This is a genomic window from Paenibacillus caseinilyticus (assembly GCF_027533645.1).
GTDB classification, from domain to species: domain Bacteria; phylum Bacillota; class Bacilli; order Paenibacillales; family NBRC-103111; genus Paenibacillus_G; species Paenibacillus_G caseinilyticus.
This window is the reverse complement of record NZ_JAQAGY010000024.1, coordinates 1-57,671: the sequence shown is the minus strand read 5'-3', so window position 1 is coordinate 57,671 and position 57,671 is coordinate 1. Positions and strand designations below refer to the sequence as shown.

40 protein-coding genes and 3 pseudogenes (1 of these 43 running past the window's edge) are annotated in these 57,671 nt (G+C 49.4%); 35 read left to right on the top strand and 8 right to left on the bottom strand.

Going from position 1 to position 57,671, the window contains the following annotated elements; all coding sequences use genetic code 11:
- The 3 genes from O9H32_RS26480 to O9H32_RS26470 all read right to left on the bottom strand — a co-directional run.
- Positions 1–599 carry the 5' portion of an ABC transporter permease gene (locus tag O9H32_RS26480; RefSeq protein WP_406627385.1) on the bottom strand. 364 nt of this gene lie to the left of the window's left edge, so the window shows 599 of its 963 coding nt (coding positions 1–599); it begins with the start codon at positions 597–599; the stop codon falls past the left edge of the window.
- A 70-nt stretch (positions 600–669) separates the two neighbouring features.
- Entirely contained in the window at positions 670–2,274 is a 1,605-nt protein-coding gene (locus tag O9H32_RS26475; RefSeq protein WP_269869135.1) for an extracellular solute-binding protein, read from the bottom strand.
- A gap of 102 nt (positions 2,275–2,376) precedes the next feature.
- Complete coding sequence (locus tag O9H32_RS26470; protein ID WP_269869134.1) at positions 2,377–4,119, bottom strand: glycoside hydrolase family 2 protein; 1,743 nt, start codon at positions 4,117–4,119, stop codon at positions 2,377–2,379.
- 146 nt (positions 4,120–4,265) lie between these two features.
- Between O9H32_RS26470 and O9H32_RS26465 the strand changes: the two genes are divergently transcribed.
- From O9H32_RS26465 to O9H32_RS26405, 13 genes are all read left to right on the top strand, one after another.
- On the top strand, positions 4,266–5,102 hold the full coding sequence (locus O9H32_RS26465; RefSeq protein ID WP_269869133.1) for a helix-turn-helix domain-containing protein: 837 nt from the start codon (positions 4,266–4,268) through the stop codon (positions 5,100–5,102).
- 228 nt (positions 5,103–5,330) lie between these two features.
- Positions 5,331–5,744, top strand: a complete 414-nt coding sequence (locus O9H32_RS26460; RefSeq protein WP_269869132.1) for a MerR family transcriptional regulator — start codon at positions 5,331–5,333, stop codon at positions 5,742–5,744.
- Positions 5,745–5,755: 11 nt separating this feature from the next.
- Positions 5,756–6,109: a DUF4260 domain-containing protein gene (locus O9H32_RS26455; RefSeq protein ID WP_269869131.1), complete on the top strand. Its 354-nt coding sequence runs from the start codon at positions 5,756–5,758 to the stop codon at positions 6,107–6,109.
- A 328-nt stretch (positions 6,110–6,437) separates the two neighbouring features.
- A complete protein-coding gene (locus tag O9H32_RS26450; RefSeq protein ID WP_269869130.1) occupies positions 6,438–6,902 on the top strand; it encodes a DUF2975 domain-containing protein in 465 nt (154 codons plus the stop codon).
- 472 nt (positions 6,903–7,374) lie between these two features.
- The gene (locus O9H32_RS26445) at positions 7,375–8,532 is read left to right on the top strand and encodes an asparaginase (protein ID WP_269869129.1); all 1,158 of its coding nucleotides are present in this window, start codon (positions 7,375–7,377) and stop codon (positions 8,530–8,532) included.
- 324 nt (positions 8,533–8,856) lie between these two features.
- Entirely contained in the window at positions 8,857–9,843 is a 987-nt protein-coding gene (locus O9H32_RS26440) for an ABC transporter permease (protein ID WP_269869128.1), read from the top strand.
- A 15-nt stretch (positions 9,844–9,858) separates the two neighbouring features.
- Entirely contained in the window at positions 9,859–10,740 is an 882-nt protein-coding gene (locus O9H32_RS26435; protein WP_269869127.1) for a carbohydrate ABC transporter permease, read from the top strand.
- A gap of 93 nt (positions 10,741–10,833) precedes the next feature.
- Positions 10,834–12,582: a sensor histidine kinase gene (locus O9H32_RS26430; protein ID WP_269869126.1), complete on the top strand. Its 1,749-nt coding sequence runs from the start codon at positions 10,834–10,836 to the stop codon at positions 12,580–12,582.
- 168 nt (positions 12,583–12,750) lie between these two features.
- Positions 12,751–14,325, top strand: coding sequence for an extracellular solute-binding protein (locus tag O9H32_RS26425; protein WP_269869125.1), 1,575 nt, complete (start codon positions 12,751–12,753; stop codon positions 14,323–14,325).
- A gap of 106 nt (positions 14,326–14,431) precedes the next feature.
- Positions 14,432–15,139 carry a response regulator transcription factor gene (locus O9H32_RS26420; RefSeq protein ID WP_269869124.1) on the top strand — a complete coding sequence of 236 codons (708 nt, stop codon included), beginning with the start codon at positions 14,432–14,434 and terminating at the stop codon, positions 15,137–15,139.
- A gap of 295 nt (positions 15,140–15,434) precedes the next feature.
- A complete protein-coding gene (locus O9H32_RS26415) occupies positions 15,435–16,736 on the top strand; it encodes an NAD(P)/FAD-dependent oxidoreductase (protein ID WP_269869123.1) in 1,302 nt (433 codons plus the stop codon).
- Positions 16,714–17,577: an RNA polymerase sigma factor SigJ gene (gene sigJ, locus O9H32_RS26410; RefSeq protein WP_269869122.1), complete on the top strand. Its 864-nt coding sequence runs from the start codon at positions 16,714–16,716 to the stop codon at positions 17,575–17,577. Before O9H32_RS26415 ends, sigJ begins: the two co-directional genes overlap by 23 nt.
- A gap of 198 nt (positions 17,578–17,775) precedes the next feature.
- Positions 17,776–18,615 (top strand): class I SAM-dependent methyltransferase, encoded by an 840-nt coding sequence (locus O9H32_RS26405; protein ID WP_269869121.1) that lies wholly within the window; start codon positions 17,776–17,778, stop codon positions 18,613–18,615.
- A 117-nt stretch (positions 18,616–18,732) separates the two neighbouring features.
- Here the strand turns inward: O9H32_RS26405 and O9H32_RS26400 are convergent, their stop codons facing one another.
- Positions 18,733–19,377, bottom strand: coding sequence for a nitroreductase family protein (locus O9H32_RS26400; protein WP_269869120.1), 645 nt, complete (start codon positions 19,375–19,377; stop codon positions 18,733–18,735).
- 320 nt (positions 19,378–19,697) lie between these two features.
- On the opposite strand from O9H32_RS26400, the gene O9H32_RS26395 reads away from it, so the two are divergent.
- From O9H32_RS26395 to O9H32_RS26315, 17 genes and pseudogenes are all read left to right on the top strand, one after another.
- Positions 19,698–21,047: an aminotransferase-like domain-containing protein gene (locus O9H32_RS26395; RefSeq protein ID WP_269869119.1), complete on the top strand. Its 1,350-nt coding sequence runs from the start codon at positions 19,698–19,700 to the stop codon at positions 21,045–21,047.
- A gap of 98 nt (positions 21,048–21,145) precedes the next feature.
- Positions 21,146–21,490 (top strand): annotated as a pseudogene (locus O9H32_RS26390) (ABC transporter permease subunit); the annotation flags it as partial.
- 233 nt (positions 21,491–21,723) lie between these two features.
- Positions 21,724–24,933, top strand: coding sequence for an Ig-like domain-containing protein (locus O9H32_RS26385; protein ID WP_269869118.1), 3,210 nt, complete (start codon positions 21,724–21,726; stop codon positions 24,931–24,933).
- Between the two features lie 189 nt (positions 24,934–25,122).
- Positions 25,123–26,988 carry a polysaccharide deacetylase family protein gene (locus O9H32_RS26380; protein WP_269869117.1) on the top strand — a complete coding sequence of 622 codons (1,866 nt, stop codon included), beginning with the start codon at positions 25,123–25,125 and terminating at the stop codon, positions 26,986–26,988.
- Positions 26,989–27,499: 511 nt separating this feature from the next.
- Positions 27,500–29,308: a sensor histidine kinase gene (locus O9H32_RS26375; protein ID WP_269869116.1), complete on the top strand. Its 1,809-nt coding sequence runs from the start codon at positions 27,500–27,502 to the stop codon at positions 29,306–29,308.
- Entirely contained in the window at positions 29,301–30,878 is a 1,578-nt protein-coding gene (locus O9H32_RS26370) for a response regulator transcription factor (protein WP_269869115.1), read from the top strand. The genes O9H32_RS26375 and O9H32_RS26370 overlap by 8 nt, the downstream gene beginning before the upstream one ends.
- A 35-nt stretch (positions 30,879–30,913) precedes the next feature.
- Positions 30,914–32,602, top strand: a complete 1,689-nt coding sequence (locus O9H32_RS26365; RefSeq protein ID WP_269869114.1) for an ABC transporter substrate-binding protein — start codon at positions 30,914–30,916, stop codon at positions 32,600–32,602.
- A gap of 284 nt (positions 32,603–32,886) precedes the next feature.
- Entirely contained in the window at positions 32,887–33,846 is a 960-nt protein-coding gene (locus O9H32_RS26360; protein WP_269869113.1) for an ABC transporter permease, read from the top strand.
- Positions 33,847–33,858: 12 nt separating this feature from the next.
- Positions 33,859–34,752: a carbohydrate ABC transporter permease gene (locus O9H32_RS26355; protein ID WP_269869112.1), complete on the top strand. Its 894-nt coding sequence runs from the start codon at positions 33,859–33,861 to the stop codon at positions 34,750–34,752.
- Between the two features lie 70 nt (positions 34,753–34,822).
- Positions 34,823–36,529 (top strand): ABC transporter substrate-binding protein, encoded by a 1,707-nt coding sequence (locus tag O9H32_RS26350; protein ID WP_406627389.1) that lies wholly within the window; start codon positions 34,823–34,825, stop codon positions 36,527–36,529.
- A 331-nt stretch (positions 36,530–36,860) separates the two neighbouring features.
- Positions 36,861–41,411: a cellulase family glycosylhydrolase gene (locus O9H32_RS26345; protein WP_269869183.1), complete on the top strand. Its 4,551-nt coding sequence runs from the start codon at positions 36,861–36,863 to the stop codon at positions 41,409–41,411.
- A 118-nt stretch (positions 41,412–41,529) separates the two neighbouring features.
- Positions 41,530–42,339 carry a polysaccharide deacetylase family protein gene (locus tag O9H32_RS26340; RefSeq protein WP_269869111.1) on the top strand — a complete coding sequence of 270 codons (810 nt, stop codon included), beginning with the start codon at positions 41,530–41,532 and terminating at the stop codon, positions 42,337–42,339.
- Between the two features lie 126 nt (positions 42,340–42,465).
- On the top strand, positions 42,466–44,163 hold the full coding sequence (locus tag O9H32_RS26335; protein WP_269869110.1) for a glycoside hydrolase family 2 protein: 1,698 nt from the start codon (positions 42,466–42,468) through the stop codon (positions 44,161–44,163).
- Positions 44,164–44,708: 545 nt separating this feature from the next.
- Positions 44,709–45,731 (top strand): hypothetical protein, encoded by a 1,023-nt coding sequence (locus O9H32_RS26330; protein WP_269869109.1) that lies wholly within the window; start codon positions 44,709–44,711, stop codon positions 45,729–45,731.
- A gap of 82 nt (positions 45,732–45,813) precedes the next feature.
- On the top strand, positions 45,814–46,311 hold the full coding sequence (locus O9H32_RS26325) for a MarR family winged helix-turn-helix transcriptional regulator (RefSeq protein WP_269869108.1): 498 nt from the start codon (positions 45,814–45,816) through the stop codon (positions 46,309–46,311).
- Between the two features lie 66 nt (positions 46,312–46,377).
- Positions 46,378–46,635: a dockerin type I domain-containing protein gene (locus tag O9H32_RS26320; protein ID WP_269869107.1), complete on the top strand. Its 258-nt coding sequence runs from the start codon at positions 46,378–46,380 to the stop codon at positions 46,633–46,635.
- Positions 46,636–47,231: 596 nt separating this feature from the next.
- Positions 47,232–49,277, top strand: a complete 2,046-nt coding sequence (locus O9H32_RS26315; RefSeq protein ID WP_269869106.1) for a carbohydrate-binding protein — start codon at positions 47,232–47,234, stop codon at positions 49,275–49,277.
- 207 nt (positions 49,278–49,484) lie between these two features.
- On the opposite strand, the gene O9H32_RS26310 is transcribed toward O9H32_RS26315, so the two are convergent.
- Positions 49,485–49,874 (bottom strand): helix-turn-helix transcriptional regulator, encoded by a 390-nt coding sequence (locus O9H32_RS26310; protein WP_269869105.1) that lies wholly within the window; start codon positions 49,872–49,874, stop codon positions 49,485–49,487.
- Positions 49,875–50,359: 485 nt separating this feature from the next.
- Here O9H32_RS26310 and O9H32_RS26305 point away from each other — a divergent pair.
- From O9H32_RS26305 to O9H32_RS26295, 3 genes and pseudogenes are all read left to right on the top strand, one after another.
- A pseudogene (locus O9H32_RS26305) lies at positions 50,360–50,934 on the top strand (transposase); the annotation flags it as partial.
- Between the two features lie 220 nt (positions 50,935–51,154).
- Positions 51,155–51,745, top strand: a complete 591-nt coding sequence (locus tag O9H32_RS26300; RefSeq protein WP_269869103.1) for a cupin domain-containing protein — start codon at positions 51,155–51,157, stop codon at positions 51,743–51,745.
- 167 nt (positions 51,746–51,912) lie between these two features.
- The gene (locus O9H32_RS26295) at positions 51,913–52,212 is read left to right on the top strand and encodes an AMP-binding protein (RefSeq protein ID WP_269869102.1); all 300 of its coding nucleotides are present in this window, start codon (positions 51,913–51,915) and stop codon (positions 52,210–52,212) included.
- 254 nt (positions 52,213–52,466) lie between these two features.
- On the opposite strand, the gene O9H32_RS26290 is transcribed toward O9H32_RS26295, so the two are convergent.
- The 3 genes from O9H32_RS26290 to O9H32_RS26280 are packed head-to-tail and all read right to left on the bottom strand — an operon-like array spanning position 52,467 to position 56,106.
- Positions 52,467–53,618, bottom strand: coding sequence for a Ger(x)C family spore germination protein (locus O9H32_RS26290; RefSeq protein ID WP_269869101.1), 1,152 nt, complete (start codon positions 53,616–53,618; stop codon positions 52,467–52,469).
- On the bottom strand, positions 53,615–55,018 hold the full coding sequence (locus O9H32_RS26285) for a spore germination protein (RefSeq protein WP_269869100.1): 1,404 nt from the start codon (positions 55,016–55,018) through the stop codon (positions 53,615–53,617). The genes O9H32_RS26290 and O9H32_RS26285 overlap by 4 nt, the downstream gene beginning before the upstream one ends.
- Positions 55,015–56,106, bottom strand: a complete 1,092-nt coding sequence (locus O9H32_RS26280) for a GerAB/ArcD/ProY family transporter (protein WP_269869099.1) — start codon at positions 56,104–56,106, stop codon at positions 55,015–55,017. The genes O9H32_RS26285 and O9H32_RS26280 overlap by 4 nt, the downstream gene beginning before the upstream one ends.
- A gap of 249 nt (positions 56,107–56,355) precedes the next feature.
- Here O9H32_RS26280 and O9H32_RS26275 point away from each other — a divergent pair, with 249 nt between their 5' ends.
- The gene (locus tag O9H32_RS26275; protein WP_269869098.1) at positions 56,356–57,213 is read left to right on the top strand and encodes an FRG domain-containing protein; all 858 of its coding nucleotides are present in this window, start codon (positions 56,356–56,358) and stop codon (positions 57,211–57,213) included.
- Between the two features lie 219 nt (positions 57,214–57,432).
- Positions 57,433–57,671: pseudogene (locus O9H32_RS26270) on the top strand (IS5/IS1182 family transposase); the annotation flags it as partial.

The window sequence follows — 57,671 nt, the reverse complement described above, 5'->3', positions numbered from 1 at the left end:
TAGATGATGGAACCCCATCCAATCCCTTGCCAGATCCCGGAGGATATAAACAAGGGGCGAAACCACCCCGGCTCCTGAAGGAAAGCGATCGGCTCCATACCGAACCATCCGAGGATGTTATTGGCCAGACCATCGCGCGCAGCAAAATCGACGAGCATTCCCACTACGACTACGATGGAAATAAAGTGGGGGAGATAACTAATGGTCTGTACGAGTCGTTTGAATAGGACAAGGCGAATTTCATTAAGTAAAAGAGCCAGGATGATAGGGGCGGGAAAGGCGAACAGCAATTCATAGACATTGATCATGAAGGTATTGCGGATAAGCCGCCCAAAGTAAGGATTTTCAAAAAAATGTTGAAAGTGGGTAAACCCGACCCAAGGACTTCGCCAAACTCCGTCTGCGATACCAAAATCCTTAAACGCAATGAGCAGACCATACATGGGGCCGTAATGGAAAATGACGTAATAGGCAATTACAGGAAGAAGCATGAGATAAATGTTGCGATTTCGAACAAGGTCCTTTTTCATGATGTTCATTTTGCTTTCCCAAGGCATTCTGGCTGCTGCCTTCACCAGGTTTTTGTCTACATCAGGCACGGAATGATCCCTCCCGGATTCCCGGAATATGGTAAGCCGCTGTCCATCCATATTCCGGAATTGGCCATGCTTATCTATGATTATAGCGTTCTAATGCTGCTTGCTGAATTTGGATCGCTTCTTCGATACCTAAGCCTTTTAACGCTTTTACATAGGCATCGAATTGGTCCAGCGACGCCGAACCCATAATGAATTTCAGAACCATCTCATCCTTAAACGTATTAACGTCGGTCATGATCGAGGCGTATCGGCTGCTGTCTTCTACAGCGATACTAACCGGAGGCATTCTTTTTTTGTGCGTAGGGGCGGACCACAGCTTCATGGCTTCTTTTTGTTCCGGCTTGGTCGTGTACTGCTGCGTGTGGCGTACATCCTGAACAAAAGGACCCGACGTAGCGCCCATAATATGCTTTCTAAAAGCTTGGGAAATCGGCAGTCCGTCTGGATTTTTCAGTATAGCGTCCGTATACTTGGGCTGGCCGTCAATAAAAGTGTACGTTTCTCCCTCTTTTCCGAAATTCATGATGCGTTTTCCTTCTTCACTGTACAAGTAATCCAGGAATTTTACGGTTTCCATAACGTTCTTATTACTTCCGGATATCGCTGCAAAGATGCCGGTAACCGGATTGTCCATATACCCGAATTCCGGTTTTTCGCCAGGATTCAATGTCGGGTAGGCGGTTCCGGCAATCTTGAATTCCGGCTGGCTTTTCGCCTTTAAGTCCATGTATTTTCCGATTCCGCCATTGAGAAACAAAACCGTCGAACCGACCTGATTGCCCGTTATTTTGGCATCTTTTATTTTGCTGTCCGTTGACGAGAAGTCCTTGTCGAGCAGTCCTTCCTTATACCACTTGTTCATGGTGGCCAGGTATTCCTTGAAGCCTGGTTCAATGGGGCCGTATTTGACGGTATGATTCTCCTGGAAGAAATCGTTAGGCGTGCCGAAGGCGCCGGCGAAAGCCAGTTCTCCTGCTGGAATCAGGATCGGAATTTCGTCCGCCTTGCCATTGCCGTTGGGATCCTGTTCTTTAAACGCTTTCAAAACCGTATGCCATTCGTCGATGGTTGTCGGCGAGGGTAATTTTAATTTATCCAGCCAGTCCTTGCGGATGGCCGGTCCCAGGAATACTTGCTGTGTGACATCCTCGCGAATGAACGGGAAGCCAATGAGTTGGCCATCGTCCGTGGAGGCCATTTTTCTCCATTCCGGGTTAGCGTCGAACAGCGCTTTGAGGTTGGGTGCATGATCCAAATAGTCGTTAAGCGGGATCAGTTTCTTATCCCTGATCGCTTTCTGGGCACCGCCAGGGTAGCTGTTCCATGCATAATCCACAACATCAGGCAGCTTATTCGATGCTACCAGCAAGTTGAATTGTTCTCCGAGCTGGCCTTGTGCCGGGTGCTGGAATTCCATATGGACGCCGGTTTTAGCCTCGATTTCCTTCCAAGCAGTAACCTCTCCATAACTCTTCATTATGGCGGCAGCATCCGGAAACAACTCCACCCAATACGTTAATTTCGTTAAGGCTTGAGTCTGCTGCGCTGAATCTTGTTTCTCTGATGCGGCTCCTGTGGATTTCCCTTCGCTGCACGCGGTCAAAGTAGTCGCGAACAGTGCCAAAATGGTAAAACCAGCTGCAGCCCTGCTCCTCTTTCTTGTGTGCATGGACATGAATACATGGACCTCCCCAATCTAGATCATGATATGTAATCCATTTGGAATACGAATCTCTAATCCGGAGGGGCCATCCCCCTTGGGATAGCCCTTATGCGATCATTGCAGCGTGGAGCCCCAGACGTAGGGATCGTTCTGGTCTTTGTATATGCCCTTGACCACGCGATAGGCGAGCTTGGGTTTGCGATATTCATTGACCAGCCCCTTGTTGTTAAAGGAGCGTGCGCGGTCCCTGAAGTGGGGGCGGCGGCTCTGCAGGTCGGCCCGGGTATCTGCAAACTGCCAAACGTAAGTGCCGCTGATCTTCGGGTCGGCCCGGAAGAGCTTCAGGGAGTCCCTGAGCAGATCGGCTTGGTAGTCCTCGCTGAATAGACGGGGCTCCCAGCCGGAGTCGCCGAACACGCCTGCTCCGCCAAATTCGGTCATCAGCACCGGGGTGTTCTCAGCCCCATATTCCTTGCAGCGCTCATGGAAGGTTACAAGCATCTCCTCGAACGTGGCATGTCCGAAATACCATCCGCCATAATAGTTAATGCCGATCACGTCGAATAGTCCGAGGCAGATGTCTGTCATGGGGTGCATGGTGGCATAAGCCACAAGCCTGGACGGGTCCTTGCTCCGAACGAGTTCTGTCATCTGAACGGACAAGTCATAGGCCTGTTGGGAGCGCGTATCAATCTCATTATGGACAGACCAGAACAGGATGGAGGGGTGGTGAAGATCCCGTTCGATCATCTCATCCATCATCGTTAACGCACGTTGTACGAAGAGAGGATCGTCCGTGACCTCCGCCGGGAATGCGGCGCCCCAGATCGGAATCTCGCTCCAGAAGAGCACGCCCCGCTCATCCAGCAGATCGAGCCAGTATTCGCTCTGGGGATAATGAGACCCGCGTACGGTATTGCATCCCATCTGCAGGATAATGTCAAGATCCTTCGTCATCAATTTGTTAGGAAAAGCGAAGCCCCATTCCGGGTGTTCCTCATGGCGGTTCACTCCCTGAAGATAGAGCTCCTTGCCGTTCAGCAGAATCTTCTTGTTCCGGGTCTCTACGGTACGGAACCCGATGCGGTCTGCCCGGTCATCTTGGCCGGCTGTTGCTCTGATCATGTAGAGAGCGGGATCCTCGGGTTCCCATCGCTGAAGCCCCGACCAGGCTTGCTCTACGTTCAGTTCCATGCTTTCCTTGGGGGGAAGGTATACGTTCTGGGTGTGGAATGCCTCCCCATTCCGATAGAGGGATACGGGCACTTCAACAGGCGCATCCGACATGGAGCGAAGCTGGAGTCTGACCCGGATGTCTGCACTGGAATCTCCTGTCATGTCATAGGTGAACCGCATCCCCTCGATCGAGACATCAGGCAAGAGCTGAACTTCCACGGGACGGATGATTCCGCCGTAATGAAACCAGTCCACAATGTGATAGGGGATTGTATTGCTCTCCAGCGTGCAGTCCGTGCGGACGACGAGTTCATGAACCCCGGAAGTAACGTCAGGGATTGTAAAGTCAAATGGAGTATATCCGCCGTAATGATATCCCAGATGGGTTCCGTCCCAGTACACATCGGCATGTCCCAGCACGGCGTGGAACAGCAGACGCAGATGACTGCTTTCCTCGAGCGTTACCCAAGTGCGGTACCATGCCACCCCTTCGTAGTCGAACTTGCCGAGCTCGTTATTCCAGCAGGCCGGCACCGGCACCTGGTCGTGGCTGGAAGGGAAGTTGATGTTCCACCCTTCAGACAAACCGATATTGTCCTTATCAAAAACGAAATCCCATAATCCATCAAGCAGTTGACACTTCCGAAGTCGATGCTGCTGAAACGTTCGGATCACAATCATCATCTCCCATCCTTTTACTGTGGGTCATCCATCATCCATGCCCTTTATGTAGGGAGTGTAGCATCAGTCGCATGGGTGGAACAATGGCAAAAACAATCCTGATCATTTATCATAAATGATACAAAAGATAGGTAGGAGGAAGAACGATGGAATATGCTGTGGGAAATATGGTGGTGCATATACATTGGGTGCTCGCCAAGCCCGCGCTGCCAGGCTGGGAGGACATTCGGCAGACCGTATCGGGGCATACCTTCTACTACATCTACAGCGGTAAGGGAATTTTCCGCTGCGAGGGGGAGGACCAGGAAGTAGAGGGAGGCACCTTGGTATACCTTTGGCCCGGACTGCCTCTCTACATGAAGTCATCCGAAGAGCACCCCCTTCGGATGACGATGGTGCTCTTCGATTGCGCTTCGCTGCAGATGAGTGAGAAGGGATGGGATGCCCCGGAGCCCCTTGAACGGCTTCGGCTGCCCTTTCTTTTGTCTTTGCAGAGTGAGCGAATGGGAAAGATTGGAGGGCTTTTTCGGGAAGCGGAGAGCGAGTGGGTACCTGGGGATCACGTGCGGGAAGCACGAGTGAAATCGGTTTGGTATCGCCTGATGCAAGAGGTGCACGAGGCGGCAGAAGCAGGAGGGAGGCAAGCCGATGAGGAAGGAATCGCTGTGGCGCTTCGCGCGTTCAAAGAGAAGCTGGACACGGGATTCGTGGCGGAGTTTCGCATCACCGAATTGGCGGAGCAGACCGGTTTCTCTGCCGTCTATTTGCGCAGAACCTTCGCAGCCCGGTACGGGTGCAGCCCCAAGGAGTACCTGGATCAGCTTCGCAATGAGCATGCCGTCCGCCGGCTGCGGTTCGCGGGCGATTCCGTCACGGATATAGCCAGAGCCTGCGGTTACTCTGACGTCTATCAGTTCAGCAAGGCGTTCAAGAAGCGCAACGGCGTATCTCCGACCGAATACCGCAGAATGCACGGATGCTGATGCGCGGCAAAATAAGGAGGAAGGAACGGTGACGGTGGCCGCCGAACAGACCTTTGTCGGAGAAGAGATCGCCGTCATCCGGAACGCCGAGATGAAGCCGGCCTATCGGTCAGATAGGTGAATGAGGGGTGAACAGCAACACGATGTTACTCAATGGAGCATCGATATGAAGTAGTTGACTCTGGACTTTACTCCAATGTTATGATTTTACTGGAAGGGAGGGCTACAATGAGAATCAAGGATTTTGCGAACAAATATCAAATTCAAACGGATACAATTCGTTATTATGAGAAAGAGAACTTGTTGAATCCAATAAGACGAGAAAACGGTTATAGGGAATTTGATGAAGAATGTGAGAAACAGATACGGCTCATCATCGTATTAAAACAATTAGGTTTTACAATAAAGGAGATTCAACAATTACTTATACTGCGGGACAACTCAATATCAACAGAATGTAAGGACACAACAGTGTTGCTATTGAATCAAAAAGTAATGAAACTTGTGGAAAGAATCCAGTTTTACCAGCAGGCATTGAAAGTAGTGCAAACCATTAAAGAACTTGCAAATGAAGTGACCTATTTAGAGAATAAAGAAGATATTGAAAAATTATTGCTTAGTTTATTTCAAAAGGACTTTTAAGGAGAGATATGATGACGAATAAACGAATCGTTCATGTTGAATATGCAATTGCCTTTGCATTTTCCATTTTCACTTACATGCAGCTACACTTTCCCATTTGGTATTTTGTTGTTCTTTTATTCGTTCCTGATATTACCATGCTTGGTTACGCAATGAATAAGAAAATAGGTGCGATTGTTTATAATTTCGGACATACATTTATTCTTCCACTGCTTTTAGCTTTAGGTTACTTATATTTTTCAAACGATTATCTGCTTTTAGGATCGATCATCTGGATCGCTCATATCTGTATGGATAGAGCAATAGGCGCTGGATTGAAATATCAAAATTCTTCATTTACTAATACACATATGCAAAGGCTTTAGCGTGTTCCAATGTAACCGAATATTCTTGAAAATGGAAAGTCTCATTCAAAGCCGCGATGAACGCGGCTTTTTGCTTTATGGGACCAAGTTCTTGTCATTGGGCAATGTCAAGAATTGGGTCCCATTCCCGATGGCATGAATTTACACCGGTTGATCCAGCTACACCTGTTGTAAAAACAGGGGGAAGGATTAAGCTAACGGGAGGCGACCGCTAAAAAATGATTTTTAAATAACAATAGCAATATAATAAACTACAATATTAATTTATTGTAAAACGATAAATCACATGATAAAATCATGTTGTTATTAAATAAGTGAGGTGTTTTAAATGAATGTAAAACGAGGTTCAACCACTTTCTTAAAGGTAATCATTTTTCTGATTGGAATTGCAGTGCTTGCCGTGTGTATATTTTTGTTGCCTGAAGCAGCCAGAAGAGACGCGATAGAGCGTCCAGGTGATTATTCGCTATATCCACTTTTGGTATGTGCCTATGGAATATGTATTGCGTTTTTTGTAGCGTTTTATCAAGGATTTAAACTTTTAACCTATATCGAGAAGAACAATGCTTTCTCTGAGTTATCTCTTCAATCTTTGAGGGTAATAAAAAAATGCGCTTTTACTGTCATTTTCTTCATTTTGTTAGCAATAGCTTATTTGAGGGTGCATGCTCAATTCACAGGTGATGATGCAGCAGGTCCAATATCTCTAGGTCTAATTGGGGTTCTAGCAACAAGTATCATCGCAGCCATTGTGGATGCACTTCAAAAGCCATTAAACAATGCCTTGAAATAACTTTGGACAAGAAATACGTTCAACTGTCAGAGGACAGAACCTTACGTACAATGAATGCCGCCTTAGTGCGGTATTTTTGTTCTATGTAAGTAAAAAGGGGCACTCCAATCTTACTCAGCAGCCTCTTATAACTAGAATATATTCATTTTGCCGCCATGAGCAATCAAATGTTCTGACCGCCAGAGATTTCGGTTCTCTGTAAGTGATGTTCTATGGCGATCTCATATACATTGATGAAGAGATTGTTGAGATTGCGGGCGTTACAGAAGCTTGCGGTGTCGGAGCTGGTTATAGGAATGGGTCAAATCATGTGGAACTCGCTTCGGGTCGTCTCTTTTTGCATTACCAAGAAAAATTGTAAATTCAACTTATATCGTTTTGTAGATTCGTATAGATTTTTATAGCTAAGACTTATACTGAAAAATGAAAGCGGTTTATTGTAAAGTTAAACTATTTAAGGAGGAATTTTCAAATGAAAAGATTAACAGGAAAGAAAATCGCGGCTGTCACTGTACTAACATTATCTCTTATATCCACAGGATGTGCGGCAAAAAATCAGCCGAATGTACAAACAAAAAACACGACCCCAATTGAATCCGCTTCCAACGCAAATATGAGCAATGCTGTCAAACCCAATGTACCCAACATTCATATATTAGCAATGGGCGGCACGATCGCCGCGGCCGGCTCTGGTGCTGCTCAAACTACCGGTTATCAGGTGGGGGTTCTGACTCCGGATCAACTTATTGAAGCGGTGCCATCACTACAAGATATTGCTAACCTGACAACGACTCAAGTGGCGAAAATGGATTCAGGGACATCCAATACCGATGCCGTCATGGTTAAGCTGGCGAAGGAAGTTCAAAAGACATTGGATGATCCAAAGTATGACGGCGTAGTCATCACTCATGGTACGGATACATTGGAAGAGACTGCTTACTTCCTCGATTTGACTGTTCATTCCGATAAACCGATCGTGTTCGTCGGCTCCATGCGTCCCTCAACGGCATTGTCTGCTGACGGCCCGTTCAACCTATACAATGCTGTAGCGCTAGCCGGTTCTAAAGAAGCCCAGGGTAAAGGGGTACTGATCTCCTTTAACGATAAAATTGGAAACGCGCGGGATACTTTTAAAACCAGTACTACCGGGGTTGATACCTTCAAAAATCCAGAATTAGGCTACCTTGGGTATATGCAAGGAGGCAAACCTTACTTTTACAACTTGCCGGTTAGAAAACATACAAACCAGTCCGAATTTGATATTCGCAGTATGACTGAAGATCATTTGAAGCGTGTCGATATCGTCTATTCACATGCCAATGATGACCGGGTAATGGTTGACGCGGCGGTTTCGGCCGGAGCGAAAGGGATTATCCATGCCGGTACAGGCAACGGCTCCGTTCATGTAAAGACACTTCCAGGTCTACAGGATGCTATAAAGAAAGGTGTTGTCGTTGTTCGCGGTACCCGTGTACCTGAAGGTATAGTTACCAGAGAAACAATCGATGACGACAATCAATTTGTCGTTTCCGACAATCTGAGCCCTCAAAAAGCGCGCATCTTGCTGATGTTGGCACTCAGCCAAACCCAAGATATACAAAAGATCCAAAAGGATTTTAACCAATACTAGGAGATTAGTGTTAGCTGACGGTGAGCTCCACGGTAAGGGTTAATGCGACACTGGTGTTGTATGGTGGAGCAGTGTAACCAAGCAGTATAAAGTGGAGCTCAGGGCGAAGTGAAGACTGATATGAGAGCATTTCTTGAGAAATCAAGCTGATTCATTTTATAGAAGCCGGGGGATTCAGGGATTTGCTCCTGATGCACCCGGCTTGTTCGTACTGCCGCAGGGGAAGCATCCCGCTTCTTCAAATTTGATAACGCTTTCTTAAGAATGTTGGCTTACCTCGGCTGCCTCCTCCGGGATAGACTAGAATCAAAAGGAGGAGCGCTGATGGAATTCAATACCCATTTTCCAAATCAGGCCGCTGCCAAGGGTAGGGGAAGTGTTTCATTATGGAAGCGGTTTAAGAAGCAAAAGGTGCTGCATCTGTTCGTCGGACTCGGGATGATTTTTCTGCTGATCTTCTCCTACACGCCGATGTTCGGCATTCTCATGGCGTTTAAAGATTACAGAATCTCGGACGGGATTGAGGGGATTTTTACAAGCGAGTGGGTCGGGCTCAAATATTTCGATGAATTTATCCATGATTATCAATTTGGTACTATTGTCCGCAACACGCTGATCCTTAGCTTTTTAAAAGTGATCTTTGCTTTTCCGGCCCCCATTCTTCTTGCAATTATGCTGAATGAAGTGAAGAACATGGCGTTCAAGCGGTTCGTTCAGACAATCAGCTACCTGCCTCACTTTATCTCATGGGTTGTAGTTGTCGGCGTTTCTTACGCTTTCCTGTCATCCGATGTGGGAATGGTGAACAGACTCCTGATGGAAATGGGCCTCATCGACAAGCCGCTGGATATCTTGACGAGCCCCAATTACTTCTGGGGGTTTGCCGTCGCCAGCGCCATCTGGAAGGAGATGGGATGGTGGACCATCATCTTTTTGGCGGCTATAACCGGGATTAATCCTTCGCTTTATGAGGCCGCAGAAATGGACGGTGCCGGCAGATTGGCTAGGATCCGTCATATCACCTTCCCCGGTATGAAAGGGACGATAGTTGTAGTGCTCGTTCTGACCATTGGCAGTATTCTTGGCGGCGGACTGGTCGGTTCCAATTTCGAGCAGGCGTATCTGTTCGGGAACAGCATTAACAATCCGACTTCGGAAATCGTACAGACCTATGCATTTAAGGTCGGTTTGAGCGACGGCCGGTTCTCCTATGCAGCGGCGATTGATTTAATCCAATCCGTGATCTCGGTCATGCTGATCTTTACAAGCAATTACATCGCCAAGCGGGTATCGGGATCAAGCTTATTCTAGAAGGGAGGGGCAGGCGTGCTAAAGACACAGAAACAAAAAGATTTCATGTTTGACAGCTTTATTTATGTCGTCTTATCCTTCATCATCCTCACCATGTTATACCCGTTCTACTATGTACTGATCGCCTCTTTCAATAAAGGGACCGACACGCTTCTCGAAGGCGTCTATCTCTGGCCGCGGAGTATCACGCTTGAGAATTACAAGATCTTTCTCGGGGACTCGAAATGGGTTAGCGCCTTCCTGGTGACAGTCGCCCGGACGTTATCGGGAACACTGCTGAGCCTCCTGCTGACAAGCCTGGTCGCCTACGCGCTATCGCACCGGGATCTGCTGTTCAGCAAAACGTATTTTACGATTATCATTATTGCCATGTACTTCTCAGGAGGCCTGATTCCCTATTATGTAGTGCTGCGTTCGATCGGTCTGCTGAATTCATTTGCCGTTTACATTATTCCGTCCATGCTCAATACGTTCTTCCTGCTGATCGCCATTTCATTCTTCCGCGAAGTTCCGGGCGAACTGAAGGAGTCAGCCCACATGGACGGCGCAGGGGAGCTCGTTATATTTTTCAAGATCATCCTGCCGGTTTCGACTCCGCTGCTGGCCACGATGGCGCTGTTTATGGGTGTGGGACAATGGAACTCCTGGCTGGATTCGGCCTATTTCGTGCAGTCGGATCATCTCCGTACCCTTACCTTCCGAATGATGGAAGTGATCAACCAGAGCAATGCCCCGATGGATGCCCTGGCTGTCGCCAATCGCGGAGCCTCGGGTGTCACCAGCTTCTCGCTGCAGGTGACCTCGATGGTTGTTTCCATCGTGCCGATCATTTGCGTTTATCCTTTCCTGCAAAAATATTTCGTGCATGGCATCATGCTCGGATCTGTGAAAGGCTGAGGACCGCCGGTCATGGAACCCGAATAACTACTAAACCTGGAATGCTTATGGTATTTTAGAGAGAACTAACCGCACAGGGGGCCCCTCACACCCATGAGCATCGTACGAAAAATAATACTAGGTTACGTTATATTGATTTTTATCCCGGTCGTTACATTCGGCTACTACTATTACGTACAGATTTACGGCAATCTTACCCAGCAGTTGGTGGAAAGCCGCCAAAAAATTTTGGAACAGGCCTATTCAAACATGAAGGCGGATCTCGTCCGTATCGGTTCGATCCAACGTTTTTTACAGTATAACCCCTATGTAACGGATTACCTGGAAGGAATGTATACCTCCGATTCGGAGAGTATTTATGCCTACAACCGTTATATTAGTCCCATCATCTCCCAATCGCTGTTTACGAATCCTGAAATTGAGGCATTCAGAATCTACAAAACCAAGCAGCAGGCGCTGCCGATTACCGACCGGTTCCTGGACATTTCGGCGCTCCCGCCAGAGCGAGCCAAGATTGTGAACGGGCTGAAGCCCGGTCATGGAGTATGGATCTTGTCCGGTTACGGTGCGGCCCCTCCGCCGCTCGTATTCTATCAGAATCTGTACAATACGGATTTTACCGAGGTTATAGGGCTTCTGGAACTCCGTATAAACAGCGAACTGATCAGCAGATTCTATGAGGCGACAGGGAACGGGAACTACTGGGCTGCCCTGATGCTTCCCGAACAGGGAGTGCCGGCGACAGTAAGGGATACCCATCCGGACATTGACGATATGACATGGGAGCAGCTTAACACAGACGGCGGGATATCTTACTTCATTAACCGGAAGTCGATCGTCAATCAGCTGGAGGTCGCAGAGCTTGGCGCCCGGATCGTCGTCATCGGCAAAGTGGATGAGGTGTTTCATCCGGTCAAGCGCAAGGGGATCATCATGATTTCTATGATCCTTATTCTTCTGCTCGCCATGTCCCTCGCCTATTACGCGCTGGCTTCTACCATTACGAAACGGATTCTGCGTCTTGCCAGACACATGCGCAACGTAAACGACAGCAACATGAAACAGTTCGTCAGCAGAGAAGACAAGTCCAGCCGCCAGGATGAGATCAGTTTTTTAACCGGTACATATAATTCAATGATTCAGCGCATGGACGAATTGATTAACAATGTCCACCGTGCCGAGCTGAGAAATAAAGAGGCGGCTTATAAAGTGCTTCAGGCACAGATTAAACCGCATTTTCTCTACAATACGCTGGAGACGATCCGCATGCTTGCGGAATCCAACAATGACAAGGAAGTAGCGGACATATCGTACTGGTTCGGGAAGCTGATGCGGTACAGCTTGTCCTCCAAGGAGGATCAAACCGTCCTGGCCCGTGAAATCGAAACGGTGATCTTCTATCTCAATATTCATACGATGAGGCTGCAGAACAGGCTCACCTATGAAATCGATGTTGCCGTCGATGCGGAGCAGCTCCCGTGCCCGCGCTTCATTCTACAGCCCCTGGTCGAGAACTGTATTATCCACGGAGCTTCCGCGACGCTGCGGCCCGTTCATATCAAGCTTCAAGCATCTGAAGATCCCGAAGAAATCCGCATCCGGATTTCGGACAGCGGAACAGGGATCCCGGAAGACAAACTGCAGGCCCTCCGGTCCAGACTGTCCAAGGGAGCCGAGTCCTCTCTGCCGGTTGAGGAGACGGAAGGGGGAGTAGGCCTCTTTAACGTCAGCGAAAGGGTAAAGTCCTTTTTTGGCGGTGATTCCAAATTGATTCTGGACAGTGTCCGGGGAGAAGGAACCTATCTTACCATTGTTATAGCCAAAAGGATTGAAAAAACGTAAAGCGTCCCGCGGAGTTCTTAAAATTTGACAACGCTTTCTTAAGGATGTTGGCTTACGCCGCTCCTTCTTCACAGATTAAACTTAAGACATGAAAGAGCGGGCCCCTTACAGTTTCTCAAGCTTTTGTAATCGAAACGAAGATCTAAAAATCAATGCTGGAGGGTCTATATGAGACTAAAAAGAGGCAAGAAAGCACTGCTTGCGTCACTGAGCGTCGTCATGCTGACAGCAATATTGTCCGCTTGCGTCAGCGGCAATAACAACTCCAACCAGAGCGCAGGAGCTGGGGCTGAGAATCAGGCCTCAACCGATAACGGGAAAGTCAAGGAACTCTCGCTGTTCATCGACGCTTCCTGGTATCCGGTGAAAGAATGGAAAGGGCCTGTTGCCGAGAAGATTACGGAAAAGACGGGCGTAAAGCTCAATGTAACGGTAGCTGCGGACGATAAACAGCTTCCGTTGATGATTTCTTCCGGCGACCTGCCGGACCTGGTGTTCACTTACGCCAATATAGACCGCATGTCCGATTCCAAGCTGTCTTATCCCTGGAACGAGCTGATTAAAAAGTATGCTCCGGACTTTACCATCGATGATACAAGAATCGCAATTCATACGATGGACGACGGCAATTTCTATACGGTCCGCAACTCTTTTGCGACGCGGGAAGAAATGAGCCGGAATAAATACGCGGTTGGCAGCGATGGAAATCCCGGCATAGCGGTAAGAGAGGATCTTCTGGAACAACTCGGCAATCCGCCTATTCAATCGGTCGAAGATTTCGTGAAGGTATTGGGCATGGTGAAGGAAAAGTACCCGGATATGATCCCGCTCATCATGGACAAAGACTGGATTGAACAGTATTTTCTCCAGCAGTTTGGTGTAGAGGCGCTGATCGATGGCTGGTACGAACGCGATGGCAAAATTGATTATGCGATCAGACAACCGGAAATGCTGGCGTTCTTCAAGTTTATGAACAGCCTCTATCGCAGCGGCTATATTTTGGGCGAAAACTATGCCTACACCAACGATCAGATCGACGATCAATACGCGCTAAGCGGCAAAGCGTTTGCCCACAGTCATACCGTCAGTGCGGCGGACATGGATAACATCAAAGCCGAGAGCGGCGGAAAGCCGTACAAATTCAAAATGCTGCCGAGCGCCTTATCGGAGAATGCGAAAATCGTCAGCACGGGACTTGGCTTCGCGGGTACGTTTATCACCAAAAAGAACAAGGATCCCGAGGCCTCGATTAAATTCCTCCAATACCTGGCAAGCGATGAAGGCAAAAAATTAACGATGTTCGGCGTCGAGGGCGAGCATTGGACATGGAATGACGAGGGATACCCGAATTTGAAATATTCACCTTCCGATGCCGACTTTATTAACAACAACGGGATCAAGTGGTGGTATTTGTACAACGACGGGATTATGGAAGGCCTGCAGGGATATGTTCCCGGAACGCAGAAGACGCAGGCATTGATGCAAAGAAAAGAAATAACGGTTTATAAACCGGAAATAGGCCTGATCCAGACACAGCCGGATTCCGGGGAAAAGACGATCAAGACGAAGATTGACGAAATGATTAAGAATGAGAAAGTAAAAATATACCTGGCCCAATCGGAAGAAGAAGCCGTTGCCAATTATGAAAGCATGATCAAAAACGCCGAGAAGATGGGTCTGCAGCGGCTCGTGGATTGGGCAAATAAAGTGTATCAGAAAAAAAAGAATTTGTTTGTCAAATAAATGAAGAAGTTCGGTAGGGCCCCGTTGTCCCTATCGAACTTTGTTCGTATACAGGATGAGGGAATGCATCCGCTCGTCAGCATCACGGAAAGGATGGGGAGTCGAAATGAAAGTACTGGCTGTTGACGATGAGCCGCTGATCCTGAGCGGGTTGGTTAAAATTATACAGGAAGTAGCGCCCCTCGGGACCGAGGTCCGCAAAGCGGCGAATGCCTATGAAGCGCTTGATACGATGAAGGATTATATGCCCGATGTAACCATTACAGATCTGAACATGCCCGAGAAAAACGGCTTTGAACTGATTGAAGAGGCCAAACTCGGCGGGTGGTGCGACCGCTTTATTATCCTGACAGGTTACGGTGAATTTGAATATGTGCGCAGAGCGCTTCGTACTGGTGTAGTTGACTATCTGTTAAAGCCGATCGACAAGAATGAAATCGCATCGCTGCTTGGACATATAAGGGAAGAGCTGCCGAACGAATCTGACACCGAGTATTCAATCCATGCCAAACGCATTCTCACCTATATCCAAATTCACTTCAGAAAAGACCTGTCATTGGATCATCTTGCCGAACGTATGAATCTTCATCCTAACTATATCAGCAGCTTGTTTAAAAAAGAAACCGGCCATACGTTTGTAAATTACCTGAATATGCTGCGCATTCAAGCGGCTCAAGAGCTGCTGATGTCGAGCACCGAGCTCTCCGTCAGCGCGATCGGCCAGCAGGTCGGATATGACAGCAAGCATTATTTCTCGAAGGTATTCAAGAAATATACAGGCACTACTCCAGGTGCTTACCGGAATCACGAATAGAAGAGTGAAGGGATGAGCGTTGAATGTGGGAGTGGGGAATGGCGGCCACTTCGGCGATATGAAAGGAATGCTATCTGGGAACGTTAGTTGAACGATCTAGGAGCAGTTTGCCGCGGCAGCTGCTTCATTTTTTCATTTAAGGAGCGGGCAGCAAATGGTCTCTCCATAGAGGGAGGATAGTTGAATATTATTTCCGGTGAACCGAAGAGATTTCCCTTACATTTTTTTAGCTTTGCTGTCACAATTCACATCCCTTGCCCGACATATAGGTAAAATTTGAAAGGGATGATGAGCGATGCAAAAGGTTGATGTGGTCGTAGTTGGTGGAGGGATTGCGGGTTTAACCGCCGCAATTTACGCAGCCATAGCCGGGAAACAAACGATGGTCATTGAAAAACAGTATCGAGTAGGCGGCCGGGCCATTTCCAATAAGAAAAAAGGGGCTAACTTCAATTTGGGCGTGCATGCCTTGTATAAGGGAGAGGCATACGATACATTCCGGGAATTGGGACTGACCCTGCAAGGAAACCAACCTTCGATTGATGCCTACGGCATCTGGAAAGGGAAGTTGAAACCATTGCCTATGGATATGAAGTCCTTGTTTACGACCCCGTTGCTGTCTTGGAAAGGAAAGATGGAGTTTGCTTCCTGTCTAATGAAACTTTCAAAAGCGGATACTCGTCCATTTGACCGGATCAGTATCCGCCAATGGGTCGAAGGGAATTTGCGGGATCCCATGGTGCGCAATATCTTTTATTCGTTACTTCGTACAGCCAGTTATGTGGCAGGGCCGGATTTGCCAGCCGCGGGTCCTGTGTTAAAACAGCTGCAGAATGCCCTTAAAGGCGCGTTGTACCTGGATCGTGGCTGGGGCGAATTGATCGAGGAATTGCGAAAAAAAGCATTCGACCTGGGGGTGCGATTAGTAACAAATACCAAAGTCTCGTCCATCGATACCCGTGACGGGATCGTGCGGCAGGTTCTCTGTGAAGACGGAACGAAAATCGATACACACTATGTTATCCTTGCCACATCACCTTCTATCGCAAATGAGCTGGTGCCCTTTGCAGAAAAAACCGCCCTTCATACCTGGAAGGAACAGGCGATTGAAGTCACCGCGGCTTGCCTGGACGTGGCCTTAAAACGACTTACCAAGCCTAACCAACAATTTGCTTACGGGATTGATCAGACCGTGTTTCTTACCAATCAATCACGTGCGGCTTATCTAAGTGACGATGGCGCGCAAGTCATATCGCTCATTAAGTACCAAGGGATAGAAACTGACCCGGATAAAGATTTGCGCGAACTGGAAGGTTTACTGGATTTGATGCAGCCGGGTTGGCGAAAAGAATTGATTGTCAAGCAATATCTTCCTAAAATAACGGTTTGTCATGACTTTATGCATGTCAAACGTCTCGAGAATCCCGGCCCTGCTGTCCCGGAAATACAAGGATTATACGTAGCAGGGGAATGGGTGTCCCACGGTGAACTATTGGTTAATGCCGCGACGGCAAGCGCCAAAAGAGCCATACAACACATGCTCTCCCTTGAGGGGAAGGAGAGGAATCCCTTTTATGAGCACAGAGGAATTATATAAACGTTATAAAACGGAGCTGTTTTCGTTAGCCTATCGAATGCTCGGCAGCGTCATGGATGCAGAAGATATTGTACAAGATGCCTTTTTGAGCTATGACGGACTGTCTGACGTCGAGACCATTCGAAACGAAAGGGCATTCTTATACAGAATCGTAACGTGCCGCTGTCTCGATCTTCTGCGCTCGTCATCGAAAAAACGGGAAATGTACGTCGGTCCATGGCTTCCTGAGCCCCTGATTGGAAGAGGAGATTCGGGCGACGATCCTTCCAATAAGTATTTGCGGGCGGAGTCGATTTCCACGGCTTATCTGCTGCTTCTACAGCAATTGAGTGCTAAGGAACGGGCGGTCTTTCTTCTTCGAGAGATTTTTCATTATTCGTTTGAAGAGATTTCCGATATCGTTGGGAAAAGCAGTGCGAATTGCCGGCAAATTTTCCACCGCGCCAAAAAAAGCATCCATTTCGACCCGGACAAACAACCATCGGTCTCCATTGCGGAGGAGAAGATTAAAGAGTTTGTGAACTCGCTTTTGCAGGGAAATACGACGAAGCTTCTCGAACTGGTTAGTGAAAATGTTGTGTTCTACTCGGACGGCGGAGGCAAAGTAAGAGTGGCGCAAGTGCCTGTTATCGGGTTTGAGAAAGTGCTGAAGCTGCATCAAAATTTGATCAGCATGCATGGGGATAAAATTGCGTATTCGTTCCTTATGGTGAATGGGCTCCCTGGAATTCGCATTCGCTTGGATGTAGGAATTCAATATGTTTATTCTTTTGCTTATCGAGATCACAAGATCGAAGCGATCTATAATGTCGCCAATCCGGCAAAGTTAAGGCATCTATAATTTCCATTCCCCCCCCCCAACTACCGACAGTGTTGCTTCCACCGGACGGCCGCTCACCTTCTCATCCAATCCGCTGATTATGTTCCTTCAGTTAAAGAATTGATGCAGTTTTCCTTGAACGCAAGGTCTGCATCAATTATTTTTTTATGAATTTTATCGTGACTCACATTTCAAAACTGTTGACTTGGAGGAACGCATATGAATGAGAAATGTATTAATGTAAACAATCTTACAAAAGTAGAGGAGACAATGTTTATCACGTTGTATGCGAGGGCATTGGACTATAGATCAAAGAATCCGATCCTATTTGATAAAACAGCTCAAAAAATAGTCGACCACCTTGATTACGATTTTAAAAAATTGAAAGTAACAAAGGAGAAATATAATACAGCCATCAGGACCAAAGAACTGGATGACCGGATAAAGAGGTTTATTGCCAGAAATGCCGGTGCAGTAGTTCTGGACCTGGGCTGCGGCTTAGATAGTAGGGTGCTAAGAGTCCATCCGCCGGATGAGGTAAGTTGGTACGATGTTGATTTTCCCGAGGTGATCAAGCTGCGTAAACACTTTTATACAGAAAGAAGCGGATATCATATGATAGGTGCTTCGCTGCTTGACGCCAACTGGCTAAGCGGGATACCTTCGGATCGCCCTGTGATTATAGTCGCAGATGGAGTTTTGCCGTTCATTGGGGGAGAGGACATAAAAGAGCTTTTTAATAGATGTACAAACTATTTTCATTGTGGAGAAATAGCTTTCAACGGCTACACTACATTAGCAGTAAAATTGATGAAAAATACTCCTTCAATTAAAGCGATTGGAATTGAAGCTAATATGGGATTTGATGATCCAAGGGAACCGGAAATCTGGTCCCCTCGGTTAAAATTAGCGGAGGAGGCATTCCTGATTGAATCGTCATACGCCTCAAAAATGCCATTAGGATTCAGAATTTTGTCAAAATGGATGTCACTAAGTCCTAATCTGAAAAGAGAAGGCGGGAGGATTCTGCGATACAAGTTCTGCTGGAAATGCCGATAAATTCGTAGGTAGTGATATACGATCCAAAAAATACCTCAGGAATGGATCGCATAAAAGAAAAGACACTACCTACATGTACATGCAGCGTCTTTTTGTAATCAATGGAACCGCCTCGAATCAGAACCCGTTCCACACAATCGTCTGCTCCGCCGGGAAACGGGTGGTCGGCCGGGCCGGTTTAACCGCTCTGCCGACGGCTACAAGCAGGACCGGAATGTAACGCGAAGGGACGTTGAAAGCTTTGACGAAGGCATCGGCGTCGAAGCCGACCATCGGGCCTGAGTCGAGCCCTTTCGCTTTCGCGGCCAGCATGAGCTGCATGGCGGCGAGCGAAGCGTTGCGAATGGCTTCATCCCGCCGGTATGTGGGGGAAGCGTTCGCATATGCAGATTCGATTTGCTCGATCATGACCGGGTAAGAGGAATAACCCGCGTATGCGTCGTCAAGTCCGGCCTGGACGGCGGGTTTGAACACGGCTTCGGCATTCCGGTTGGCCTCCAGATCCCCGAGGATGGCGACGGTAACGGAAGCGTCGACGACTTGCTTTTGGCCATTCGCGATAGGACGCAGTTTCTCCTTGGCTCCTGACTCGGTAAAGGCGATGAACTTCCAATGCTGAAGATTCCAAGACGACGGGGCGCTGCCCGCGATTTCCAGAAGCTCTTTGATTTCTTGTTCGCCGAGTTTGTAAGAGGGATCAAAGTACCGGACGGAATGACGTTCACGGAATACGGATACAAAATCGGCTTGTATGGATGACATGTTTCATCGACTCCTTTGATTGATTGTGCAATGCTTAAGCCTCATCTGGCTTTTCCATGGCTGGGATGGCGGTCTTGCGATTCCGTTTTTTGGAGAGACCTCGCTCGACCGAAACAATTGGTTCCCATGACTCCCGCTACAATCATACAAAAGCGATTTCTATCTGACTGTAGGTAAAGCTTGGATCGTGTTCGCGAACTTGAATCCGTTAATTGACATGGTAAGCTGAATTGCCGGTTGGAACAATATCGTCTTTTTAAAAGTGTATCGATACAGTTGCCCGAACAGTAAAGAATGACTAGAGGAAGCGAGGAAGAGGAATGAAAAAATATGTGGATATTCTCTCCGATATGGAGAAAAAAATAGCCGAAGGGAATTTCGCTTCGGGTCAAAAGCTGCCATCCGTCCGCAATGCGGCGAAGCTGTACGGCTGCAGCGTCAGCACGATTACGCGGGCTTACGCGGAACTCGAGAAGTGCCACGCGATATACTCCATCGCACAAAGCGGCTATTACGTGGTGGAAAAGCCGGAGGGCCGTTCCGACGGTATGGAGAGCAGGACGATCGATTTTGCCGCTACGTCGCCGGATCCCAGCGTGTTTCCGTATTTGGATTTCCAGATCTGCGTGAACAAAGCGTTGGATACTTACAAATACGATCTGTTCACCTGCGGCGATGCGAAGGGGCTGAAAACGCTTCGTCAAACGCTCGTTACCCATTTGGCCGACGACCAAGTGTTTGCCGAGCCGGAACGGATCGTGATCATGTCGGGTGCTCAGCCCACGCTCGAACTGCTTGCCAAAATGCCGTTCCCGAATGGGAACTCGGTCATTCTGGTTGAACAGCCGAGCTATGATATTTATTTGCGGTTCTTAGAAGCGGAGGGCATTCCGGTAGGCGGAATCGCCCGTACGGCGGCGGAGATTGATTTGCGGGAGCTGGAGGACAAATTTAAGTTTGGCCGAATTAAGTTTTTCTACACCATGTCGAGGCACCACAGTCCGCTGGGTACCTCGTACAGCGTGGAGGAGAGAAAAGCGATCGCCAGGTTGGCGAGCAAATATAACGTATACGTTGTGGAGGACGATTACATGGCCGATTTGGGCGAAGAACCGGGTATGGATCCCATTTATGCCTATAACGGATCATCCCACGTCGTCTATGTGAAAAGCTTCTCGAAAATCGTTTTCCCGGGACTCCGGATCGGCGCCGTCGTATTGCCGGAAAAGCTGCTGAAGACGTTCGACGAATACAAAAGGTACGCGGACACCTCGCAGCTGTCCCAGGCGGCGCTCGAGGTGTATATTAAAAGCGGCATGTATGAGCGGCATAAGCGCAAAATCAGCAGCCAATATGCAGCCCGGATCCGCGCTCTGAACGAGGCGGTGCGGAAGTATAACCAGGAGGGGCTCATCCAAATACCGGATGTCCGCTACGGTGTGTTCGTGCAGTTCAAGGTGCCGCAAACGGTCAATCTTGAACGTCTGATGAACCGGCTCGCGGCAAGGGATATCCATGTCGCTTCCGGCAAGCCGTTTTATTTGTCGGATCATTTGAAGCGGGAGAAGTTTTTGCGGATCAGCATCGCGCGGGCGAAGCCCGAACAAATCGAGGAGGGGGTCAGGGCGATAGTGGAGGAAGTGAGACAGGAAGCCCGGCACCCGGCTTAAATAGCATCGCCGCCGCAAGCACGCGACGGCGTTTTTGAAGTAAGTAAGAATAGCCTGGTAAAGACATCTGGCTGTATTACAAATATTATTGCCAGGAAATCGATGGAGCAGGTATGGGGACGACGTTCTCCCGAATCATGCTCCCGAACGCGCTCCCCGCGATTATCACCGTGTTGCTCTTTTCGTTCGTGTGGCAATGGAATGATAGCTTCTTTACGACAACGTATTTGTCTTCAGGCAAGGTTATGTCCGTGCAATTGGCTGCGCTGCCCTATAATCTATCCGGAATTACGGACGGGGTTTCATCCCAGTCGGACCCTTTCTATTTGAGTATGGTGCAGGATACAGGCATCCTGTTGGCGATCCTCCCGCTTATCCTCATGTACTTCTGCGTGCAGCGATACTTCGTTGTAGGGATTGAGCGTACAGGTATTGTCGGTTAAGGCCAAACGCTACCCCCGATTAATGACCGGCTAATGACGCACGGTATGGATCGGGAGTTGCTTTCTTATGGGCATTGGGACATGAGGGCGATGGACAGACTAATATACATATTTTTTAATATGATTTTTAGTTGTGTTTTCTGGGTATTCGTCGAATATCGTTTTCAATATGATTAGATCAACGCAGTGACAGCGTTTACAATATGATAGTCAGAAGGAGGACAATAAAGGACATGAAAAAAAAGAAAAAGTGGCTGGCTGTGCTGACGGCCGCCGCGTTGACGGCAAGCACGGGCTCTTCGTTGACAACGATTCCCGGCAAGGCATTCGCAGCGGATTCGATCGCAAGCGAAGCTGTACGGCCGGACATCGTGCCAGTGAAAACGCAAGCCTATGAATGGGGCAGGGTGAAGATCGTCGGCGGCGGACTCATTACGGGCATCATTTATAACCCGACGGAGAAGGATCTCATCTATGCCCGTACGGACATGGGGGGCGCCTATCGCTGGGACCCGGCGACCAAGACGTGGATTCAGCTGCTGGAGTGGCTGAACATGGAAGACTGGAACCTGTCGGGCGTGGAGAGTCTGGCAACCGACCCTGTCGATCCGAACCGCGTCTACATTGCGGCCGGGACCTACTCGAACGATTGGGTGCAATCGAACGGTTACATTCTTCGTTCGAAGGACCGGGGACAAACGTGGGAGAAGACGGAAATGCCGTTCAAATTCGGCGGCAACATGCCCGGCCGGACCATGGGTGAACGACTGGCTGTCGACCCGAACGATAACCGGATCCTCTATTTGGGAGCCCGCAACGGCAACGGGTTGTGGAAGAGCGAGGACTATGGAGCGACATGGCATAAGGTGAGCAGCTTCATTGCAGTCGGCGACGTGGAGGATGGTTACGGCGGTAAAGTCGGTCCTGTATGGATCGCCTTCGATCCTTCAACGGGCTCTGCGGGCCATGCGACGCAGACGATTTATGCCGGTTTGGCGGACACGCAGACGAGCATTTACAAGTCGGTCGATGGCGGGGTTACCTGGGAACCGGTTGCGGGCCAGCCGAAGCAGGGATTCCTGCCCCACCACGCAACGCTGGGTTCGAGCGGTATGCTGTACGTAACGTACAACTCGGAGATCGGACCGTTCACCGCCGGCAGCGGTTCGGTATGGAAGTTGGATACGAAGACGGGTGAGTGGTCGGACATCAGCCCGGGCGGAGCCGGCGACACCAGCAATCCGTACGGCGGTCTTGCCGTCGACGCTCAGCATCCCGATACGCTGATGGTTACGACGCTGAACAAATGGTGGCCTGATAACCAGTTTTACCGTAGTACGGACGGCGGACAAACATGGAAACCATTTTGGGAGTTCACCTCGCATCCGAAGCGCGACAACCGGTACACGATCGATTATTCGATCTCGCCATGGCTCGATTGGGACATTCAGCGCGATCCGGAGACCGATCCGGTAACCTCGCCAACGCTTGGCTGGGGGATCGGCGACCTGGAGATCGATCCGTTCAACTCCGACCGAATCATGTACGGTACCGGGGCGACGCTGTACGGCTCCGAGGACATGACCGATTTCGACAAGGGCGAGAAAATCGGGATCTCCGTCATGGCTAACGGGATTGAAGAGAATGGAATTCTAGCCTTGATTAGTCCTTCATCCGGAGCGCCGTTGATCAGCGGGATGGGCGATATCGGCGGTTTCCGCCATGCAGACTTGAATACGTCGCCGCATATGATCAGAAATCCTTATTTGAATTCCACCCTCGATATGGACTACGCGGAGACGAATCCGAACTTGATCGTGCGGGTCGGACATACACAGTCGGACATCGTCGAGCGGATGGGGGTATCGACGGACAACGGCGTCATCTGGACGCCGGCGACCAATCCCTGGCAGGCGGGAGTGCCCATCAACTACAACACGGGCGGAGGATATGTGGCGGTCGGCGCGAACTGCCATACGATCGTATGGGCTCCGAATCTGGATGGTAACGGCGAATTCCCGGTAAGCTTCACGACCGACCTTGGCAAGACGTGGACGGCCTCGAAAGGCATTCCGCATGGTGCGATGGTCTCTTCGGACCGCGTCAATCCGGACAAATTCTACGGTTTCCTTGACGGGACGTTCTATGTCAGCACGGATGGCGGCGCCAACTTCTCGGCTACGGCAGCTTCCGGGCTGCCGAAAAATCTGAATGGCAAGTTCAAGGCTGCTCCTGAGGCCGAGGGCGATATCTGGCTTGCCAGCTCGGAAGGATTGTTCCGTTCGACGGATTCGGGAGCGAGCTTCAAGAAAGTAAACGGCATCAGCGAGGCTATGTCCGTCGGTTTCGGTAAAGAAGCGCCGGGCAAAACGCATAAAACGATCTATGCCGGCTTGAAAGTGAACGGCGGCAAGTACGGGTTCTACCGTTCGGAGGACGAGGGAACGAGCTGGATCCGCATGAATGACGATCAGCATCAATTCGCGAATGCAGTCGGGACGATTACGGGCGATGGACAAGTGTACGGCCGGGTATATATCGGAACGAACGGTATGGGCATCGTGCGCGGCGATATGAAACAGGATGCGGCGGTGCAAGGGTTCCATGTGAACGATTTGACGGTTGAGGCCGGTAAATCGGCTGCACTGGCTCCGGTATTCGACGGCGGCGCATCCAGCCGTCCGGTCGTCTGGTCATCGAGCGACGAATCCGTTGCGAGCGTCTCGGGAGACCAGGTAACCGGACTGAAGCCGGGGACGGCCGCGATCGCCGCTGTAAGCGCGGATGGCCAATATGCCGCCACGGCAGTCGTCACCGTCATGCCGGCAATCACGCAGAGCAACGGCAAGATCCATGCCGAGCCGACTGTGAACGCCGATGGAACCGCATCCGTATCCTTAGGCGGGGACATCGTGCGGAACGCGATTGAGCAGACGCCGGACAAGAAGGTGACCGTCGAGGTGAAGCCGCTGGCAGACGTCAAAGCCGTGAGAGTCGAAATGCCGGCCCAGTCGCTTTCTTATGCGGACGAGCGCGGTGTCAAAACGATCGCGGTCGACAACGGACTTGCCGTCGTCTCGATTGATCCGAAGCTGGTACGCGGAACCCGTCCGTCGCCAGCTGCCAGCGTTGCGGTTCAAGTCGGCATCGTGGATGCAAGCACGCTTCCAGGTGACATGCGGAGCAAGCTGGGCGACAGCAGGGTGCTCGACTTCAGCTTGACAGATGCCGGGAAGCCGGTGACGAAATTCGACGGCAACGACGTCCGCGCGGCGATCGGCTATACGCTTAAGGACAGCGAGAAACCGAACCGGGTTAAACTCTATTATTTGAACGATAACGGAAAACTGGAAATCATAAAAAATGCGAATTACAATCCGAAAACGGGCAATGTCGAGTTCAAAGCGAAGCGGCTCGGCAAATACGCAGTCAAGTATAACTAAGTCATCCTTATAGACGTTTGGGCTGTCCCAAAGTAGAATGAACCTGCTTGGGGACAGCTATCAATCGACACTATCCTAAAGGCCTGCAGCAAGAAATGCGCCTAAAGGTATCAAGCAAAAGCTATCGCTATGGAAAGGAAGGTTTAGTTCAATACGCATACTACAGTACAACGAAAGGAATGACATCAAATGAAAAGAATTTTTTCATTGTTCATAGCTCTCTTAATTCTTTTGCCTCCATTAGCGATGGTGCCGCATACTGCATCGGCGGCACCATCAGCCCCATATGTTGTGAATTACAGCGGTAGTAATAATCTATCTCAAAGTAATGATTCCACCGTTGTACCTGGAAGCACCGGTGTTGCCTCCCAGAGATTTGTTGTTTCAGGGAGCGGCTGGAACGGGGCCTTTTACACGGATTGGGGCACACATGATGTATCTGCTTACAATACGTTAGATTTTTGGGTAAAAGGAGGAGCTGGCGGCGAAGCTCTTTCCATGAATGTTAGCGATGGGACGAATAGTTATACCGCAAACATCCAAACACCTTCCGATGCATCCTGGAAGCACGTCTCCATTGATTTCTCTGCTATGACCGGAGTTGATTTTACTAAGTGGAAATCAATTATATTTACCTGTAATACGAGTACTGTTAATACGACGTTCTATATGAATAACGTTCAGTTCTCATACGCAGATCCCTACACTGGACCACAAATAACAGTCGTGCCCTGGAATGGAGCACAATCAGCAATATCTCTTACCTTTGATGATGGTGTGGATTCGCAGCTTGATTATGCGGTCCCGGCTTTAAATGCAAAAGGCATGCAGGCTACGTTTTTTATAACGGAAACGGCAATCACGGGTAGCCGAAAAGAGGATTGGAAAAAACTCCCTTTGGCTGGCCATGAAATTGGAAACCATTCCAAACATCACTATGAACCAAGTGCCAATCCAACCCAGCCCTACCAAAGGACTTATGACGATACTTTAGGCTATGATGAAACGGTCGCTGCTCAAACAGAGATTGCACAAGCGATGGGCTCAAAAGTTGTAACTTATGCCTATCCTTACACGAATAATGATCCCTATCTTGTCAAATACCTGAAAGATACGCACCTTTCAGCAAGAGGGGGTTGGGGTAACGGAACTTACTATATGAAACCATCAGACACCCCCGATTGGATGAATATCTCTTCCCTGTTTACATGGGAGGAGGGAAGCTTCAATACGGACTACAAGGGTTGGGTAGATCATGCAATAAGCCAAGGAGCCTGGACAGTAATTACGGCACATGATGTTGGTGGTACTGCTACTTCCTTGCCACTGGATCAGATGAATGCATTGATTAACTATTTGGATACCAAACGATCCAGCATCTGGATCGCCCCTTGCGGGGCGGTAAGCGGCTACTGGAGGGCGCAGAAAACAATCGAAAGCCTTACACCAAATCCGACTTTAACCGGAACGAGTTACAATTGGAACGTTCCAGCCTCCTTCCCCAATAATATCAATCTAAAGGTGAAGCTAAAGAACGGGGATGGTTATCAGGTCGTACAAAATGGTCAAGTCATTCAACCTGATGCAGGCGGTAATTATACGATCTCCTTTGGTGCCAAGTCACTTGAATTGGAGCGTAAGCCATATGCTGTAAAGTACAGCAATTCGAATAACCTAACAGCAAGTACGGACGCTACGGTTGTACCCGGAAAGACCGGTGTCGCTTCACAGAAGTTTGTCTATGCAGGAAGCGGCTGGAACGGGGCTTTTTATACGAATGATTGGGCCTCACATGACGTATCTGCTTACAATACGTTAGACTTTTGGGTGAAAGCGGGAGCTGGAGGCGTAACGCTTTCCATGTATGTTAGCGATGGGACGAATGGTTATTCCATAAACATACAAACGCCTTCCGATGCTTCATGGAAACATGTTTCTATTCCTCTAGCCACTATGACTGGGGTCAATTTCACGAAATGGAAAACAATTACGGTTACCAGTGTTACCACTCCAGCTACGTTCTACATGAATAACGTCCAGTTCTCTCGCACGTAGATCCAGGAACCAGCTGACTTTAACCGGAAAATGCGAATGTTCTCCATCGTTAATACGCACGGTTTTATTGAAGGTAAAGTAGGTAAACTCAAATCCCCCTCCAAATGTATCGTTTGGAGGGTCTTGTCTTGCATCTGGTGCTGGGAACCGAATGAATGTCAGCCTTACAGATCCTGACGAAACTGTTGAATGTAGAAACCTAACAATTGGTAGCGGATTATGGTGAAAATAGTGTATATTAAATCTGCTACAACCAGGTACGAGACGTCCTCGACAGTCTAAAACAACAGATTCAGAGCTTGGAACAGCGGCCAAGCGCTCTCCTTGAGGGCTGTTCCAAACTCTGAAATCCGCTTAAAGGCGAAAGGGATAAGAAGCTATTATTTACGCTCTTCCCGTCCAGAAGAGCGAAACGCCGCTTTGTGTTGTAAGCGCCATCAAGCCAAGCTCTATCGTTGATAACGGAGCCATCCGCTCACGACTTACTCCTGCATCCGAAAGGAGACCTAGAATGGGAAGTATGATCCTAGCCGCCCTTAGGAAGACGAACAATATCAGGTTAAAGAACAAGATGGTCATTTCCATCGTCGCAGTGGTGTTCATCCCTGTTCTTCTCGTGGGCCTGATCTTGACCGCTTCCTACCGCCAGAATGTACTAGACCAAGCTACACAGCAAACCATGAACAACGTGGATAAGATTAAGAAGCACATAACGGATATTCTTCGCATGCCGATTGAAATATCGAACAAATTGCAAGTGGACGATCGGTTATCCAATTTGGTCAATGCCCGCTATGAGACTACCTTCGACTTGGTTACGGCCTATAGGGATTTTCGCTATTTCCGGGACTCCGTGCAGTTATACAAGGAAATCGATAACGTCCGCTTCTATACAGACCCTCCGCTGCCGATTAGCAACTGGGATTTTCTAAGCGCTGATGCGTCTGTCAAGAACTCGAACTGGTATCGGGAGGCGCTGGACAAATCCAGTTCGTTCATCGGTTGGCATTACATCAAGGACGAGACGAAAGAAAATCGCGCTTATCTCAGCCTCGTTCGGAGGATCGATTTTCCGCTGTACCGTTCCCATGGAGTACTGGTCATCAATTTGGACCAGGATGAACTGGGTGGGATTCTAAGCCAGGAACCGTTCGATACGATGATTATCGATGAGAAGGGCTCCATTGTCGCTGCCAAACAACCGCAATGGGTCGGACGGAATATTGAAAGCATGGATTTCGCCAAGGATCTGAGCGATCGGCGCGCTGGCGTCTACGATTTTAATTACGAGGGGAAGCCTTCGAAGATTGTGGTGGAAGAGGTGGTTCCGCCATTTAGCCGGAACGGGCTCAAAGTCATTTCGGTCTTTACGATCGACAGTATCGTGAGCGAAGCAAACCGGGTCAGCAAGTTGGGGTTCACCATCATTGCGGCCAGTTTGTCCATCGCGCTCGTGCTCATTTATTTCACCTCGTCTTTCTTGTCCCGCAGGCTGCTTCTGCTAAATCAGGTGTTGAACAAGGTCGCGATGGGGAATCTGAACGTCAAGTCGGAAGTGGATGGAACCGATGAAATCGGCACGTTATCCAGACAGTTCAACCATATGCTAGCCAGCATCCGCAGCTTGATGGAAGAAGTGAGAGAGTCCCATAGACAAAAAAATCTGCTGGAGCTGCGGCAGCGCGATATCAAGCTGAAGATGATGGCCAGTCAAATGAACCCGCACTTTCTGTTCAATGCGCTGGAATCCATTCGCATGAAAGCGTTCGCTAAAGGGGATGCGGAGATCTCCAATGTCGTGCATCTCTTGGGGAAACTGATGAGGCGCAGCATTGAAATCGGTGACCGCACAATCACGCTCCGGGAAGAGCTTGATATTGCGCGCTGCTATTTGGAGCTGCAGCAATTCCGGTTCGACGACGAACGATTGACCTACGAGCTCCATCTGGATCATTCGGCCATGAGCGTGGAGATTCCGCCGCTCCTCGTTCAGCCTCTAGTGGAAAATGCGGTGGTACATGGGCTGGAGGATGTTGAAGAAGGGGGAATTGTCATCATCGGCACGCGTGTAGAATCGGATCGAGTCGTGATTACGGTGGAGGATAACGGGTGCGGCATACCGGAAGGGAAATGGCGGGAAATCGAGCATTCCTTTCAGGATATGGAAGATGCCGATGAGCATCGGATAGGTCTTCGCAACGTGCATCAGCGCCTGATTCTGACTTACGGAGAAGGGTTCGGGCTAAAGCTGGACTGCTCGCCCGGATCCGGTACGCGCCTATCATTTTCCATACCGCTGGGAGGAAAGTTGCATGTATAAAGTGCTAGTGGTCGACGACGAGCCGGCCATCCGGAAGGGGCTTCTGAAAATTGTCGATTGGGAATCGCTTGGCTTCTGCGTGGTGGGAGACGTCTCAAACGGAATCAAAGCGGTTGCCCTCCATCGGGAGCTTTCTCCTGAACTGATCGTCATTGATATCCGGATGCCGCGCATGGATGGTCTTCAAGCGATCCGGGAGATTCGCAAGACGGATGGGGATTGCCAATTTCTGATCCTGAGCGGTTACGCTGATTTTGCCTACGCCAAGCAAGCCATGGAGATGGGGGTGAGCGGCTATGTGCTCAAGCCGATCGATGCACTGGAGCTAAAGGGTGAGCTGCTGCGCATCCGATCCAAACTGGACCAGCGGTCGGGTCACGCCAAATTGTCCGAATTCCATGTCAACGCGCTAAGGGAGGAACTGATCCTCAAGTTGATCGCGGCTGACCCGGAAGACGCTCCGGCGTTGGAAAGCGAACTGCTGCCCTTAACCAGTTTTGCAGGGAAATCCAAGCAGATTCTATTGGTTGAGGTGGAGGACATCTCTCAGGCAGGACTTGAGACTCTGGAGTCGGTTAAGACGAAATGGCTGGAAGCCGCGGAGGAAGAGGATCTCGGGTACGGGTTTCAGACCGGTCCGTATATCGGATTCCTTCTGAAGGGGGATCTGAACCGACCCTGCGTCAAAAGCGAATGGACCCGGCTTCTGCAGGACGCCTGCGGTCTTCAGGCAGGCTTTACTGCTGCTGCAGGACAGATTGTCTATAAACTTGCGGATATCCGTCAATCGTATGAAGACGCCTTAGGCGTGTTAAGAAATCGCTTCCTGCTTGCCGAAGGGCAGATCCATGCGGCGACGGAATCCGTCTTAAGCCGTACGGCGACGGAACCGAAGACACATGCTCTTCCGGATGTCGAGGCGCTCGCAACCAAGCTGTTCTACATGCTGGATATCGGCAGAGGCGAGGGGGTGGCGGAGACGCTGGAGGAAGCGGGAAGAGCGCTTGCGGCTTACGATTCTTCCGAAACCGCGATCAAGTCTGGCCTGGTACAAGTGTTGTCCGTGGCGCTGAGCAATCTGGCGGCTCTCCATCCGAGCGTCAATATCCAGGACTATGCGCCGCTACTGGCCGCGCTTTATCGACACACCCATTACGATAAGGCGCTCTGCGCCGCTCGGACCCAGCTCGTCGAACTGGCGGGAAGGCTGGGGGGGAACGGCAGCCTGCCTGTGGTCAAGCAAGTGATGGATTTTATCCAGCGTCATTATCATGAGAATTTAAAGTTGGAGACGATGGCGGAACTATTCAATTACCACAAGGGGTATTTGGGGAAAATGTTCAAGCAGCATACGGGCGACTCCTTCCACACCTACTTGGATAAAGTCCGTATTCAGCAAGCGATCCGGCTCCTCCGGGAAGGACACAAGGTCTACGAGGTCTCGGAGCGTGTCGGATATCCCAACGTGGATTATTTCCATAGCAAATTCAAGAAATATGTCGGGGCTCGCCCTTCTTCAATCAAAGGAACTCCTCCCAAGGCCAAGGCATTTTCACTGGAAACCACATAGTTGTGCATAGCGGGGGGGAGAGGAGGCAGCATTTCATGAAGGCCAGCAAAACAAAAGCGGCAAGCTTGTTCATGATCGGAACCCTTCTTGTAGCCGCCGGCTGCAGCGTCAGACCGGATTCCGATCGCTCCCGCAGCCTTGACGTACCGTCGAAGAAAGATCTCGCGCCCATGACGATCACTTTAGCATCGGGCGACAACAACCCGCTTTGGGATGACATGCAAAGCGAGGTCGGCAAGCTCATTACGGAAAAAACCGGCATCTCGATCAAAGCGCAATTCCCGGGCAATGACACGGACACGGATATGTTCGCGCTGATGGTGGCAAACAACGAATATTCGGACATGGTTGCGGCTAAAGTCAGCGTGGTCAAGCTGAAGGACGCCGGCGCATTGATCGATTTGACGCCGCTCATTGAAGCGCACGCGCCGAACATCAAGAAGCTCTATGGCGAATACATGAAACGGTTGCGTTGGAGCAAAGACGACCATGGCATTTATGTCCTGCCGACAGCGCCGGTCAACCAAACCTACTTCGAGGCAGGAAGCGGCTTCAAGCTTCAGCATGCCGTGCTGAAGGAGCTTGGCTATCCCCAGATCAAGACGGTGAAGGATTTCGAGCTTGCGCTCAAAACCTATTATAACAAGCACAAGACCACGGCCGACGGTCAACCGATCCTTCCATTGTCCCTGAACGGAGGGGAATGGCAGTTTTTGATCAGCGTCACCAACCCGGCTGTCGCAGCAACTGGCGCCTCGGATGATGGTGAATTTTATATCGATCCGGATACGTATGAGGCAAAATTGCATTACCTGCGCCGGGAAGAGAAGGAATACTTCCGATGGCTGAACCATATGCACGACATCGGTTTGCTGGACCCCGAGAGCTTCGTTCAGAAGGTTGGCCAGTACAGGGCGAAGATTGCAAGCGGCCGCGTTCTGGGACTCATCGATGCGGATTGGGACTTCGCAGGTGAAGTAGCTGCCTTGAAGAAGGAAGGCAAGATTGATCAAACCTACGCCCACTTCCCGGTTACACTTAATGAATCCTTCCAACGACATGACTTCCAGAGCACCGGTTACTTGGCGGGGATCGGCATCTCGATTACGAAGAGCGCCAAAGACCCGGTTCGCGTCATCCAATTTCTTGATTATCTAGCGTCCGACGAAGGGCAAGTGCTGGTCAACTGGGGAATCGAAGGCAAGCATTACAAGATGGAAAACGGGACACGCGTCATTCCGGAAGACATTTCGAAGATGAAAGTTCATGACAACTGGAGCTTTAGGAAAACGACCGGCGTAGATATGTATCGATTCGGACCAAGCTACGGAGATGGCGTGAAGGACCCAACAGGCAATTATTACACGCCTGTCTTCCCGGAACAAATCGAGAAGGAATACACGCAAGCAGACAGGGAGACATTGGCTGCGTACAAGGTCAAAAGTTACAAGCATCTGTGGCCGTCCGAGAAAGAATTCCCGGTCAAACCTTGGGGATCGGCATGGACCATCAACATGGAGACCGGCTCTGAAGCGAATATCATCTTTCAACAGTGCGAAGCCATTGTGAAGAAGCGCATCACCCAAGCCATTCTGTCAAAGCCGGAACAATTCGACGCCATATGGGATGACTTCATGAAGGAACTGGAGAAAGCAGGCGTCGAGAAGCTAAACGAAGCGTATACTAAGCTGGTGAAGGGCCGCGTGAAACTTTGGAATGAATAATTTTCATATCATGCTATTGAGGATACCTCCAACCGAGATGGGTTGGGGGTATTTTTCTATGGATTGAATAGTACGGATACCCGGAGTGCCTGGTGAGGGCAGGACTGTCGAATCCGAGTTCTAGTGCGGTTATGAAAGCGTTCGAAAGCATTTCTTTTGATATGATTTTAGGTTTACTCTAAAGGGTGCAAGGGAGTGGTCTCTACCGTTTATGATAAGTACAAATAAGAGATGGTAAGCTATCACATGTAAAGAGGAAGCTTACGAAGCTAGGAGGAGCATAGATGAAACCGCTAACAGCAGCTACCCCGGAAGCAGGATCGACGCTCAAAAGGAACCGGTTCTGGATCAAAGCATTCCAGCAGCGTTACTTGTACATGATGTCACTCCCATTCGTAGTTTGGATTTTTGTCTTCAGTTATGTACCTATATGGGGATGGCTGACCGCATTTCAAAATTACAAGCCGAAAGATTCCATTCTCGATCAGAAATGGGTCGGGTTTGATAACTTCATTGAATTATTCCACGATGAACGATTTTATCTTGTTATGCGAAATACGCTGGCCATGAGTACGATGGGACTCCTTGTAGGCTTCACGGTTCCGGTTATATTCGCCTTATTGTTAAATGAGATGAAAGGTCAGGTTTTCAAACGGTCGGTTCAAACGATTTCGTATTTGCCTCACTTTGTTTCATGGGTTGTCGTAGCCGGACTCGTCTATAAGATGCTTTCGACAGAAGGCGGAGCGGTGAACCAATTGCTCATGTGGCTTAACATTATCGACCAGCCTATTCAGTTTATGGCTAAAGGCAATTTGTTCTGGGTAATTGTAACCGCTTCAGATTTATGGAAGGAAGTGGGCTGGAACTCGATTGTTTTCCTGGCCGCGATGGCAGGCATCGATCCCGAGCTTTACGAAGCGTCAACGGTTGACGGCGCAGGCAGATTCCGCAAGATGTGGCATATTACGCTGCCTGGCATTCGTACCACCTTCATGGTCCTTTTCATCTTGTCGATTGGACACTTAATCAGTATTGGATTCGAGAAGCAATTCTTGCTTGGCAACCCTCTGGTATCTGATTATTCCGAGGTATTCGATCTGTATGCGCTCAAGTACGGAATTCAAATGAGCCGATATTCGTACGGTACGGCAATCGGTATCGTTAATTCCATAGTCAGCATCCTGCTCGTGTTTATCGCGAACGGAATATACAAGAGAGTTACCAAAGAAACCGTCATATAGGAGGCGCGACTTATGCGAGGCGTTGTTCAAAAAAATATTGGCGATAAAATATTTGACCTATTCATCTATGTATTCATGACGGTGGTAGCCATTGTAACCTTATATCCATTTTTAAACGTACTCGCGATTTCATTTAACGATTCGGTAGATACCGTACGAGGCGGTCTGACGATTTACCCGCGAGAATTTACCTTGAAAAACTATGAAACGATATTCGGTTTTGAGGGCTTGGTTACCGGCTTTAAAAACTCCGTCATCCGCACGGTTGTCGGTACGGCAATCGGGGTTGTGGCAGCTTCCATGATGGCTTACACGTTAAGCCGTCCTGATTTTCAGGCCAGAAGATGGATGTCCGTTATGTTCGCGCTCACGATGTATTTCTCAGGCGGACTCATTCCGGGCTTCCTTTTGATGAAACACTTAGGCTTGATCGGTACCTTTTCCGTTTACATCATTCCTGCACTGCTCAGCGTGTGGAACGTGTTCGTTATCCGCTCGTATATCGACGGACTTCCGTATGCGCTTCAAGAATCCGCGAAAATTGACGGCGCGAGTGATTGGACGATATTTTGGAGAATTATTCTTCCGCTTTGTCAACCCGTATTGGCGACAGTCGCATTGTTCATTGCGGTCGGACACTGGAATTCCTGGTTTGATACGTACTTGTTCAATAACAGGAGTCCGGAAAATACGACGCTGCAGTTCGAGCTGATGAAGGTGCTGTTATCTACGCAGACGGGCAGCGATTACCGCGACCCGAACGCACAGCAAGCGATGGCGGCGGTTTCGCCCGAATCCATTAAGATGGCGATTACGATCGTCGTTACCGTACCCATCTTGCTCGTATATCCATTCCTTCAAAAGTATTTTGTCAAAGGAATGACACTTGGCGCAGTAAAAAGCTAATTTGGGATAGTAGCAGGTTGCTGTTATGCACATGCAACACATGCTCATGAAAAAGGGAGGCTTTAACAAAATGAAAAGAAAGATGCACATGGCTCTTAGCTTGATGATGTCACTCGCATTCGTTTTCGTCACGGCATGCGACAATTCGAATCAAGAGGGCGGTAATAACACGGCGACGCCAGGAACAACAAATGCAGCAAATGAGCCGGCAGCTGAGCCCATTACGATTCGCTTGGCAACCGGTAACAACCCGAACTGGGATGACATGCAATCCGATGTCGGCAAATTTATTAAAGAAAAAACAGGCATTACACTTAAACCGGAATTCCCCGTCGGTGGTACCGACACGGACATGTTTGCGCTTATGGTAGCAAACGATGAGTATCCGGATCTGGTTATGCCATCTGGCAGCGCAGGCAAATTGGTTGATGCAGGCGCTTTGATCGACCTTCGTCCATTGATCGAAGAGCATGGTCCTAACCTTAAAAAAGTTTACGGCGAATACTTTAACCGTCTTCGTTGGAGCGCGGATGATGACGCGATTTATATCCTTCCATCACTAGCCGCCGTAGGTCATAAGTATTTTGAAGCGGGTGGCGGATTCCAATTGCAGCACCAAGTGCTTGAAGCAGCCGGCTACCCGAAAATCAAAACCGTTAAGGATTACGAAGCCGCAATTAAAGCCTACATGGAGAAACACCCGAAAACGGCAGACGGCCAACCGACAATCGGGTTATCTCTTAACGGCGGGGAATGGCAAATTCTGATTTCCGTAACAAACCCTGCATTCTACGCAACCGGAGCACCGGACGACGGTGAGATGTTCATTAATCAAGATTCGTATGAAGCTATGATGCACTACCAACGCCCTGAAGAAAAAGAATACTTCCGTTGGCTGAACCATATGAACGATATCGGTTTGCTGGACCCGGAGAGCTTCATTCAAAAATACGATCAATACAAAGCAAAAATCGCTTCCGGCCGCGTTCTGGGTCTTATCGACCAGCAATGGGATTACGGCCAAGCTGAGAACGCTTTGAAAGCGGAAGGCAAATTCGCTTCGACCTACGCTCGTTTCCCTGTCACATTGAACGAAACGTACCAGGATCATTCCTTCCAAGGTACGGGTTACCTTGCTGGCTGGGGCACTGGTATTACGAAAGATGCTCATGATCCGGTTCGCTTGATCAAATTCCTGGACTACCTTGCTTCCGATGAAGGCCAAGTGCTCATAAACTGGGGTATTGAAGGCAAGCATTACAATGTAGTTGACGGCAAACGCGTCATCCCTGCCGATGTGCAAAAGCAAAAATCAAACGATAACAATACCTTTACGAAAACAACGGGTATCGGCAACTACAACCTATCCGCCCGTTACGGCGACGGCGTGAAGGATCCGTCCGGAAACTACTACACGACGACATTCCCCGAGCAGATCCAAAAAGCTTACTCGGATGAAGACAAAAAGACGCTGGCGGCTTACGGCGCAACGACTTACAAGGATCTGTGGCCTTCCGAAGACGCGTTCCCCGAACGCAAATACGGCGCGGCATGGACGCTTCAGTTCGAGACGGGCTCCCAGGCGAACGTTATTTTCCAGAAAACGCAAGATATTATGAAGAAACGCATACCGGAAGCGATTATGGCGAAGCCGGAAGATTTCGATAAGATCTATGATCAATTCCTGAAGGACCTGGAAGACGCAGGCGTTGCCAAGCTGAATGAAGAGTTCACCAAGATGGTGAAAGCTCGCGTTGAGCTTTGGTCGAAATCATAAGCTCCATTGAATTGCGAGGCATATGCTTGTATGAGAAAGGATTGCCTTTCACTGGTTACTATACATGTCCAAAAAATGAAGGTTCGCGATTCAACCTGTTGATAAAGTAGTTATGCAAGGAAAGCTGTGGGATGAGGGGGGGTGGTTATCGAAAACTGAGAACGCTCTCATATATCGGCTTTCAAGGAGGGCAAGTGGCATGATCGTAAGAAGAAAACGATGGAAGAAGGAGATTCGCTTGATGAAAACAAGGAAAACGTCGCGTGGATTCACCAAACAAATGATTTCCATATGCAAGTCCGCTTCACTTCTGGTGACGACTGCCGCGTTAATGGTAAGCATTGGCCCTGCCTTGACGCTCCCTAACAAGGCTTTCGCGGCGGATTCGACCGGAAGCGCTGCAGCGGCCGTACAGTCGGACATCGTGCCAATGAAGTCACAAGCCTATGATTGGGGCAGGGTGAAGATCGTGGGAGGCGGATTCATTCCGGGCATTATTTACAACCCGAAGGAGAAGGATCTCATCTATGCCCGCACAGATATGGGGGGCGCGTATCGCTGGGACCCCGCGACGAAGAAGTGGATTCAGCTGTTGGAATGGGTGAGCTTAGAAGACTGGAACCTATCGGGCGTAGAGAGTATCGCTACCGACCCTGTCGATCCGAATCGCGTCTATATTGCTGCCGGCACCTACTCGAACGACTGGGTGGAGTCGAACGGTTACATTCTCCGTTCGCAGGATCGCGGGCAAACGTGGGAGAAGACGGAAATGCCGTTCAAATTCGGCGGCAACATGCCCGGCCGTTCCATGGGCGAACGTCTGGCTGTCGACCCGAACGATAACCGGATCCTCTACTTAGGAGCCCGCAACGGGAACGGATTGTGGAAGAGCGAGGACTATGGAGCGACATGGCATAAGGTGAGCAGCTTCCCTGCAGTCGGCGATGTGAAGGATGACTATGGCGGCAATGTCGGCCCCGTATGGGTCACCTTCGATCCTTCGACGGGCTCTGCGGGCCATGCGACGCAGACGATTTATGTCGGCTTGGCGGATACCCAGACGAGTATTTACAAGTCGGTCGACGGCGGGGCTACTTGGGAACCGGTAGCGGGTCAGCCGAAACAGGGATTCCTGCCCCACCACGGTACGCTGGGTTCCAACGGTATGCTGTACGTATCGTTTAACTCGACGATCGGACCCTACCTCGGCGGCAATGGCGCCGTATGGAAGTTGGATACGAAGACGGGCGAGTGGACGGACATTAGCCCGGAAGGAGCCGGCAATACGAGCAATCCGTACGGCGGTCTTGCCGTCGACGCTCAGCATCCGGATACGCTGATGGTCGCCACGATGAACAAATGGTGGCCGGAGGAATCGATTTACCGCAGTACGGACGGCGGGAAAACATGGAATTCGTTGTGGCAGTTCAGCTCCAATCCGAAGCGAGACAACCGGTACACGATCGATTATTCGATCTCGCCATGGCTCGACTGGGGCGTTCAGCGCGATCCGGAGACCGATCCGGAGACCTCGCCGAAGCTGGGTTGGATGATCGGGGACCTGGAGATCGATCCGTTCAACTCCGACCGGATCATGTACGGTACCGGGGCGACGCTGTTCGGCTCCGAGAACGTGACCAATCTCGACAAAGGCGAGAAAATCGGGATCTCCGTCATGGCGGACGGGATCGAAGAGACCGCGATTCTCGGCTTGATTAGCCCTTCATCCGGGGCGCCGTTGATTAGCGCGATGGGCGATATTGGAGGGTTCCGTCACGAAGACCTGAATACGGCGCCGCGCATGATCAGGAATCCTTATATCGGAACCAGCACCGATCTGGACTACGCGGAGACGAATCCGAATTTGATCGTGCGTGTCGGCCATGCATCGAACCAAGACGCGCGGATGGGCATATCGACGGACAACGGCGTCACCTGGACGCCGGCGACTAATGCCTGGCAGGCGGAGAATGGCGACAACACGAACGGAGGATGGGTCGCGGTCGGCGCGAACGGCCATACGATCGTATGGGCTCCGCATCCGGATGGTAGCGCTATCCGGCCGGTGAGCTTCTCTACCGACCTTGGCAAGACGTGGACGGCCTCGAAAGGCATCCCGCAAGGCGCGAGCGTCTCTTCAGACCGCGTCAATCCGGACAAATTCTACGGTTTCCTTGACGGGAAGTTCTATGTCAGCACGGATGGCGGCGCCAACTTCACGGCTTCGGCGGCTTCCGGACTGCCGAATAATTTGAATGGCAAATTCAAGGCTGCTCCTACGGCCGAAGGCGATATTTGGCTTGCCAGCGAGGAAGGACTATTCCGTTCGACGGATTCAGGAGCGAATTTCGGGAAGATAGGCGGCGTCGACGAGGCGGTATCCGTCGGTTTCGGCAAAGAAGCGCCGGGCCAAACGTATAAAACGATCTATGCCGGGATGAGAGTGAACGGCGGCAAGTTCGGGTTCTACCGATCGGAGGATGAAGGGGCGAGCTGGATCCGTATTAACGACGAACAGCATCAATTCGCGAATGCAAGAGGAACGATTACGGGCGATGGGCAAGTGTACGGCCGGGTCTATATCGGAACGAACGGTATGGGCATCGTGCGCGGCGATATTAAAGAGGGTGCGACGGTGCAGACGCCAATGCAGTCCTATGTCAACGCGATGCAGCCGGGATATAATCTGGGGAATTCCCTGGATACAAGAGGCCCGGATGAAACGTCTTGGGGCAATCCGGTTGTCACTCAAGCATTTATTGACCAAATTGCCGCCCAGGGCTTCAAAAGCATCCGGATTCCCGTGACCTGGTATCAGCACACGGGACCTGCGCCATCCTACACGGTTGACCCGGCGTGGATGAGCAGGGTACAGCAAATTGTCGACTGGTCGCTCGAAGCCGGCCTGCACGTCATGATCAACATGCACCACGATTCGGTGGAATGGGTCAACACGATGGACACGAACCATGACCAGGTCGCAGCCGAATACACGGCGGTCTGGAAGCAAATTGCCAACACGTTCAAGGATTATCCCAACAAACTGGTGTTCGAAAGCATCAATGAGCCGGTTTTCGGCAACAACCTAGCAGACACAACGCAAATGTCGCTGCTCGATGAATTGAATACGACCTTCTTCAACATTGTAAGAGAGTCCGGCGGCAATAATGGGGTTCGTCCGCTTGTTTTGCCGTCGCTGTGGACGAATGCCAGCCAAAAATATGTGGATTCGCTTGCAGCCACGATAGAACAATTGAACGACCCGAATCTGATCACTACCGTTCATTTTTACGGCTTGTGGCATTTCTCTGTAAACATCGCAGGCTACACAACGTTTAATGCCGAAGTGAAAAACGATATCGATACAACGGTTAACAATGTCTATACTACGTTCGTATCGAAAGGCATTCCTGTTGTCATAGGCGAGTACGGAATACTCGGTTACGGTAAGGGTGAGGAAACCGTCGAGCGCGGCGAGATGCTCAAGTATTTCGAATACTTCCTCCATGCCATGCAGTCGAAGAGTATGGCGACGATGATGTGGGATTACGGCCCGTACGTTAACCGGACAACTTTCGAGTGGAGTGACCCGGAGCTATATCATATTATTATGCATAGTTTGACCGGCCGCACTTCGACGACGTCTTTCGATCGTATCTTCATCAAGAGCGGGGAGACGGTCAGCGACCAATCGGTCACCTTGAACCTGAACGGCAACAGCTTTGTCTCGCTGAAGAATGGCGATCAAACGCTCGTACCCGGCACAGACTATACGGTGGACGGGGACGTATTAACGCTCAAAGCAAGCTATCTTTCCAGTCTCGCTACAGGCGCATTAGGCCAGAAGGCGGTATTGTCGGCCCATTTCAGCGCGGGTCCTGCGTGGAAGTTGTACATTAATTATTATGATACAGCGACGTTGTCCAGCGTTTCCAGCACGATAACCTCCCAAGGCTTTGATATTCCTACAGCCTTCAATGGCGATCGAGTCGCTACGATGGAGGCAAAGTACGCTGATGGCGGCAATGCCGGTCCGCAGAATTGGACTTCGTACAAGGAAATTTATGATTCCTACAATCCTGACTACGCCAATGGAAGAATCAGGATTACGCCCAATTTCTTCCAGAATACGAATGACGGAGTCGTGAATCTGACGTTCCACTTCTGGAGCGGCAAGGTAGTCACATACACAATGACCAAGAACGGCACAACCGTTACAGGCACAGGTGCCGGCAATTCGGCTCCATCCGTCTCGATCACCTCGTATGAGGATGGCCAGGCGATCAATCTGAACAATCCGCAGCTTAACTGGACGTTCCATGACGCCGACGATGCGGATGTTCAATCTGCTTATCAGGTTCAAGCCTCCAGCAACGGTTGGGAGACGGTTGATGTGGACAGCGGCGAACTGGCGGGCGCATCCGGTTCATACACTTTGAATGGATTGGCGGACGGCAATTGGTCGATCAGGGTTCGCTTGAAGGACAATGGGGGCACCTGGTCGGAGTGGGCGTACAGAAGCTTGGTCATTGATACGGCTGCTCCTACCCTGAAAGTTGTCCTGGATAAGGAAACCTTGTGGCCCGCCAACAATAAGCTGGTCAAAGTAACGGCAACTATTGAAACGGATAATGACCCGTATCAAGTGGAATTGCTGTCCATTACGCCGAGCGCAGCCGTCGACAGCTATGAATCTATGGTACATGAAGCCGAATTCAGCACATTCGATACGGAGTTCTTGCTTCTCGCCAAAAAATCCAAGGGTAAAGAGCCTCTAGTTTATACGGTTACTTATAGAGCGACCGATCAAGCAGGGAATGTAACGGAAGCATCTTCCACCGTTACTGTTCCTCATGATCAATCAGGAGAAAGACTAAGCTAGTTCAGAAGCTTGATGCCTCCGGCCGTAATGGTTCGGAGGTATTCAGGTGGTATGGTAACGGAAGCTTCCGATGCGGTTTTGTTCCACTCCGTTCCACAATACGTAAGGAGGAGTCATAATGGGTAACGTGAGCATTCAATTCGACCGGTTTCCGAGAGGGCTTGGCAAGGCGGTCGTGTTTAGTTTTGACGATGGCCGCGAGCAAGACAGGAGGCTGGTGGAGGCTTTTAATCGATATGGCCTCAAAGGAACGTTCCATCTGAATTCCGGCAATTTCGGCCAGGAAGGATATATCGCTGCCGAAGAAGCATCGGACTTATTTCGCGGTCACGAGATTTCGGCCCATACCGTCACGCATCCCTTCCTGGAGCAGTCTCCGGATGACCAGATCGCGGAGGAACTGATCGCGGACCGCCGTAATCTGGAGGCGATTGCGGGATACCCGGTTCGCGGCATGAGTTATCCGTTCGGCACCTACAACGACCGCATTGTGCACGCGCTGCCGGTGCTCGGTATTGAATATGCCCGCACCGTCGAGAGCCACGGCGGCTTCCACATGCCGGATGATCGGCTGAGATGGCATCCGACCTGCCACCATAAAGACATGGTCGAGAAGGCGGAACTACTGCTGTCGTCCAAGCAGTGGTTCCGCCGGATGGAGCTATTGTTTATCTGGGGCCACAGCTACGAATTCGATTATGATGACAACTGGGACCTGGTAGACAAGGTGGGCGAGCTGATCGGCGGCGAGGAATCGGTCTGGAAAGCGTCGATGACGGATATTGTAACCTATCAGAATGCCCTTAAAGCGCTCCGTTTCTCGGTTGATCGAAGCATAGTACATAATCCGAATGCCCGTGAGGTTTGGATTAGCGCAGACGGCGAAGCCGTCCGTATTGCGGGAGGCGAAACGAAGAGGTTGCGCTAGCAAGTAGTGCTAATTCATGACCGGAAAATCATGGTTCACCATGTAATCGTGCTCTATAATTTGATGCGAAAGTAATGGAATATAAGAATAATCATCGAATGATATGAAGAGTTTGGAGGGAAAACGTTGTTGCGATTGTTTAGAACGCATGAAATACGCGACGTGCAAGAGTTGGAAGGCGATTGGGATTTCCAACCGACTAACGGAAAGGACGGGTTGCCGTCCCGCTACGAATACCGAATGCCCGTACCCGGGTGCTGGGAGATGCATCCGCAGTTTTCAACCTATCGGGGCAAAGCCGTATACCGGCGAATGGTAGACATATCGCGGAAAGGCGCAATCCGGCTTGTGTTCAAAGGCGTGAGCCATACAGCTGATATTTTTTTTGACGGTATACCGGCAGGTCGCCATTATAATGCGTACACGCCGTTTGCTCTCGTCATTCCGGATGTCGAACCGGGAATGCATGAACTTGCCGTGATCGTGGACAATTCGTTCGGCGAATCGTCCGCGCTCCATGTTCCGAACGATTATTATACCTACGGGGGCTTAATCCGACCTTCGGCCATTGAACTGCTGGATGAATTATTTATCGAACGAATCGCGTTTACGCCGATTTGTACAGCCGAAGACTGGCAGGGGACGATTCGGCTCTATGTACGGAATATCGGGCAACGTGCTTGCCGCGCACGGCTGCAGCTCAGTCTGGCGGGCCGGGACATTGATGCAGGCGAGGCGAGCGTGATGCCGGGTGAAACCGTCGAGCTATCGATTACGGAGCCGTTTCCTGGCATTACTCCTTGGTCGGCAAGTGATCCAACGCTTTATCTGCTGAAGGCGAGTCTGTATGTAGAGGGGCAGGAAGCCCCCATGGACGATTTGATCGAGCGGGTCGGCTTTCGAACGGTGTCGACGAAGAACGGGCGCATCCAGGTAAACGGCGAGGACGTTGTGCTGAAGGGCTTCAACCGGCATGAGGATCATGCGCTGGCAGGAGCCGCCATTCCTTATCCGCTTATGGTGCACGACATTGAGTTGATGCTGGACATGGGTGCCAATACCGTACGGACCAGCCACTATCCGAACGACGAACGGTTTCTTGATTTGTGCGATGAGCGAGGCATGTTTGTATGGGAAGAAAATCATGCGCGCGGCCTTAGTCTGGAGCAAATGAAGCATCCGTTGTTCGCCAAGCAATGCGAGGATTGCAACCGGGAGATGGTAGAGACTCATTTCAATCATCCAAGCATCATCATTTGGGCAATTCTGAACGAATGCGCGAGCGATACGCCGGAAGGCCGGGAGATATATCGGACGCAGCTCGAGCAAATCCGAACGATGGATTCGTCAAGGCCGCTAAGCTTTGCTTCGCACCACCGCGATCGCGAGCTTTGCTTCGATCTTGCGGATATCGTCTCGTTCAACTTGTATCCGCTCTGGTACGAAGAGGAGGATCCGCTGGAGCTTGTCAAGGAGGCGAGGAGGTGGGCGGACGAAGCCGGCGGTCTGGAGAAGCCGATGATCATGAGCGAATTCGGGGCCGACGGCTATTATGGCTATCGCGATCCGAGCCGGGTGAAAGGAACGGAGGAGCGCCATGCCGATATCATCGAGCGCAATCTGGAAGCTTATACGTCCGTCCCATTCTTGTCCGGCATGCTGATCTGGCAATTTTGCGATTGCAAGGTAACGGAAGGGACGGGATGGCTGCTGACCCGCGCCGGAACGCAGAACAGCAAGGGAATCGTCGACCGGTACCGCCGACCCAAGTTGGCTTATGCCGTTGTAAAGAAGTATTATGCAGGACAACTGCGCTCTGAATAGGAGTAATTTCTCATCGCGCAGCTTAATATTTGCCTAATATTTGCCTAACCATAATCGGAATGCATCCTCTTATAGTAAACAACGAAGCCGGCTACGGGGGAACACGTCAGCCGTCTTCGCTATTTGGCTTGGGATTAAGCATGTAGTTCCATCGCGTTCACGCACGTATGGGGTCCGGCAGCGATATGTCGGAGGACAAGAACATATATTCATTAGGGCCGCATAAGTTGCGGTTTTTTCTATTTAAGGATATATGTTCTTATCAAAAGTACATGACAAGAACATATATCCTTAGCCGTACATGACAAGAACATGTATTCATTGCCGTATAGCTCATAATTCTCGGGTGGTCGTTCAACTAACGTGAAGCACGGCGTGCTCCACTACGCGGTCGCCAACATGCTGGCAGTATAACGCAGTGTATCAAATAACCATTATTGTTGATTTATCTACATTCGTTCGCATATACTTAGAACATCTATTATATATATAACTTAAATATTCGATGTTCTATGTATTTTGAAAACGAAAGGAGTTAGTCAACTATGCGCATGCGTGGAGTGACCTATGATACGGGATTTCTAAGTGAAGGTACCAGCACACACCCGAACTTCGATGCGGCGAGAGTGTATAGGGAGATGGAAATTATACGGCGCGACCTGCACTGCACGGCCGTACGCGTGACAGGCGGCGAGCCTGATCGCCTGGAGATTGCTGCACGAGCGGCAGCAGCAGCAGGTCTCGAAGCGTGGTTCTCACCATTCACCAACGAACTTGACCAAGAAGAGCTGCTTGCCTTGCTTGCGGACTGTGCCGCACGGGCCGAACGCCTCCGGATTACGGGGGCTGAGGTGGTCATGGTCACGGGTGCCGAACTCATGCTTTTTACCCGCGGCTTCTTTCCCGGCGAGACGCTGCCGGATCGCCTCGCGGCTTTGTCTGAACCGACGGTTAGCCGTGCTGCGTTCGCGAAATTACCAACTCTGCTCAACGACTTCCTAGCACGAGCTGTTGACGTCGTTCGAGCCCGATTCGGAGGTCGAGTTACGTATGCAGCCCTTCCTAGCGAACCTGTGAACTGGGAACCTTTCGACTTCATCGCCGTCGACGCGTACAACTCCGCTGAAGTTGCTCATCTCTATACTGATTCAATCAAGAAGTTGGCAAGCTCAAAGAAGCCGCTGGTGATCTCCGAGTTCGGATGCACGACCTCAAGTGGTGCATCCGAACTCGGCGCACGCGGATTATTCATGGTCGAGTGGGACGGTGTACGTGCAGTTCGGCTGAAAGACAGCTACGAACGTGATGAGGCCGAACAGAGCCAATACTTCAACGATAGCGTCAACGTTTTCGAAGAAGCCGGAGTCGACACAGCATTCTGGTGTACCTTTGCTTGTCACAACTTGCCATACAGCGAAGACCCCAATCACGATTATGATATAGCGTCTTATGGGATCGTACGGGTACTGCAAGAAGGCCGCGGCGCGACTTACCCCGACATGCCCTGGGAGCCCAAGGAGGTATTCTATACCATCGCAGCGCGATATGCAGACGTAATGGAGTCTTAGAACAATCGCGACATTGCATCTGGAACCGATCAGCGAGAATCATGTAGTTTTCAACTGAATTCTTATACGGAGAGTGAATGGATTGTCGGATGAGCAGAAGAAAATAGCAAAGCAATTAATGGAATCGTACTTCCAATCGCAGGTTGGTGGAAATATGATGCAGAATCGCTCGATATACAATCAAAAGCCAGGCGAGATCATGGTACTTTATTTCATCAGCATGAATGTCAAAGATGATAGTCCGGGATTGATGGTTTCGGAAATAAGCGATAAACTAAATGTCACTTCGCCAACGGTAACGCATCATATCAACAGTCTGGAAGCACAGGAACTTGTCGAACGTCATGCTGATCCTGCCGATAGGCGAGTTGTAAGAATCCAGCTCTCGAATAAAGGCAAAAAGTATATACAGCGTATAAATGAGGCCCGCCTTAATATGTTCGTTGGTCTCGTCAAGCATCTAGGTGAGGAAGAAAGCCAGCTTTTTGCCGAGATGATGAAAAAATCTTCGGATTATATGATCAAACAACAGGAATTTTATTTCCGGAGTTTCTCTGTGGATGGAAATGATGAGAAATGAGTAAACGACTAACTCTGTTTTCTGGCCTATCGGAGGATTAGAACATATGTTTAAGGATATAAGTTCTTGTTGCCGGAGCCTGCTGCTCCGCTGCTCCTCCATATCGTTACGGCAGATCTGGACGGCGATGGTGCAGTGACGCTCACGGATCTTGAGCGGGTATCCCTAGCGTCCGGTACGGCAGCAGGCGATGCGGGCTATGACGCGTCTATGGATTTCAACCTGGACGGCCGCATTGATGTACTCGATGTCCAATATGTCAAGAACAAGCTGACGACAGCCGCACCGGCTGCGGACATCAGCGCTGCGGCTGCTCCTCTTTGAGCAAAGGCCAGGTTCACTCCACGTTGGAGCGGATCTGGCCTTTGCTTCATCCCACTTGTCCGTCCGATACACGTCGATCGTCCATGTGCCGTCGGTCTCGATCCTTAGCATCTTATAATATTCCTATAAACGTGCCTCTTCCGTAATGGACGGCGAGGCCGTTTATCTTGCGTGCTCACAAAGTAGCGGGCAACTCGCAGGCCAGTTTTTCCAAACCATTATTCTGAAAAGCCGAAAATATGGTATAGGCCATTTATAGTTCGATACGACGCGCATGGATTGTCGAGTTGGCGAATGATCGGCAGCACTCCAACGACAACGAAAACCATTCACGTTTGAAAAGGAAGGTGAAAGGTGAAACGTGCGGCTTGCAGTATTTGGCCCCAACATGGGTCTAGAGATTGTTTCTTTGGTGAGGAGCGCTTCTCGTGAAGGCCCAAATCCCAAAATACGACAATTATCCAAAAAAAATATAACTTTCAACTTTTAACGATTTGCTAAAATAGGAATGTAAGCGATGCCATTAATCTCCCGTGGGGGTGAATCAGAGAGTAGTTTAACGATGTAACGTGTTGACTAATACGGAGGTGTTCTAAGTGAAAAAAGTAATGATGTCAAGCATGGCATTCGTTTTGTTAGGAAGCTCGCTATCCGCCGCGCCCGCCCAAGCAGCTTCTAATTTGTCGGTCGATCTATCCAGCGTCATCGGTCCGGTCACCCACAGCTCTGCAGGTTCCCTTTACGGCGTTATTGAGAATAAGCCTGACAATAACCTCTTTCTTCCTCTACGGGCCAAAGCTTACATAAATCCGGCAGTCACAGGCTATCAGCAACCATGGGGGGCGGTTATTCCCGTCGCGCAGCGGTTGGCGCCATCTGGCAGTAAAGTCACAATTCGTCTAGCTGATTGGTATACCGGCTGGTATAACTATACGAATTTGACGGATTGGTTCAAAAAACTGACTACGACGGTCAATGACGTGAAGGCAGCCGGACTTACGAATGTATACGGTTACGAGTTATGGAACGAGCCTGATGGTACGTGGAAAGGCAAATATGTGGGCATGATTGATTACAGTGACAGCTACGTAGAATATACAGTCAACGTCCCGACAACCAAGTCTTACGCCGTAACGGTACGTTATGCGAACGGTACAGGTGCGGCTTCCTCTCATCAGGTTAGCGTCAATGGGGGGAGCCCGGTAATGGCCTCGTACCCGAGTTCTGGCGGCTGGTTCAAAACTGGTGCGGCATCCACGATTACACTGAGCTTAAATTTGACGGCCGGCAGTAATAAAATTCGATTCAGCAAAGGGAGCACAGGGTATGCCGAATTGGATTACATCGACGTAGCGGGAGGCAGCCCGGTTCGCTACGAGGCTGAGAACGGCACGGTTAATCACAGTAATATATACAATAGCGGATATGCTTCCTCCGACATTTCCGGTAATCTGACTTTTCGCGAGTTTTTCAGCGAGACCTACAAGAAGTTAAAGCAACTTGATCCGTCGGCCAAATCAATCGGCCCTTCTTTGGCCGGGTATTCGCACTACGCCATGGTTGATTTCATGACCTATCAGAAAGCGCAAAATACACTGCCGGAAATTACCTCTTGGCATCAACTCTTAAACGAGAATTTCACGTCCATTCACAACGATTACCGTGCAATTGAAGCCTCGCTTGGTATTACAGCGCGGCCCATTTCAATCAATGAGTACAGCGGCGCAGGCTGGTTAAATGATGAAGGAAAGCCTGGCGTTGTGGCTCCTTTGATTTCTAAGTTCGAGCGTCTTAAGGTTGATACGGCGATGCAAAGCTATTGGGATGTTCCGAATCCAGGCAGATTGGGAACGCTTCTCGCAAAGGACACGCAGCGGAATGGAGGCTGGTGGTTCTACAAATGGTATGGTGATATGTCTGGCAATATGGTTAGCGTCACCCCTCCAAACGCGAACGATATTCTTGCGCTAGACGGATTTGCCAACGTGGACACCACAAAAAAGTATGCCAGCGTCCTGTTTGGCGGGGTAACGGATGGCTCCGTCAATGCCGTAATCAAGAACTTCCCGTCGTTCTTCGGCGGCAACGGAAGCAAAGTACATGTACGGGTGGATTGGACACCGTTCGTCAATCGAAGCACGGTCGTGGACACGACCAAAACGCTGCTTGAGGGCGATTATTCGATTAGCAACAATCAAATAACCGTCCCGATGACGGGGTTGTACAATAACGACGGCTATCGCATTTATATTACGCCGTATGGTCAGGCGACCAACGTGTACGAAGCCGAGGATGCAGCGGTCAACAGCGCGAATATCGCTTCCAGCGGTGCGGCATCCGGCGGTAAATACGTCGCTCAGATCGATCATGGCGACAGCTACGTCGATTTCTATGTCAAAGTGCCAACGACCAAAAGCTACACGATGACCATCCGCTATGCCAATGGTACCGGAGCGAACGCCACGCATAATTTAGCCTATAATGGTGGTCCATTGTCCACCGTTACATACCCAGCAACTGCCGGGTGGGGGCAATTCGGAACGGTGAACGTGAGCGTGAATCTAACGTCCGGAGACAATATTATCCGGTTGGCCAAAGGAAACACCGGGTATGCGGAGATTGACAGTATTACGATTAACTAGCTCTAGGATCAGCACTTGAACCAAAGGCTGCCAGTTCGTTCTGGCGGCTTTTGGCTATATTTATGCGTGGGCTAATCGGGGAGAAGGCTAGATGACCGTTTTAGGTAAGGAAAAGATAGCGGTTATATTAGTAAAACTCGTAGTCTGTTGACTGGACTAAGAGTTTTTATCTTTAGGGGGAATTAAGTTTCCGGAAGGAGAGCAGGGTCATTTCCGGAAGGAGAGCAGGGTCATCCCGCTATGACGTTTGAAACAGCTAAAGAAATACGGTGCATAATGAAAACCAACCTGCTCGCCAACTTTGGCGATCGGCCATTCGGTCTTGATTGGAAGCAGTTTGGCCTGCTCTAGGCGGTATTGCAGCAGGTACTCCATTGGCGTACAGTGAAAAATTCCCTTCATGCACCGCGCAATGTAATTCGAATGAAAATGAAGCGATTCTGCCAATGTTTCATTGGTCAGGTCCTGCTGATAATGGCGGCGCAGATAGGCCTCTGTCCGCTCGGCTAGTTTGACGACCGAACTTGTGCTGGAGCGTCTTGCTCGTCCTCTTCGAGCAGCTGAAGCAAATCCATGAATTGCTGCTGCTCTCTCCAATAAGCCGCTGATCCATTCGCGTTCGTCTGCTCTTGCATCACCTCGAGCAGACGAACAATGCTGGCGAACTGTCGCGGAGTCGAGTGCTGCGGCAATTTGAGGTAATAGGGGTTCGCCCATGCATGCCGGATCGGGAGGGAGGTACGGGGATCGCTAACCTCGCGATAGGTGCCGTGCACTCAAAGTGGATCCAATAGAAGACCGTCTCTTTCGTGCAAACGGCTGTCGTATAATGATAGGGCATATGATGATTATTTAATTTTGCTTGGCAGTAACAGTTCAGACGCCATAAATGTATTATGTTCTGGTAGTGATGAAGTTCGATTAAGCCCATGATTGTTCAACTTGCGAAGATAATAGTTGACGCAATTAAGAATATAACCTGACGAGTAGTAGATCAATTGTCTTCAATGGATGCTTGTTGATTCGCTTCATGAACTGACCTACATGTAACTTGATTGGAATGAACAGACGACAACGTTCGGACCCAGCGGCTTGCAGGCGAAGTTCAGGCCTGCCGCTATTGGACTCGTTACGTTGACGAGGACTGGGTCATCGAAGGCATAACCTTGATTTACAAAGCGACGTCCTGGAAGCAAGCGCGCCGGGTAGCGATCATCCGCAAGGCACAACGATTCGAAGATGGACAAAGCCGTATTCTATTGGATAACGATTGGCACTACGAAGCGATTGTGACGAATCTCGAATGGGAGCCCCTCGATCTGTGGCGCTTTTATAACCAACGCTGCTGCATGGAGAATTTGATCAAGGAAGCCAAGCGCGGCTTCTCTATCGATCGGATCGCGACGGGTGATTTTAAAGCTAATGAACTGGATTTGCTGATTAAGCTGCTCGCATACAATTTGTTCGAACGCTTCAAACATGACTGCTGCGTGCCGGTGCACCGGGGATATACCATTGCCCGGTTCCACTGGAATTCTTTCATTGTGCGGTGACGCTCATACGACACAGCCGATCCGTCATGTTAAAACTGATGAAAGACTTCGCAGGCCAACATACCTGGAAACGAATTGAAGCGAGAATAGCACGGTTGGAATGAAACCCACCAAAAATTAACATGGTCAGGTTAATAAACTATTACACGGCCTTAGTCCGGAACTCCATCGGGACTAGGTCGTTTATTTTTATCTGTAATCCCCCCCATTTAAGGGTACCCCAGAATGATTACGTAAGGCCGTTACCGACCATGTAGCATAGGCACGTTAACTGAACACAGGCATATAATGCATCCTATAATCCTGAGAGGGGATGACCTGAATATGTATCATGTTCCTAATACCTTTTATCCGTATTATGACTATCTTAATAAACCAATGTATTACGCCGATTTTTTGGCTAGAAACCATTTATTTGCACAATACATTCCTGTCCAACGTTCTTTCTGGGATACTCCTTACTTTGAAAATGAGACACTCGTTCATTCTAGCCATGGAGGAACAGTAAAAGATTACGGAAACCAACCTTTCGTCGTAAATATTGACGCGGCTACGAAGCAAAACAATACTTACCGTACGGCTTTATGGTCTGGTAAGCATTTGCAAGTGACTTTGATGAGTATTAACGCTGGTGATGACATTGGTTTAGAAGTTCATCCAACAACGGACCAGTTCATCCGTATTGAAGAGGGGCAAGGGATTGTCCAAATGGGAGACAGTAAAGATACATTAGATTTTCAAGTAAAAGCATATGATGACTTCGCCATTATGATCCCCGCAGGAAAATGGCATAATATAACCAATACAGGATCTACACCACTGAAAGTTTACGCTATATATGCTCCGCCTGAGCACCCCTTTGGCACCGTTCATATAACGAAGGCAGCTGCTATGGCATCTACAGAACATAATTAGGTTTAGGTTTATGGCGTTGCAAAAAAACATGCAGCTTACCTATACATCAGGCAGCACGGGGCAACCCAAAGGCGTCTCCGTCCGCCACTATGTGGCCGTCAACCCATCGTCGATATCAACCGCAAATTTGAAATAGTAGCGGACGACCGGCTGCTGGGTCGTCGTCGATGGGCTTCGACCTGTCTGTGTACGGCCTGTTCGGGGCGCTCGCTGCCGGAGCTGTGCTGGTCATGGTGCCCGATCACCGGAACATGTCGGCGGTGCTGCAGACGGTGGAGACCGAGGGCATCACCGTGTGGAACTCGGTGCCTGCACTGATGGAGCTGTCCTTGGATACGGCGGAGCCGGGCCGAACGTTCCCTGGTCTGCGCACCGAGCTGCTCAGCGGAGACTGGAAGCTTGGATTACCTGCCGAACGAGGCTTTAACAAATTTGCATGTCGGACTGGGCCGTTATGCGCGGGTTGACACGAAGCCCGATTGGAATCCACTCGCCTCTAGCAGTTTCGTTCCCTGATTTTATTTCCAACCCGGTACAATCGGCTGTACCGGGTTAGGAAGGCGTCCACCGCTTAGAAAAAAAATGCCGGTGCCCCAGGCTACGACCATCCATAATAAGCATACTTTGGCTTCCCTGTTCATTCCTTTTTTATGTAGAAAATAATATTGGTGAACGGAGAAGCCGATCACCGTTAGGGTGAACATTATGATTCTGAACAACATTATTTGATCAACTCATTTTCTTGTATGAATAAATTAGCGCCTGACGAGCCCACGCCCGCGATATCTGCTTTGAGCTGCCATTGGATTGGGAGCTCCCTATACATGGATGGCCAGTTCTTTTCAATCCTTTTCCAATAATCTGGATCCTTGCGATAGATCACAGCACCTAAGCCTGCGCTATCCACCTCGTATTTCCGCTGTAATTTGTAAAACAATGATTTGTAGACCTGTTCCAGTTCCTGTTCCAATTCCTTGTTCAACTTCTCGATATATTGGGGGTTGGTAACATCCATAGGAGTTTGATTTTCATTGATATGTGCAGTTGCTTTGACATGACATAAAAACTGTGGAACGTTATTCACTAGGGATACGTCAGGCTTCACTTTCAACGTGTCTAAAGCAACAAGAACTTTTCCTTTCTCTTCCATGAGCTCCACTATTCCAAATGGCTTTTTATTAAGCATGCTGTTCAAAGCAACCGCCTCGAGATCATCCACAAACCCGACAAGCTTAAAGCCTTTGAATAAAGCAATGCTGTCTAGTGCGGCTTTGGCATTTTCCTCTGTCTTATTGGTAAAACCGGCAGCCACAGGTTCGATGCCGGGCGTAATGGAACTTATAAAGATCTCTCTTAGCGAAGTAGGAACTTGTACCTTTGTTTTGACGATCTCTCTGAACACTTCACCGGGAGTTGGATCAAGTTCATACTCCATGTTTATTAGTTTGGATGCATGTGCATTTCTTGCAACGACGAAATAGGTTTTTAGCCTGTTTTTGGGGCTGCGGCTGATCTGGTCAAGAATGCCCTCTATGCCGTCTCTGGCAAGAGACTCACTTACAATAAAGACGCGCCTGTGAGTAGTAACAAACTGTCTGGATAACTGCCGGTCCAGATCTAGACGAACCTTATCCAAGTCGTCTCCTTTCGATTGGATCGACATTTTTACTTTGGGACCTGAACTGTTATTATTACCGCTTCTTGGTACAGCGAACATAGTCTGAGCTTTAAATTGGTTCGTTTTCTCATCTTTATCAATGGCGGTGACTAAAAGAACCCCTACATCGTTAAGTTCCACTCGATCCCAGCAACCGGTAACCAATACGGTGGCCAACATCAGGAAGAGGGCTGCTATGCATTTGCCGTAACTCAACTTTTTGGCTCCTTTACGCTGGAGTTCGAGCTTCTCTTATTCTTGTTGTTCTCCAGAAGCCACGTAGGCGCACGGAAAATAAAATCATTGAAGTCCTTCAAATTCACTGGGGCGAGAGGGGAGAGATAAGGTATTCCTGCGGACTCCAGACCCGTTAAGTAGATGGCGATGAATATAAGACCAATCACAATACCAAACAATCCGAACGAACCCGCTAATAACAATAACCCAAAGCGCAGGATCCGAAAGGGATAGGTCATATCATAGACTGGAAATGTAAGGGAAGCAATACCGGTAAGCGAAACGACAATGACCATGGGAGTCGAGATAATACCTGCTTGTACAATGGCTTGGCCGATCACGAGAGCGCCGACAATACTGACCGTCTGGCTGATCGTGCGGGGTAAGCGGACGGCTGCTTCCCGGAGAGCTTCGAATGTAATTTCCATGATGATCGCCTCCACGATCGCCGGAAAAGGAGATGTCTCTCTTTGTGCCGTAAAAGATAAAAGCAGATTGGTGGGCAGCATCTCTAGATGAAATGTGGTTATCGCTACATAAAGCGATGGCAGGAGTATGGACAATCCGATGAATGCCGCTCTGATGAGGCGGAGAAAGGTTGCACTGAAAAAGTTAATGTAATAGTCTTCAATCGCAATAAAAGCGGACCAGAATTGAAAAGGCACCATCAAGGCAAAAGGCGTATTTGCGGTTAATACCGCTACTTTGCCGTTCAACAAAGCTCTAGAGACGACATCCGGCCTTTCTGTCGTTTGCATCGTAGGAAATATACTCAGCGGATGATCCCGGATCATTTCTTCAATGGATCCGCTTCCTAACACGGAATCCAAGGTAAGATTGGATAACCGCCGGGTCATTTCGTCAACTACATGCTGCGGGGCCGTTCCTCTGAGGTAGACCAACCGCACTTCCGTAGTGCTGACGGAACCGATATGCCACACCAACATCTGAAGATGCTCGCTCTGCACTCTTCTGCGGATTAATGCTGCGTTCATTTCCATAAGTTCCGTGAATCCTTCGTGCGGTCCGCGAAGTGTGGTTTCTGTTTCAGGGTTCTCTACGCTTCGATGCGGAGAAGACGACATATTGGCAATGAGTACGCGTTCCTCGCCTTCATGCTTAATTACAATCATGCCTGCAAGAATGGATTGAACGATTTTATCGAATTGAGTAGTTTCTTTCAAATCACTTGCGGTTAAGTTTTGATTTGATTCTATTTTCTCGATAATTTCCTGCCCAACCCGCTGCTCATTCACTATTCCTAACAAATAAACCAGTGTAGTCTTACCGACTTGGCGGAAATACAGGTCTGGAGCCTCCCCGAACTGCTTCTTCACTTGTTCTGTAAAATGAAGATTGTCTGTTGTCAATCGGTTCATCGAAACCATCCCTTCGAGAATTCCAATTTTTTGTGGAACATGGAAATAAATAGGGCGAGGATCGGTATACAGATTAATAAGGGGACGTGAAGAATCCACACGACCCAATGCAATCCGACAAATAGATGACTCCCGATATTCTCAGCCATATAGATGGCGAAAAACAAAACAATGACACTTACCGGAACGATGACTACCCGGTAGTCGGCGATCTTCCACTGATCAGCAATCCCGATACACGCGGCATAGGTCAAGATAAGAATTTTCAATAACCCTCCAATAATGAAATTGGTCACCACGATCGCATCGATATTATCGATAAAGTCAGCCAGACTGATCAATTGGAAAGCAGACAGTAAGGGATAAATCAGGCGGTCAAACATGGGCCCGAGTGTGGTGATGGCCAGAAAATCCAGGATCAATAAAACCATGCCCCCGACAAGCGTGGCAAGCAGCACTGATCTTCGATAAGCTTTCGGTTCTATGGTATAAGCCCAAAACATAGCAAAGCTTAAGGTTTCGCCATAGGGCACCGTGACCCCCAAAGGAAATACGGTTTTCCAGATGCTGCTCCAGTCAGCGGCTATGGGAGTCAAGAGAGAGAAGTCAATGATTCCTGTTGCGGTTAATAGAAAAAACTCGGTAAGAAGAAAAATGAAAACGATAGGAATAATCAATTCGGCTAACCGCGCGATTCTTACTAAGCCTGTATAACAGGAGTAGGTGATGACCGCAAGCAATAAAATCATCGTAATTCCCATAGGTGTTTTCGGCAGGATATACGTGTGCATCAGCTCCCCAAAATCACGCAAATCCCGTCCGGCATCATAGATCATAAAAAGAATATAAACAAACCCCAACAGATTCCCTACCATCCTCCCAAACAGATGATTCAGCAGTGAAGTCCAGTTTTTGCCGGGATACCATTCGATCAGTTTACAATATATCCCAATTAATGAAAAACCGACCAGCGTACTGATTCCTGAAGCGATCCAGGCATCTTGTTTTGCGCTTCTCCCAAAGCCGAAGATGACACTGGTTCCTAATTCGAAGAGGACATAAAGACAAAACAGCTGCCACCGCGTCAAAACCTTCATCAGACTTAAATTCCCTTCTAAGCACACGTGATATGCTTATATTTCCAAATCAGGCATTACATTATTCTCAAATGGGATCGAGTGTTTTCCTATTTCGGATCTCAATTGGTGCTCAGCGTGCGTATAGGGGATTGGGAGTATTCGTTAAAGACCGCTACCCAGTTATATCCATATCGGAACCTCCATAGGCATATGCACATATCATGTGTCTATATGTTTCAAAGGAGGCGCGATAAAAACATGAACAAGTCGGTAAGAACATCTCAGAAGGCCGATAACCGAATTATTGAAATCACGGGTGTGGACACAGTCGCCAAATATCTTAGAACCGTCGACCGGATTTACCAAATGGTCTGTCCATCCGACCAACCCCAAGCGTGCGAGCTGTGGTTCAGAGGGGTCAAGAAAGCTTCTTATGATTTGGAACCCTCTATCTCGAGGGGGCTTGGGGCCAAATCTGAGATTGTCTATTTGTCCAAATTCCGTTCCCTAGCATACCCATACTTAGGGGAAGTACCTTATTTTCCCAATGCAGAAGATCGAAATTCATACTGGAGCTGGCTTTTCCTGATGCAACATTATGGGGTGCCTACCCGTCTACTCGACTGGTCCAGGGAGGCACTGGTTGCCCTGCTGTTCGCTCTTGGTAAACCGAATGCAGACGAAGCCAAAAACAATGCGGCAGTCTGGTGCTTAAACCCTATGGAGTTGAATAAAGCCTTTCGTCTTTATAATTATCTCCAACCCGGCTATATTCCCAATGTTACAGAACCGGCCTTTACAGCGCGTTTCGGTCCCAATGCGAAGAATGACAATATAAAGGCCGCGGCGGCCATCGGGCCACTGAATAATCCTCGAATCATAAAGCAGGCAGGTACATTTACCGTATATCCCCGCAGAGACCATCTGATTCCGCTGAATAAGCTTTCGGACAGCTCAAAGTATCTGTACAAGATCATCATCGACAAGGATGCCCGCGCAGATATGAACAACCAGCTTCTCCATTACGGGCTAACGGAAAATGACCTGTATCCTGGAATCGAGAATGTGACTGCGGATATTAAGCAGGAACTTCAAGCGGAAGGGTTTCCCGTATGAATTGTTTCAGTTGAACCTGTAACTTTAGGAAGCCGAGCCCCCTTTACTTACCAGGTCCAGCGATTGCTTAATACAAATTCATCGTGGAAAGAGACCTAGTCAAAAAAAGAGGCCACTGAAAAAGTCCGTCCTATAAAAAGCACAGCACTTCAAGAAAATTGAAGTGGCTGTGCTTTTTTTGACGTATAATTGAGTCATCACGAAAAGTGGGTGAGACGGATGATCCAACAACAACAAAGCTTGGTTCTGAGTTCTTATGCGGCTCTGTATGATATCGTCGTGCCGAAAGATAACATGCTCCGTCAAATTAATGAACTGGTGGACTTTACCTTCACCTATGAGGAACTGGAAACAAAATATTGTTTGGACAAGGGACGCAGCGCAATTGACCCCATCCGGATGTTTAAATATTTGTTGCTGAAAACCATCTTTGAACTATCTGACGTAGATATTGTCGA

Coding starts and splice junctions, on each gene's coding strand:
- O9H32_RS26395 (WP_269869119.1), top strand. CDS start 19,698: ATGAAAAAATATGTGGATATTCTCTCCGATATGGAGAAAAAAATAGCC.
- O9H32_RS26365 (WP_269869114.1), top strand. CDS start 30,914: ATGAAGGCCAGCAAAACAAAAGCGGCAAGCTTGTTCATGATCGGAACC.
- O9H32_RS26370 (WP_269869115.1), top strand. CDS start 29,301: ATGTATAAAGTGCTAGTGGTCGACGACGAGCCGGCCATCCGGAAGGGG.
- O9H32_RS26330 (WP_269869109.1), top strand. CDS start 44,709: ATGCGCATGCGTGGAGTGACCTATGATACGGGATTTCTAAGTGAAGGT.
- O9H32_RS26430 (WP_269869126.1), top strand. CDS start 10,834: ATGAGCATCGTACGAAAAATAATACTAGGTTACGTTATATTGATTTTT.
- O9H32_RS26360 (WP_269869113.1), top strand. CDS start 32,887: ATGAAACCGCTAACAGCAGCTACCCCGGAAGCAGGATCGACGCTCAAA.
- O9H32_RS26300 (WP_269869103.1), top strand. CDS start 51,155: ATGTATCATGTTCCTAATACCTTTTATCCGTATTATGACTATCTTAAT.
- O9H32_RS26455 (WP_269869131.1), top strand. CDS start 5,756: ATGACGAATAAACGAATCGTTCATGTTGAATATGCAATTGCCTTTGCA.
- O9H32_RS26460 (WP_269869132.1), top strand. CDS start 5,331: ATGAGAATCAAGGATTTTGCGAACAAATATCAAATTCAAACGGATACA.
- O9H32_RS26350 (WP_406627389.1), top strand. CDS start 34,823: ATGAAAAGAAAGATGCACATGGCTCTTAGCTTGATGATGTCACTCGCA.
- O9H32_RS26400 (WP_269869120.1), bottom strand. CDS start 19,377: ATGTCATCCATACAAGCCGATTTTGTATCCGTATTCCGTGAACGTCAT.
- O9H32_RS26375 (WP_269869116.1), top strand. CDS start 27,500: ATGGGAAGTATGATCCTAGCCGCCCTTAGGAAGACGAACAATATCAGG.
- O9H32_RS26465 (WP_269869133.1), top strand. CDS start 4,266: ATGGAATATGCTGTGGGAAATATGGTGGTGCATATACATTGGGTGCTC.
- O9H32_RS26340 (WP_269869111.1), top strand. CDS start 41,530: ATGGGTAACGTGAGCATTCAATTCGACCGGTTTCCGAGAGGGCTTGGC.
- O9H32_RS26420 (WP_269869124.1), top strand. CDS start 14,432: ATGAAAGTACTGGCTGTTGACGATGAGCCGCTGATCCTGAGCGGGTTG.
- O9H32_RS26385 (WP_269869118.1), top strand. CDS start 21,724: ATGAAAAAAAAGAAAAAGTGGCTGGCTGTGCTGACGGCCGCCGCGTTG.
- O9H32_RS26475 (WP_269869135.1), bottom strand. CDS start 2,274: ATGTCCATGCACACAAGAAAGAGGAGCAGGGCTGCAGCTGGTTTTACC.
- O9H32_RS26405 (WP_269869121.1), top strand. CDS start 17,776: ATGAATGAGAAATGTATTAATGTAAACAATCTTACAAAAGTAGAGGAG.
- O9H32_RS26425 (WP_269869125.1), top strand. CDS start 12,751: ATGAGACTAAAAAGAGGCAAGAAAGCACTGCTTGCGTCACTGAGCGTC.
- O9H32_RS26295 (WP_269869102.1), top strand. CDS start 51,913: ATGGGCTTCGACCTGTCTGTGTACGGCCTGTTCGGGGCGCTCGCTGCC.
- O9H32_RS26440 (WP_269869128.1), top strand. CDS start 8,857: ATGGAATTCAATACCCATTTTCCAAATCAGGCCGCTGCCAAGGGTAGG.
- O9H32_RS26470 (WP_269869134.1), bottom strand. CDS start 4,119: ATGATTGTGATCCGAACGTTTCAGCAGCATCGACTTCGGAAGTGTCAA.
- O9H32_RS26415 (WP_269869123.1), top strand. CDS start 15,435: ATGCAAAAGGTTGATGTGGTCGTAGTTGGTGGAGGGATTGCGGGTTTA.
- O9H32_RS26445 (WP_269869129.1), top strand. CDS start 7,375: ATGAAAAGATTAACAGGAAAGAAAATCGCGGCTGTCACTGTACTAACA.
- O9H32_RS26275 (WP_269869098.1), top strand. CDS start 56,356: ATGAACAAGTCGGTAAGAACATCTCAGAAGGCCGATAACCGAATTATT.
- sigJ (WP_269869122.1), top strand. CDS start 16,714: ATGAGCACAGAGGAATTATATAAACGTTATAAAACGGAGCTGTTTTCG.
- O9H32_RS26450 (WP_269869130.1), top strand. CDS start 6,438: ATGAATGTAAAACGAGGTTCAACCACTTTCTTAAAGGTAATCATTTTT.
- O9H32_RS26285 (WP_269869100.1), bottom strand. CDS start 55,018: ATGAACCGATTGACAACAGACAATCTTCATTTTACAGAACAAGTGAAG.
- O9H32_RS26355 (WP_269869112.1), top strand. CDS start 33,859: ATGCGAGGCGTTGTTCAAAAAAATATTGGCGATAAAATATTTGACCTA.
- O9H32_RS26380 (WP_269869117.1), top strand. CDS start 25,123: ATGAAAAGAATTTTTTCATTGTTCATAGCTCTCTTAATTCTTTTGCCT.
- O9H32_RS26345 (WP_269869183.1), top strand. CDS start 36,861: ATGGTAAGCATTGGCCCTGCCTTGACGCTCCCTAACAAGGCTTTCGCG.